Origin of the sequence: Sphingomonas sp. Leaf33 (assembly GCF_001421785.1) — a bacterium.
In the GTDB taxonomy this organism is placed as follows: Bacteria; Pseudomonadota; Alphaproteobacteria; order Sphingomonadales; family Sphingomonadaceae; genus Sphingomonas.
This window is the reverse complement of record NZ_LMLB01000010.1, coordinates 1-57671: the sequence shown is the minus strand read 5'-3', so window position 1 is coordinate 57671 and position 57671 is coordinate 1. Positions and strand designations below refer to the sequence as shown.

Annotated in this window: 46 protein-coding genes (1 of these 46 running past the window's edge); 23 read left to right on the top strand and 23 right to left on the bottom strand. The window is 69.1% G+C overall.

Annotation, left to right across the window (positions count from 1 at the left end):
• Together ASE86_RS12450 and ASE86_RS12445 are read left to right on the top strand one after the other, a co-directional pair.
• Positions 1-481 carry the 3' end of a phytanoyl-CoA dioxygenase family protein gene (locus tag ASE86_RS12450; RefSeq protein ID WP_082441901.1) on the top strand. 620 nt of this gene lie to the left of the window's left edge, so 481 of the gene's 1101 nt are visible here — the last part of the coding sequence; its start codon lies beyond the left edge, outside the window; it ends in the stop codon at positions 479-481.
• Between the two features lie 60 nt (positions 482-541).
• A complete protein-coding gene (locus ASE86_RS12445) occupies positions 542-2527 on the top strand; it encodes an HAD-IIIC family phosphatase (RefSeq protein WP_056427425.1) in 1986 nt (661 codons plus the stop codon).
• A 51-nt stretch (positions 2528-2578) separates the two neighbouring features.
• Here the strand turns inward: ASE86_RS12445 and ASE86_RS12440 are convergent, their stop codons facing one another.
• The 8 genes from ASE86_RS12440 to ASE86_RS12405 form a co-directional block, all read right to left on the bottom strand.
• A complete protein-coding gene (locus ASE86_RS12440) occupies positions 2579-3226 on the bottom strand; it encodes an ABC transporter ATP-binding protein (RefSeq protein WP_056427422.1) in 648 nt (215 codons plus the stop codon).
• Positions 3223-4002, bottom strand: a complete 780-nt coding sequence (locus tag ASE86_RS12435; protein ID WP_056427419.1) for an ABC transporter permease — start codon at positions 4000-4002, stop codon at positions 3223-3225. The genes ASE86_RS12440 and ASE86_RS12435 overlap by 4 nt, the downstream gene beginning before the upstream one ends.
• Before the next feature lie 4 nt (positions 4003-4006).
• Positions 4007-5071: a capsule biosynthesis protein gene (locus ASE86_RS12430; protein ID WP_235524098.1), complete on the bottom strand. Its 1065-nt coding sequence runs from the start codon at positions 5069-5071 to the stop codon at positions 4007-4009.
• A 239-nt stretch (positions 5072-5310) separates the two neighbouring features.
• On the bottom strand, positions 5311-6177 hold the full coding sequence (locus ASE86_RS12425; RefSeq protein ID WP_200911545.1) for a methyltransferase domain-containing protein: 867 nt from the start codon (positions 6175-6177) through the stop codon (positions 5311-5313).
• A gap of 63 nt (positions 6178-6240) precedes the next feature.
• A complete protein-coding gene (locus ASE86_RS16320; protein ID WP_200911544.1) occupies positions 6241-10155 on the bottom strand; it encodes a glycosyltransferase in 3915 nt (1304 codons plus the stop codon).
• A 155-nt stretch (positions 10156-10310) separates the two neighbouring features.
• Entirely contained in the window at positions 10311-11516 is a 1206-nt protein-coding gene (locus tag ASE86_RS12415; RefSeq protein ID WP_056427412.1) for a hypothetical protein, read from the bottom strand.
• The gene (locus ASE86_RS12410; RefSeq protein ID WP_056427409.1) at positions 11513-12442 is read right to left on the bottom strand and encodes an NAD-dependent epimerase/dehydratase family protein; all 930 of its coding nucleotides are present in this window, start codon (positions 12440-12442) and stop codon (positions 11513-11515) included. The genes ASE86_RS12415 and ASE86_RS12410 overlap by 4 nt, the downstream gene beginning before the upstream one ends.
• Positions 12443-12445: 3 nt before the next feature.
• A complete protein-coding gene (locus ASE86_RS12405; RefSeq protein WP_056427406.1) occupies positions 12446-15448 on the bottom strand; it encodes a rhamnan synthesis F family protein in 3003 nt (1000 codons plus the stop codon).
• Positions 15449-15593: 145 nt separating this feature from the next.
• Here ASE86_RS12405 and ASE86_RS12400 point away from each other — a divergent pair, with 145 nt between their 5' ends.
• From ASE86_RS12400 to ASE86_RS12390, 3 genes are all read left to right on the top strand, one after another.
• Complete coding sequence (locus tag ASE86_RS12400; RefSeq protein WP_235524097.1) at positions 15594-18659, top strand: glycosyltransferase family 4 protein; 3066 nt, start codon at positions 15594-15596, stop codon at positions 18657-18659.
• Positions 18656-19636 (top strand): hypothetical protein, encoded by a 981-nt coding sequence (locus tag ASE86_RS12395; protein ID WP_056427398.1) that lies wholly within the window; start codon positions 18656-18658, stop codon positions 19634-19636. The genes ASE86_RS12400 and ASE86_RS12395 overlap by 4 nt, the downstream gene beginning before the upstream one ends.
• Before the next feature lie 348 nt (positions 19637-19984).
• A complete protein-coding gene (locus ASE86_RS12390; protein ID WP_056427394.1) occupies positions 19985-26890 on the top strand; it encodes a M10 family metallopeptidase C-terminal domain-containing protein in 6906 nt (2301 codons plus the stop codon).
• A gap of 249 nt (positions 26891-27139) precedes the next feature.
• Here the strand turns inward: ASE86_RS12390 and ASE86_RS12385 are convergent, their stop codons facing one another.
• From ASE86_RS12385 to ASE86_RS16635, 3 genes are all read right to left on the bottom strand, one after another.
• Positions 27140-28864: an ABC transporter ATP-binding protein gene (locus ASE86_RS12385; RefSeq protein WP_056427391.1), complete on the bottom strand. Its 1725-nt coding sequence runs from the start codon at positions 28862-28864 to the stop codon at positions 27140-27142.
• A gap of 99 nt (positions 28865-28963) precedes the next feature.
• Entirely contained in the window at positions 28964-29353 is a 390-nt protein-coding gene (locus ASE86_RS16230) for a 2OG-Fe(II) oxygenase (RefSeq protein ID WP_162233337.1), read from the bottom strand.
• 329 nt (positions 29354-29682) lie between these two features.
• On the bottom strand, positions 29683-29817 hold the full coding sequence (locus ASE86_RS16635) for a hypothetical protein (RefSeq protein WP_268795324.1): 135 nt from the start codon (positions 29815-29817) through the stop codon (positions 29683-29685).
• A gap of 177 nt (positions 29818-29994) precedes the next feature.
• Between ASE86_RS16635 and ASE86_RS12375 the strand changes: the two genes are divergently transcribed.
• A complete protein-coding gene (locus ASE86_RS12375; protein WP_200911543.1) occupies positions 29995-30972 on the top strand; it encodes a phytanoyl-CoA dioxygenase family protein in 978 nt (325 codons plus the stop codon).
• Positions 30973-30976: 4 nt separating this feature from the next.
• On the opposite strand, the gene ASE86_RS12370 is transcribed toward ASE86_RS12375, so the two are convergent.
• Positions 30977-32026, bottom strand: a complete 1050-nt coding sequence (locus tag ASE86_RS12370) for a 50S ribosomal protein L11 methyltransferase (protein WP_056427384.1) — start codon at positions 32024-32026, stop codon at positions 30977-30979.
• A gap of 67 nt (positions 32027-32093) precedes the next feature.
• Between ASE86_RS12370 and ASE86_RS12365 the strand changes: the two genes are divergently transcribed.
• Both ASE86_RS12365 and ASE86_RS12360 read left to right on the top strand, forming a co-directional pair.
• A complete protein-coding gene (locus tag ASE86_RS12365; RefSeq protein ID WP_056427381.1) occupies positions 32094-32453 on the top strand; it encodes a hypothetical protein in 360 nt (119 codons plus the stop codon).
• Between the two features lie 73 nt (positions 32454-32526).
• A complete protein-coding gene (locus ASE86_RS12360; protein WP_056427378.1) occupies positions 32527-33369 on the top strand; it encodes a phytanoyl-CoA dioxygenase family protein in 843 nt (280 codons plus the stop codon).
• A 13-nt stretch (positions 33370-33382) separates the two neighbouring features.
• Here ASE86_RS12360 and ASE86_RS12355 read toward each other — a convergent pair whose 3' ends face one another.
• On the bottom strand, positions 33383-34573 hold the full coding sequence (locus ASE86_RS12355) for a hypothetical protein (RefSeq protein ID WP_056427375.1): 1191 nt from the start codon (positions 34571-34573) through the stop codon (positions 33383-33385).
• Positions 34574-34704: 131 nt separating this feature from the next.
• Between ASE86_RS12355 and ASE86_RS12350 the strand changes: the two genes are divergently transcribed.
• Complete coding sequence (locus ASE86_RS12350; protein WP_056427372.1) at positions 34705-35199, top strand: hypothetical protein; 495 nt, start codon at positions 34705-34707, stop codon at positions 35197-35199.
• On the top strand, positions 35196-35918 hold the full coding sequence (locus tag ASE86_RS12345) for a class I SAM-dependent methyltransferase (protein WP_056427369.1): 723 nt from the start codon (positions 35196-35198) through the stop codon (positions 35916-35918). Before ASE86_RS12350 ends, ASE86_RS12345 begins: the two co-directional genes overlap by 4 nt.
• On the opposite strand, the gene ASE86_RS16065 is transcribed toward ASE86_RS12345, so the two are convergent.
• On the bottom strand, positions 35882-36844 hold the full coding sequence (locus ASE86_RS16065) for a hypothetical protein (protein ID WP_235524096.1): 963 nt from the start codon (positions 36842-36844) through the stop codon (positions 35882-35884). The genes ASE86_RS12345 and ASE86_RS16065 overlap by 37 nt on opposite strands.
• A 168-nt stretch (positions 36845-37012) precedes the next feature.
• On the opposite strand from ASE86_RS16065, the gene ASE86_RS12335 reads away from it, so the two are divergent.
• A complete protein-coding gene (locus tag ASE86_RS12335) occupies positions 37013-38827 on the top strand; it encodes a hypothetical protein (RefSeq protein WP_056427363.1) in 1815 nt (604 codons plus the stop codon).
• Positions 38828-38840: 13 nt separating this feature from the next.
• Entirely contained in the window at positions 38841-39911 is a 1071-nt protein-coding gene (locus ASE86_RS12330) for a methyltransferase domain-containing protein (protein WP_056427360.1), read from the top strand.
• Positions 39912-39920: 9 nt separating this feature from the next.
• On the opposite strand, the gene ASE86_RS12325 is transcribed toward ASE86_RS12330, so the two are convergent.
• The 7 genes from ASE86_RS12325 to ASE86_RS12295 form a co-directional block, all read right to left on the bottom strand.
• Positions 39921-40838 carry a hypothetical protein gene (locus ASE86_RS12325; RefSeq protein ID WP_056427357.1) on the bottom strand — a complete coding sequence of 306 codons (918 nt, stop codon included), beginning with the start codon at positions 40836-40838 and terminating at the stop codon, positions 39921-39923.
• A 34-nt stretch (positions 40839-40872) separates the two neighbouring features.
• Complete coding sequence (locus ASE86_RS12320) at positions 40873-41142, bottom strand: PqqD family protein (protein ID WP_056427354.1); 270 nt, start codon at positions 41140-41142, stop codon at positions 40873-40875.
• Positions 41139-41978 carry a hypothetical protein gene (locus tag ASE86_RS12315; RefSeq protein WP_056427351.1) on the bottom strand — a complete coding sequence of 280 codons (840 nt, stop codon included), beginning with the start codon at positions 41976-41978 and terminating at the stop codon, positions 41139-41141. The genes ASE86_RS12320 and ASE86_RS12315 overlap by 4 nt, the downstream gene beginning before the upstream one ends.
• A gap of 9 nt (positions 41979-41987) precedes the next feature.
• A complete protein-coding gene (locus ASE86_RS12310; RefSeq protein WP_082441894.1) occupies positions 41988-43223 on the bottom strand; it encodes a 2OG-Fe(II) oxygenase family protein in 1236 nt (411 codons plus the stop codon).
• Complete coding sequence (locus ASE86_RS12305; RefSeq protein ID WP_056427346.1) at positions 43220-44053, bottom strand: hypothetical protein; 834 nt, start codon at positions 44051-44053, stop codon at positions 43220-43222. The genes ASE86_RS12310 and ASE86_RS12305 overlap by 4 nt, the downstream gene beginning before the upstream one ends.
• Positions 44041-44559: a hypothetical protein gene (locus tag ASE86_RS12300; protein ID WP_156347159.1), complete on the bottom strand. Its 519-nt coding sequence runs from the start codon at positions 44557-44559 to the stop codon at positions 44041-44043. Before ASE86_RS12300 ends, ASE86_RS12305 begins: the two co-directional genes overlap by 13 nt.
• Positions 44560-44704: 145 nt before the next feature.
• The gene (locus tag ASE86_RS12295; protein ID WP_056427340.1) at positions 44705-45088 is read right to left on the bottom strand and encodes a thiol-disulfide oxidoreductase DCC family protein; all 384 of its coding nucleotides are present in this window, start codon (positions 45086-45088) and stop codon (positions 44705-44707) included.
• A 173-nt stretch (positions 45089-45261) separates the two neighbouring features.
• Here ASE86_RS12295 and ASE86_RS12290 point away from each other — a divergent pair, with 173 nt between their 5' ends.
• On the top strand, positions 45262-47007 hold the full coding sequence (locus ASE86_RS12290) for an asparagine synthetase B family protein (protein WP_056427337.1): 1746 nt from the start codon (positions 45262-45264) through the stop codon (positions 47005-47007).
• A 50-nt stretch (positions 47008-47057) separates the two neighbouring features.
• Positions 47058-47375: a DUF6916 family protein gene (locus tag ASE86_RS12285; protein WP_056427334.1), complete on the top strand. Its 318-nt coding sequence runs from the start codon at positions 47058-47060 to the stop codon at positions 47373-47375.
• 71 nt (positions 47376-47446) lie between these two features.
• Here ASE86_RS12285 and ASE86_RS12280 read toward each other — a convergent pair whose 3' ends face one another.
• A complete protein-coding gene (locus tag ASE86_RS12280) occupies positions 47447-48028 on the bottom strand; it encodes a phage tail protein (protein ID WP_056427331.1) in 582 nt (193 codons plus the stop codon).
• Between the two features lie 126 nt (positions 48029-48154).
• The gene (locus ASE86_RS12275) at positions 48155-49384 is read right to left on the bottom strand and encodes a sulfotransferase family protein (protein WP_056427327.1); all 1230 of its coding nucleotides are present in this window, start codon (positions 49382-49384) and stop codon (positions 48155-48157) included.
• Between the two features lie 91 nt (positions 49385-49475).
• On the opposite strand from ASE86_RS12275, the gene ASE86_RS12270 reads away from it, so the two are divergent.
• From ASE86_RS12270 to ASE86_RS16505, 9 genes are all read left to right on the top strand, one after another.
• Positions 49476-50138 (top strand): aspartyl/asparaginyl beta-hydroxylase domain-containing protein, encoded by a 663-nt coding sequence (locus tag ASE86_RS12270; protein ID WP_200911542.1) that lies wholly within the window; start codon positions 49476-49478, stop codon positions 50136-50138.
• 69 nt (positions 50139-50207) lie between these two features.
• Entirely contained in the window at positions 50208-50672 is a 465-nt protein-coding gene (locus ASE86_RS12265; RefSeq protein ID WP_056427323.1) for a dienelactone hydrolase family protein, read from the top strand.
• Between the two features lie 65 nt (positions 50673-50737).
• Positions 50738-51049 (top strand): TrbC/VirB2 family protein, encoded by a 312-nt coding sequence (locus ASE86_RS12260; RefSeq protein ID WP_056427511.1) that lies wholly within the window; start codon positions 50738-50740, stop codon positions 51047-51049.
• Between the two features lie 6 nt (positions 51050-51055).
• A complete protein-coding gene (locus ASE86_RS12255) occupies positions 51056-51343 on the top strand; it encodes a type IV secretion system protein VirB3 (RefSeq protein ID WP_056427320.1) in 288 nt (95 codons plus the stop codon).
• Positions 51343-53709 carry a VirB4 family type IV secretion/conjugal transfer ATPase gene (locus ASE86_RS12250; protein WP_156347158.1) on the top strand — a complete coding sequence of 789 codons (2367 nt, stop codon included), beginning with the start codon at positions 51343-51345 and terminating at the stop codon, positions 53707-53709. The genes ASE86_RS12255 and ASE86_RS12250 overlap by 1 nt, the downstream gene beginning before the upstream one ends.
• On the top strand, positions 53706-54989 hold the full coding sequence (locus tag ASE86_RS12245; protein ID WP_056427315.1) for a type IV secretion system protein: 1284 nt from the start codon (positions 53706-53708) through the stop codon (positions 54987-54989). Before ASE86_RS12250 ends, ASE86_RS12245 begins: the two co-directional genes overlap by 4 nt.
• Positions 54986-55909: a virB8 family protein gene (locus ASE86_RS12240; protein WP_082441893.1), complete on the top strand. Its 924-nt coding sequence runs from the start codon at positions 54986-54988 to the stop codon at positions 55907-55909. The genes ASE86_RS12245 and ASE86_RS12240 overlap by 4 nt, the downstream gene beginning before the upstream one ends.
• A complete protein-coding gene (locus ASE86_RS12235; RefSeq protein WP_056427311.1) occupies positions 55906-56604 on the top strand; it encodes a TrbG/VirB9 family P-type conjugative transfer protein in 699 nt (232 codons plus the stop codon). The genes ASE86_RS12240 and ASE86_RS12235 overlap by 4 nt, the downstream gene beginning before the upstream one ends.
• The coding region (locus tag ASE86_RS16505) for a TrbI/VirB10 family protein (RefSeq protein WP_235524095.1) at positions 56601-57671 on the top strand (1071 nt) is incomplete at its 3' end. The genes ASE86_RS12235 and ASE86_RS16505, both read left to right, overlap by 4 nt.

Below are 57671 nucleotides of genomic sequence, written 5' to 3'. Positions count from 1 at the left end.
CGATGCCTCCGGGCTCCAGAGCGAGACGTTCATCGCGCGCAAGGGCCAGGCGCTGATCTGGGCGGCCAATCTGCTCCACGGCGGCAGCGTCCAGAACGACCCCACCCGCACCCGCTGGTCGCAGGTCACGCATTATTATTTCAAGGACTGCATCTACTACACGCCGGCGTTCTCGGACGAGCCGCTGGGCCGTCTCGACCTGCGATCGATCACCAACATCGCCACCGGCAGGACCGAGCCGAACACGCTGCTGGGCGAACCCGCGGTGCCGGTCGCATCGGGCAAGCCGAAGGCCGGGCCGCTGAATGGCCTCAAGCGGATGTTCCGGCAGGACGAGCGTCGGGCGCTGCCCCCGCTGCCCCAGGATTTCGACGCCGCCGAATATTACCGCCTCAACCCCGATGTCGCGGCAGCGGGTGCGGACGCGGCGGAGCATTACCGGAAGCACGGCGCGGCGGAGGGACGCCCCTACCGCGGCTAGCGCTTCCGTCTGTCGAATTGCACACATGCTTGGAAATTCCGCCGGGCGCGCAAGGACAATATGGCGCGCGCCCGGACACTGGGGGATGACGTGACGAGGGACGAAGTACTGGCCACCTGGCACGCCTTTCTGGGGCGCGTGCCCGATGAAGCGATGATCGCCGGGTGCGAGCCGATGACGCCGATCGAGCTCGCCGAGATGCTGAGCCGGTCCGACGAGTTCAGGGAGCGGATCTCGCTTGGCCATACCACCGCGGTTTCGGCGACGATGGAGTTCGCGCGGTTCGTCGGCGGCGCGATGCCCGCAGACGCGTTCATCTGCCCGACGGCGCTGTCGCGGACGGGCAACACGCTCGAACGGGTGCTGCTGATCGGCCAGTGCCTGCTGGCCGACTGGGCGGATGCCGTTCCCGAGACGGCCGTCGACTATGTCCTCTACAACCGCGGTGTCGATGTTCGCGGCGACATCCCCCGTCCGATCCACGAGTACAGCGTCGCGGTCTGCCAGGTTCCCTTGCGCGGCGTCGTGATCGAGGAGGACTATCTTCGCGCCGCGCCCGACGATCTTGCCGCCTTCCAGCGCATCTTCGAGGAATCCTGCGGCCGGATCACGATGTGGGCGACCGATCTTGCCGATACGGTGGCTGGAGTGCCGGCGTTCTTCCCCAACTTCGCGGTGCCGCAGAAGCCGATGCTCGGCGACCTGCTGCCCACCGACGATCTGCGCGACTTCACCTGGTTCGTGTCCCGCCTCAACGACCATCTGGCGCAGGTGGTTCGCGGCCTGCCCAATTGCCATGTGCTGGATCTCGACCGCCTGGCCGCGATCTACGGTCGCCGCTTCGTCCAGGACGATACGCTGTGGATCGCAGCGCACGGCGGCTTCCTGACCGATCATGACCATGCCCTCGATCAGGGCCGGCTCGAATACAGCCCGGCGGCCTCGACGCACTTCGGGCTGGAGGTATTGCCGTTCATCCGCGTGCTCTGGGCGCAGGTCCGCCTGATGCTGCGCGTCATCCGCGGGACCGATGCGGTGAAGATGGTGTGCGTCGACCTGGACGACACGATGTGGCGCGGCGTCCTCGCCGAACGGCAGGACTGGGACGACGACGTCACCGCGGGCTGGCCGCTGGGCCTGATGGAGGCGCTGGTCACGCTGCGTCGGCGCGGCATCATCCTGGCGATCGTGAGCAAGAACGATCCGGAGACGATCGCCAGGATCTGGCCCGAGGTTCTCGGCAACTGGATGCCGATGGACAGTTTCGCGATCCACAAGATTGGCTGGGGTCAGAAGGCGGAGAGCATCCGCCAGGCGATCGAGGAAGCGAACGTCCTGCCCGAATCCGTGGTCTTCATCGACGACAATCCCGTCGAGCGCGCCGCGGTCAGTGCCGCCTTGCCCGGCATCCGCGTGCTGGGCGGACCGCATCTCGACTGGCGGCGCATCCTGCTGTGGAGCGCGGAGACGCAGGTGCCGCGGATCACCGACGAGTCCGCCCGGCGCAACGCCATGATCCAGGCGCAGGTCAAGCGCGAGGCGGTGCGCACCACGCTGACGCGCGAGGACTTCCTGGCCGATCTCCAGGTGCGGGTTACCGTCCAGCAGACCGGCGCCGACGATCCGCGCTTCGGCCGGGCACTGGAGCTTCTCAACAAGACGAACCAGTTCAACACGACCGGCAGGCGCTGGACCGAGGAGGAGGCACGCGCCTACCTCGCCGGCGGCGGCACGTGGTGGACGTTCGAGGTGCAGGACCGCTTCACCCGCTACGGGCTGGTCGGACTGCTGGCCGAGCGCGACGGCGTGATCGAGCAGTTCGTCATGAGCTGCCGCGTCTTCGGCATGGATGTGGAGATCGCTGCGCTGCGCCATATCGCGGACGTGCGCGGCCAGGCGCTCTCGGGAATCATCGTCGAGACGGAACGCAACGGCCCGGGCCGGACAGTGTTCGAGCGCGCAGGCTGGACGTGGGACGGCACACGCTGGACGGCCACGGCTTCGGTCGGCCACCCGCCCCACATCGAGCTGGTCAGCGAAGGATAGTGTCGTTGGGCCCTGCGCCTGTGCGCGGGGCCTTTCGCGCGGGGCCGCGCGTCACAGGTCGTTGTACAGCGCCAGCCCCTCTTCGACGTCCTCGTAGATCTCGCCGACGCCGTTGCGCAGCAGGATCGTGCTGGTGCACACTTCGCTCAACAACTCGGTGCTGTGCGAGGCGAGGATCAGCGCGCGGTCGGCGCGCTTCTCGAACAGCTCGTAATGGCATTTGCGCTGGAAATTCTGGTCGCCGACCAGGATGACCTCGTCGATCAGATAGCAATCGAACTCGATCGCCAGCGACAGTGCGAAGGCAAGCCGCGCGCGCATACCCGACGAATAGGTCTTGATCGGCATCTTGAGCTGGCGGCCCAGCTCGGTGAATTCCTCGACGTAATCGCGGATCTCGTCATAGTCGCGGTCGTAGATGCGCGCAATGAAGCGCGCATTGTCATAGCCGGTCAGGCTGCCCTGGAAGCCGCCCGAGAAACCGAGCGGCCACGACACCTTCATCTCGCGCGTGATGCGCCCCGACGTCGGCAGCTCGACCCCGCCGATCAGCTTGATGAGCGTCGTCTTGCCGGCACCATTGCGGCCCAGCACGCCGATCCGCTCGCCCGGCTTCACGTCGAACGTCAGGTCGTTGAACACGGTCTTGCGCCCGTGGCCCATCGGATAGGACTTGCACAGGTTCTCGCAGCGGATCACTCGACCACCAGGGTCTTGCGGATCCGGCGGCACATCGCCAGGCCGATCGGCAGCAGGGCAAGCGATACGACGATCGGCACCATCGGATCGTAATAGGGCGTCACCTGGTCGCCGAAGATGCCGTAGCGCATCATCTCCATCGCATTGACCGGCGGCGACCAGTAGAGGATGTCGCGCAGCTGCGGCGACAGCCACGACATCATGTTGAACGTGCCCGAGAACGGAATCATGATGTAGGTCGTGACGGGAATGAATTTCTCCAACACTTCCGACACTTCGGACAGCGGCGCCAGGATCAGGCAGAGCGAGAAGGTGAACAGGCAGTAGAGCAGCCAGCCCAGGATCACGTACAGGATGTTCGCCGGGACCGGGAACAGGTCGAGCGCGATCAGCACGACGGCGATGAAGACATACGCCATCATGCCGCCGATCATCTCGATCAGGAAGCGGACGACGATGAAGTCGAGCATCTTGATCTGGCGGTGATACATCAGGCTGCCGTTGACCGAGAACGCCTTGACCGAGCGCCCGACGGCATGGCGGAACAGCGTCAGCGGCAGATAGCCGGTGATGACGAAGGCGATGACGTTCAGCCCGTGCTCGCTGTTGCCCAGGATCGTCCACATGATGCCGACCAGCAGTGCGAACAGCAGCGGTTCGACCATCATCCACAGGAAGCCGATGTTCTCGCGGCCGAAGCGGGTGATCAGCTCGCGCGTCATCAGCGCCCGGATCACCCGGGTCTGGATGCGCCAGCCTGCCTGGAGTGACGGCATGGCCCTAGCTGTCCGGCGAGTGTTCGATGATGCCGACCACCAGCATCCATCCGATGAAGTAGAGGCACAGCGCCGCCCCCGCGACCGTCAGGATCTGCCACAGCCGATCGGGATAGCGCGACATGTCGGGCACGTTGGGTTCGACCACGCGCTCCAGATAATATTGCTGGCGCTGCGCGTCGGCCCGCGCTTGTTCGAGCGCCGCACTCGCCGCGGTCAGCGTCTGCGTGGCGAATTCCTGTTCGACGACCAGATTGTCGTAGCCGCCCATCTTGGACGACAGGGCCCCGGTGCCGCCGACCGCGCGCCCGTTCTGCGCCGCGATCGCGCTGTCGGTCGCGGCGATACGGCCGCGCAGCGCAGGGATCGAGGGATTGCGCGGCGTGACGCGCGTCATCAGGTCGAGCTGCGCCTGAAGTGCGGCGCGCTCCGCGATCAGCCGGTCGGAAATGGCGAGCACGCCGGTCGCCTGCTTCAGCGGATCGACCAGCTGCTGGTCGTTGCGGTACGCGCTGAGCGCGATCCGTGCGGTGCGCACCCGGCTCTGCGCCTCGGCCACGCGCTTTTCGGCCTCGTCGATCGCCTTGGTCCGCGACTTGGAATTCAGCTGGTTGACCAGCGCTTCGCTGAGCGTCAGCAGCCGCGCGTTGATGTCGCGCGCATCGGTCGGGGAAAAGGCCTTGACCGTAAGGACCGCGAGCCCCGTCTCTGAATCGAGCTTGGTCGCGACCTTCTTCTCGTAATAGCGGTACAGGTTCTCGAACCGATCCTCGCGCCAGAAGGCGGGATAGCGCGACAGGAAGTCGATCGACGGCAGCGTGAACTTGCCGCGAATATTCTCGGTCCGCTGCAACGCCTGCAGGGCGTTACGCGACTTGATATAGTCGATGACCTCGTTGGTCTGTTCCTGTCCACCGGACAGGCCGGTCACCTGCATGATCCCGGCAAGACCCGACATCGGATTCGGACGATCCGAACGTCCTTTCACGACGAAGCGTGATTCCGATATGTATTGGTCCGAGGCGATGAAGCCGTAATAGATGATCGACAGCGCGATCGGGACCAACACTACAAGCGTAAACCAAGACCGCAGCCGCGGTACTTTCAGAGTTTTCATCGAAATGCCTGGCTGGGTCGTGATTTTATCATGACGCCACGCCCCGCGCGCGGCTGTGATAGTTGTGTTAACATATGCTGCGGACGGGCAGAATTGTCAATGAAACACCCGTCACGCCGCCCCGACCGCACCGCGTCCGACACCGGACGGATGATCCGGCCGGGCCGGTCGCACAGGACGGAAACCGGCGGTCAGACCCGCTCCAGCACGGCATAGAATTCGGCATCGTCGCGCCGCGTCGGATAGATTTCGGTCAGCCGCAGCCGCGACAGTCCGATGTCGTACAGCGCCGTCATCAGCCCGGCGAAACTGTGCGGCGTGAAATACCACGCATGGACGTCGAGATACCCGTCCGCGGTGTCGTGCATCTCGATCGCGAGCTTCACCCGATCGGCGAAGGCGGCACCGTGCCCGGTGTCATGCCGTCCCGCCCAGTGGGTCGCGGGATCGTTGTGCGTGTTCAGCGCGTGATGCTCGATCACGCTACGCAGGGTGTGGACGGTACGCCGTTCGCGGTGCGCCTGGATCACGTCCGCAATCGTCGATTCCGCCATGAAATGGTCGAAGCAGTAGCGCTTGTCGGGGACGTACAGGAAATAGCGCCCGCCCGGCGACAGCACGCGTGCGACGCCGTCCAGATGGTGGATCAGGTCGGGCTGATGTTCGATGCAGTGGCTGCTGACGACCGCGGCGAAGGCGTCGTCGATGTCATGAATGTCGCCCAGATAATCGATCTTCGCAGGACACGCGTCGGCATCGGCGCCCAGCGCGCTCGCCCGTTCCCTGAGCTCGGTTTCGTCGAGGACATCGAGGTAACGAACATTGGGACCGCGCGCCGTCGGTTTGCAGAACGGGCCGATCTCCAGCACCGAGGCGTAGGACGCCAGACGCTCGGTAAACGCCTGGCGCGATCCGAAGGGATGTCCCTGCCGCCCCTCGGCGATACCGAAGTTTGCGAAATGCTCTGCGGCCTCCTCGGGCGTGAACCCGGCCAGGTCGGTGTTGGTGCGCGTGTAGAACGCGGCGTCGAACGCAAACGGAGGGATGTCCTCGCTCACCGGATCGCTCGCAGGTCACGCCCGTGCGGACAGGGATAGTGCCGATCGGCCATCGTCTGTGTCCTAACCCGCCAGATACCACGCGTCGCGCGGCGGGGCGGGCGACGGGTCCATACGGTGGCGGGCGAAGTCGGGATGCGACGCCGGGTCGCGCTCCAGCCACTCGGCCCAGCGTGACAGGAACAGCGCGACTTCGGCGCCCGGCGGAATGGTGTCGCCGCGCGACGCCTTTTCGGCATGGGTGAACTGCGCGTCGGGATTGTACACGATGCGGTAGCCGAGGTTGCGGATGCGCAGGCACAGGTCGACGTCGTTGAACTCCAGGCTGAATCGCTCGTCGAAGCCCCCGACCTGGTCGAGGATCGAGCGCCGGGTGGAGAACACCGCCCCCGTGACGACCGACCATTCACGCTGCGCGACCGCCCAGTCCTGATAGGTCCTGGCATCCGCCGGCCAGTTGAGCCAGGCGTGGACGATCGTGCGCAGCGCCGGGAACATGCCGGCATGCTGGATCGACCCGTCCTCGTAATACAGCCGCGCGCCGACACCGCCGACGCTGCCGTCGATCGCGAAGCCGACGAGTGCGGCCAGCCAGCGCGGATCGCTGGGGACGGCGTCGTCGTTCATGAAGATGACCTGTTCGTCGGACGCGGCGCGCCACAGGCGGTTCATCTTGGCGGCATAGTTGAACGCCTCGCCCTCTGCCCGCTGGGTGTCGATCCGCACCAGATTGAACGGCCAGGGGCGCATCGCCCACAGCGGTTGTCCGGGCACGTCGTCGCCGACGATCACGGTCAGCCGGTCCATCGGCCATTCGGCCAGCGCGATGCTGGCCAGCAGCCGCTCGATATAGGTTTCGCTCGATCCCGGATGGCGGGTCTGGCGGGTCGGGATCGCGATCGTGACGCGGGGCTGGTCGCCCGCTGGGAAGCTCCAGCACTGGCCGAGCAGGCCCGATGCCGCGCCCTCGACCAAGTCGACGCCCGGCGGCACGACCCGCGCCAATGCGCGGCGACGATCGGCCTCGCGCGCCACGACGCGCGCGCCCGGGAAACCCAGCAGGACATGCGGGATGCGGCCGATCGTCCCGCCGGCCTGCGACACGCGCAGCACGACGTCGTAGAGCGCGGCCGTCCCCATCGACGCATCGAGCCCGCCGATATCGGTCAGCGTCTTGCGGCGGATGATGATCGGCGCGCCGACATAGTCCTGTGCGACCAGCAACGTCCGGTCGATGTCGGGCTTCAGCCGGATGCGGTCGAGCGGATCGCCCTCCCGCGCGACGTCGTCGGCGTAGAACAGCACGACGTCGGGGCGGTGGTTCGATGCGGTGACGGGGAAGTTCAGCACGCCGGTGCAGACGATGGCGTCGCGGGGCGCGATGAACAGCCAGTCGGCGGGGTCGCCGTCGGGGATCTCGATGCCGTCGCACGAGAAATCGGGCGCGACCGCGACCGGGACGATGCCCGGTACCGCGCCCAGCGTCCCGAACACCGGCGCATCGCCATAGTCGATCGGGAAGGCGATCGGGGCGGGGGGATCGACGATACGGCGCGTCGGCGCCGCCGCCGTCGCCTCGCGGCTTTCGGCGATCAGCGCGGCCAGGCTGGTGCGGATTTCGGCGGCTACCGCGTCATAGGACAGGCGCCGCGTGATGTTGGCGGTCGCGGCCTCGGCGATCCGGTGGTCGCCCTTCGCCACCGCGTCGGCCGCGCGGACCAGCTGGCGCGCCAGGTCGGCCTCGTCGATCTTCGCCCAGGAATGGCCGGTCAGGTAGTGACCATGGTCCTCCTCCAGCGTCCAGGGATGCGCGCGCACCGGATAGCCGCAGCTGGCATCCAGGAAGTCGCGCGTGCCCGAGAAGTCGGTCGCGACGACCGGCTTGCCGACCGCCATCGCCTCGGCGACCGTCAGGCCGAAGCCTTCCGAACAATGCGGCGAGGCATAGATGTCGGCCGCCGCGATCAGGCTGGTCACCTCGTCGGCGTGGAGCGACACCTCCAGGATGCGCGCGCCCGGCGTTTCCGCGACCAGCGCAGTCAGCGCCTTGCCGGCCTCCGGACGGTCGTAGAGGTGCTTGGTCTTCAGCACCAGTGTCCAGCCCTGCCGCGCGAGGCCCGATGCGGCAAAGGCGCGGATCAGCGCTTCGGGGTTCTTGCGGACGAGATAGCTGGCACCGTCGAAGATGTAGAGGATCACGCGCTCGGCCGGATCGATGCCGAAACGGCGCAGCACGGTGTCGCGGTCGGTCGTGATCCGTGCCGGCACGCGCACGGGATGCGCGACGACGTCGACGGGGACGTGTGCTTCCGCCTCGATCACTTCGGCGACATAGGCGCTCGGCGCCCAGATGCGATCGACCGAATGCAGGTCGTGCTGCCAGGCGGGCGGCAGGGTGTCGGTTTCCCACACCCAGTAGCCGATCCGGCGCTTGGCTGCGCGGATGATTGCGCGCTGTTCGTCGCTCAACAGATGCCAGGAATCGGGATTGAGGTGGACGATCGCGACATCGGCCTGGCCGGCGAAATCGAGCGTCGGCACCGCCGGGCAGATCAGCCGGTGGATATGGAACGACTTGACGATCGGATGGGCGTTCAGCTCGACGCCCGACTGGCGCAGCGCGCACAACAGCTCGCGACTGGCAGAGCCCAGGCCGTTGTCATAGTTCCACGGCCCGAAATAGGCGACGCGCAGGCGGTGGTCGTCGGTGACTAAATCCAGCGGCGTCGGATCGACGAGCAGCCCGTCGTCGGTGCCCATCGGTACGCTGTCCATCTCGCCGATGCGCGCCGACGCACGCAGCAGATTGAGATCGAACCCTGCACGGGCGAACTCGCCTTCGAATTCCGGCGTCCAGGCATCGACGCTCGGGAATTCCCGCTTCAGCATCAGCACCTTGACGAAGGGGAAACGCTGAGCGAGCAGGTCGCGCCAGCTGAAATAGGTCGGGTTGGCCGAGAACAGGCCGGTGTACAGCGCCGCGATCTTCAACCCGGCGCCGCGCATCCTTGCGGTGAACGGCACCTCGTAGGTGCGGATGACCTCGTCCTTGTCGTCGATCCGGCGGATGTCCCGGATGAAGTGCTGGAACCCCCACGAACTCAGCGCCCTGGGCTTCAGGCCCAGGAAATAGCTTTGCACGTGCCAGCCATATTCGTGGCTCGACGTCAGCCCGACGATGTCGGCGCTGTGGCCACGCAGGCGATCGATCATCGCGCGGTAGATGCCGGCATCGCCGACCGGAATGATGCTGTCGTTGGTGATGACCAGCAAGCTGGCGCCGTAGAGTGCGGGCACCAGGCGGAAGGCATGGGCCCAGGCGCCGAAGTCGTAGCCCGCGTTGTCGCGCACGATGATCCCGCTCGCCACGTCGCGTTCCGCATCCAGCAGTTCGAGCGGGCGGTCGACGACCGCGACCAGCAGCACGGCGATCCCGCAGTCGCGCAGCAATTGCATGTGCGGCAGGACGTGCGGCTTCAGGCGGCCCGAGGGCGCATGGGTGACGAAGACGCACGCCTCGTGCCCGGGCACGAACCCCATTTCCTTGACGATGACGTGGCGCAGGTCGGCATCCGACCGGCCGTGCCGCACGGGCGCGGTGGGCAGCTGGTGCGGGTTCGCGGCACGCCCTTCTGCCCGGCCGCTATCCAGATAGTGGATCAGCGGGTTGAGACCCGCGGCCACCACGTCGGGATAGGTGCGCAGATAAAAGTTCGTGTCGAAGTTCGGCCCCGGATCGCGGCTCTCGCGATGCCCGTGGGTGATATAGTGGTGATAGGGGTCGAACCCCTCGGCCAGGATGTCGGGATAGCGCGTGCCGTACCAATCGCCGTCGAATATCCCTTCGCGGCGGTTTTCTTCGGTGACGACGAAGGCGCGCATCGCGTCATAGGCGCGCTTGCGCTCGGCTCTCGCCCGGCGCTTCCTGGGGTTCAGCGGCCCGACAACACGTTTGATCGACCGTAGGATGTTGGCCATCTTGTCCTTCGTCTTCAACTTGGCTGGCAGGAGAGTGTCAGCGGCGAGGACCGCCGCCGCGCGCGGCCGTCGTCCGCGCATGGATCAGCGATGTGTTAGCGATGCCCGCCGCGCCAAGCCATAGCGGATTGGCGCCACGACCGTACGGGCAGAAATCAGCCGGTGCACTGGTAGGTGAACGACGGCATCGACGCGGCATGGATCGTCAGCGCGCTCATCGAATCCGCGACGATCGCGAGCGCGCCGGGCGTCGTCGTGCCGCGCGGCGTCAGCACGCAGTACGGGGTGTCCTGCCAGGCGCGGCCGAAGCGGATCGTGCACGCAGTCGTACCGCGCCCGAGCGTGACGGTGCCGGCATTGTCCGACCCGCGGATTGCCGCCCCGCTACCGCAGCCACCCAGCGTCGGCGCGACATAGCCGGGAACGCCTTTGCCCGACTGGGTCAGGTGCCCCGCACCATCGACGACCAGCCCGGGCACGCGGATCGCCGCGCCGGCGAAGCGGACGCCCGACCAGTCGATGCCGTAACCCGCCCGCGCCGCGCCGGCGCCCGATTGCCCGGCCTGCCCGCCGATCAGCGTGCCGTCCGGCGCGATCGGCCAATAGGCGCCCGAATTGCCGAACGCGATACCCTGGCGCCAGCCCACCGCACCGCGCGTGTTGATGATGTTGAGCGCGACGTCGTCCTGCGCGCCCGACACCGTGCTGTCGCCGGCCTGGATGATCGACAGCCCCAGCTTCTGCGCCATCGACGATCCAGCCTGCGCGGTCACGTCGATCTCCGCCCCGACGATGCCGTACAGGTTGGTCGCGCCGGGTGCGGCGAGGACGTTGGGATTGATGCCGAACAGCGACCCGCTCGATGCCGCATAGGTCGTGCCGCGCCCGCCCAGCGGATAGGCCGACCGGGTCGTGAAGAACCCGCTGACATAGGCAGGAAAGGACGTGCCCGGCGTAACGCCGGTCGGGGCCGCCTCGATCGCCATGTGGCCGTGCAGCGCGTTGCGGCTGCCGCTGGCGCCCTTCAGGACGGTCGACTGCACGTTCAGCGCATCGAGCATGGTGGAGGGGTGTGCGGTGCGCAGCGTGTCGCTGACCCCGATATGGTTGGCCCAGAGCGCCGTATCCGCCGGCGCGCTCGACGCGCCGTCCAGCGTTTCCTGCACCCACAGCCCGGCCATGCCGGCATCGCCCGCCGCGCGGCCCAACCAGGTGACTTGCGGCGTAGTGCGGACCGGTGCGGAGGCGGAGCCCGTCACTGCGGTCGGCGTGCGGCGCTCGACTGCGGTCTGCGCCGACACGATCGACGCCGCCGCGCACACGATGCACAGCGCCAGATAGATGTAATCCCGCCGGATCATGCCGCCGCGCCCCCTTCGACAAAGGCCGCGACCGTGCGCCGGATGCCCTCGTCGAACGGCGTGGCGGCGCTCCAGCCCAGCAGCCGCGCCGCCCTGGTGCAATCGAGCACGTTGCTGCGCGCATCGGTCGGGCGGCCGGGTTCGAAGACGATGTCGAAGCGGCGACCGACCGCCGCCTCGACCGCGCGCACCACCTCGATCGTCGTGCGGCCCTGTCCGGTGCCGATGTTGACCGTCTCGCGCATCGGCGGCGCATCCAGCGCCGCCGTCACCGCACCACACAGGTCGTCGATATAGAGATAGTCGCGTTCGGCCTGTCCGTCGCCGAAGAGGATGATCGGCAGGTCCATCGCCTGCCGCTCCAGGATCGAGGCGATCAGGCCCTGGCCCTTGCGCAATGTCTGTCCGGGGCCGAACGGGTTGGCCGCGCGCAGGATGACGTGGTCGGTCGCGGTGTCGCGCGTCAGCATCCGCAGATAGTGTTCGACCGTCAGCTTGGTCGCGCCATAGGATACCAGCGGATCGGTCGGATGATCCTCGGCGATCGGTACGCTGACCGGCGTGCCGTAGACGGTCCCGCCCGACGACAGGAACAGGATGCGCGCGACACCGCTCAGCACGCAGGACTGGGCAAAGCTGATGTGCGGCAGCACATTGGTCGCGACATCCTCGACCACGCGGGCGTTGCCGAGCGCCGGACTCGACGAATTGACCAGGTCGATCGCCTGCTCGATGCCCTGCAACGTCGCATGGACCGACAGCGCATCGCGGAAATCGACGATCCGCATCTCCACCGCACCACCGACGATCCGGTCGTAATCGGCCGGGAAGGCGCGACCGAGCGCGACGACGCGGCGCCCCTGCTCCAGCAGATGGCGGACGACCGCGCGGCCGATGAAACCGTTCGCCCCAAAGACGCCGATCACGCTCTAGCGGCCCAGATCGGGGATATAGCTGGTGGCATAACCATATCCCGCCTCCTCGCACACCACCGGCACTATCCGTTCGAAGGCGTGGAGGATCGTACCGTCGCCCGACAGCGGCTCGGGCGGCATCTCGGCTTCCTGAAAATCGGCGCGGACCAGCGCGTCGAGCGCGGCGGTGCGGGCCCAGAACATCGTGCCGGCGGGAAATTCGATGTGCCGGGGCACGGGGCGTCGCAGACCCATGCGTCGCGCGAGCACGGCGGCGCTCTCCACGTTCTTTTCCCAGCCCACCAGCCAAGCGTTCTCGGGGAACACCAGGCCGAGCCCGGGGTCGTCGCGCATCGCCTGCACGATGACATCGGCCGCGGCGTGGGTCGGGCCGAGCAGATGCTCCCACAGGAACCGCCGCCACCGCTCGCCGAAGCCGGGATCGGCCGCCTCGGCATGGACGGTGCGCTTGCCGTGCACGTGCCCGACGATGTCGTAGCGGCCGTGCAGATGCGTGGCGAGCACGCGGAGGAAGGCGTAGATGTCGCGCCCGACATTGGGACCGTTGTCGATGACGACATCGCCGTCCGCATAGCCGGCGGTCGCGTCGCGCAGCACGTCCGCTGCCGCCTCGCTGGTCGTCGTCAGGAACAGGTCCGCGCGCAACCGGTTCGCCGACAGCGCGGTCAGGAAATCGGCGATATTGTCGGGATAGTGGAAGTGGCCATGCACCGCGACCCGGTCCGCCGCAGCGTCGCCGTCCGGCGGATAGCGGTCGTCATCCTCTTCCGCCACGGCCAGATCGGGACGCAGCACGCGGTGGGCCCAGCGACCCACCGGAGCCTCGCGCTCGAGATAATGCGCCAGCGGGTCGCGGCTGCCGTCGCGCGGGAAATCGGGCGCTTCCATGCCGTAGATGAAGGGGTGAAAGCCCGCCATCGGCCGCCGCAGGATCGCACCGAACACCGGCGGCGAGGCGAAGTTCAGATGCTTCGTCGCAGCGATATAGGCCGCCGCCGACGTGTCCGCCGCTGCCGCATGGTCGGGACCGAAGTAGAGCGTCGGGTCGAACGCGTCCGTCGCGGCGATGATCTCGGCATCCCGCCGCGCGGCCTCGTGCCGGCGCGCCGCGCCGCGCCCGATCTCGTCGAGAGCGCCGGCATAGGCCTCCAGATTGAACGATCGCTGTGCAAGTTTCTGTATCGCGGCACCCGTGCGGTCGCGCATCGCCGCATCGCGGGCGAGCGCGGCGATGCGATCGGCCGCCGCGCCACTGTCGAGATGCGGTGCGACCAGCGCCGCGGTATCGGGGTCGCCCGCCAGCATCTCGGCAATGCCCGATGCCTGGTCGAAACAGACGACGGGAATGCCGCGCACCGCCGCGTCGATCGTGATGTTGGGCAGCGGGTCGAGCCGCGAGCTCAGAAGCAGCGCATCGGCGCGATCGTAGACGGGGGCAAGGTCGTCGACCGCGGGAAAGAACCGCAACCGGTCGCCGAGCCCCGACCGCCGGACCTGTTCGCCGACCAGCGCGGCATATTGGGTGCCGATCGCGTGTTCCCAGGTCCCGATCCAGACGAAGCGGAACGCGACGTCGGGATGCCGCGCGGCCAGCGCCGTGGCGGTCGCGACGAAGACGTCGATCCCCTTGCGCATCTCGACCGCACCTAGGCCGATGACGGTGAAGCGGGTGGTGTCGGCCAGCACGTCTGTCAGCGTGGGGCCTGCGTCGTCGTCGGGCACGAAGGGCGCACCGAAGGCGCGCGGCACCTGTCCGTCCGCGAACGGTGGGATGGTGCACGGCCCCTGCGGCAGGATGTAGCGGGTCTGCAGGCGCACTTCGCGAAAGGCGTCGAACGACGATTGCTCGACGATCCGCGCCGGGAAGACGAGCGCCGCGCAGGCCGCGTAGAAGTCGTTGCGCAGGGTCGGAACGGCACCGGGCCAGAATTCATGGACGAGCGCGACGACCGGCACGTCCTGGCGCCCCAGCGGGATCGCGACCGGCCAGGTCTCCACGCTGTTGGCGATCGCATAGGCCGGCGCATAGACCGCCTTCAGCCGCTCGGCGAACCGCGCCATTTCCGCTGTGTCCGCAACCATCGCCGGCGGCGGTGCGGCGACGACCGCGGCGGCGACATCGCGCAGTGCCGCCTCCAGCGCGCCGCCCCGGTGCAGCACCACGACGACATCGCAAGCGGAGGACAACGCGCGCACCAGGTTCCAGCCCAGGATCGGCGCGCCGGTATAGGTCGCCTCGTGCAGCAGCAGCAGGACGACCGGGCGCGTGCCGTCGGTGTCCAGCGGTGGCATTGGCTGGTCGATCAGCCAGTCGCGGTGCAACCGACCTTCGCGGCGGCCATGCGCCTCGTAATGCGCCAGGCGGTTGACCGGGGTGGACGCGACATCGGGGTTGCGCGCGGCATAGTCGGCAGCCGCGAACCCGGCCGAGGGGCTGAGCCCGGTACGCTCGCCCGTCACTACATAATGCAGTGCCGGTCGGGCGATTACGGCATCGGCGGACAGCTGTTCGCGATACCGGTCGGCATCGAACAGCGGGGACGCCTGCACGATGCCGGCAGCCTCGTCGGCGCGAACGATCGCGGCGCGCAACGCATCGATGTCGCGCGGATATTCGGCCCTGACCGCGTTCGACACGCGGTCGTCGTCCAGCAGGCCGCCGATCGCGCTCCAGCGGTCCTGCGGCACGCGGTCCTCGCCGGTACGGACGCGGGCGATCGTTCCCATCCAGGCCGCCAGATCGTCGTCGAGCGGGGCCAGCATCACGTCATCGACGACGACGGCCCCGCCATCGCCCAAGGCGATCAGCCGCGCGAATTCCTCCGACACCAACAGGGACGTGATGATCGACAGCAGGGGCAGGCCGGACTTCTCCGACACATCGGCCGGCGTGTTCGGCCCCCGCGCCAGGAACAGCCGGTAGCCGTTCTCGACATCGCCGTCGCTGGCCGGGCGGTCGGGGTCGATCAGATGCAGTGACTGTAGAATTTCCGACACCCGTTCCCGTCCGACCCGGCGGCGACCGTGCAATCTGCCCGCTGGCCTGTCAACGATGGCGGGATCGATGGCCTTGCCCGTTTGACATCGGCTTCGTCGCCATGTGACCAAGGCCGAAACGTCATAGTCCCGGGGTTCTTCGATCGTGCAGTCCACAGAGACGGAACAGGTGCCGTCCGCAGATTGGGCGGCGCTGTCGCCGCGCCGACAGGCCATCCTTGCACGGCTGATCGATGCAGCTTTCTATGCCGCGCAGGCCGGGCTCGACCCGACCGACAGCGCCGCGCTTGCCACGCATTACGTCGATACGGGCTGGCGGGACGGGCTCGATCCGTCGTCGACGTTCCAGGCCGCGCGCTATTCCCGGGCGACTCCCGGTATGCCGACCGACCGTAATCCGTTCGCCTATTATCTGTTCGACGTGGTCGGCGAGGATCTGGTGGCCGATGCGCTGGGCGACATATCGGTTGCCGACATCGCCCGGCTGCGCGCGCATTTCGATGCCGCCTGGTATCTGGAAACCTATCCCGACGTCGCCGCGTCGGGCAACGACCCGTTCGTCCATTACATGACGCTGGGCTGGCGCGAGCGGCGCGACCCGTCGGCGGCCTTTTCGACCGGTGCCTATAGCGACCTGCACGCCGATGTGCGGACGTCGGACACAAACCCCCTGCGCCACTGGGTGCTGCATGGCATCGCCGAGGGACGATCGGACGGCCGGGCGATGCGGTCGGCGCTGACCGGGTGGGACGATCTGGGCACGATGCAGCAGACCGTGCTGACGCGGATGGTCGCACTCGATTACTACCGTGTCCACATCGACGGCGCGGAGCCGGGCGACCCGCAGGCGCCGGCGCGGCAGGTCGCCGGCGGGCGGGCGCGGGGCGGCTATGTCACGCCGTCCTTCCACGCCGCCCGCTATGCCGCGACCCGCCCCGACCTGCGCGACACGGGCGAAGTCCCGTTCCTGCATTACCTGTTTCGCACGGTCGGCGAGGATATGCTGCGCGACCTGTTCGTCGGGCAATCGCCGGCCGTGCTGCACGCGCTGACCGACCATTTCGACACCGACTGGTACCTCTACAGCTATCCCGACATCGAAGCATCGGGCCAGGATGCCTTTATCCACTTCATGACCGTCGGATGGCGCGAGGGGCGCGATCCGTCGCAGGATTTCTCGACCAAGATCTACCTGCTGCGCTACGCCGATATCGCAGAGGCCGGGATCAACCCGTTCCTCCACTGGGTCGGGTTCGGCAAGGCGGAGGGGCGGTCGGGCATGTCCTCGGCCAACAATTTCCGCAGCCGGCCCTATGCCCCGGTCATCACCGCGCTGCTGGTCAACGATGCCGCCGACCCGCTGACGGCGGATGCGATCACCGCGGTGCTGGCGCAGAGCTATGCCAGGATGGCAGTCATGGTCGCAGGCGACCCGCTGGCCGACGACGCGCGTGCCGCGCTCGACGCCGGGCTCGGACGCCGCGGCGACATCGATCTGCTGACAGTGCCTGCCGACGAACCGAATGTCCTGGAGCGCGCTACGGCAGCAGCGACCGGCGAGTTGCTCTGGTACGTGCGCGGTCGTGCGGTCCACGACACCGCCTTCCTCGCCCGCCTGGCATCGAGCTTCGCCGACGGCAGCGTGCAACTCGGCTTCGGCCGATGCCTGACACCCGAGGACGCCGACTATGCCGTCTCGGCCGAGGAACTGGCGCGGCGGATGGAGGGGTGGTCGCGGCATCCGACCACGCCCGCCGCGCTGTGGTTCGCCGAGCAGTTGCGCGCAGAGACGCTGACCGCGGACCAGCCCGGCTTCCTGTGGCGCCGCCGGACGCTGCCGGCAGAGGCATGGCACGAGGCCGCGGCATCGCGGCACTTGGGACTGTGGCACCTGTTCCTGCACATGGCATCGGGCGGGCAGATCGCGACCGTCCGCGACGCCGTGCTGCGCCTGCCGCCGACTGCGACACCGCGCGCCGACATCGATGTCGCACAGGACATCGACCGACTGGCGGGCGCGGTGCGGCTGTTCTGGGGTACGCCCGATGCCGACGGTGTCGCGGGGGGGGCGGGGCGAACCAGGCGACACGTCCTGATCGTGACGCACGGCATCTTTGCCGGTGGGGCTGAAAATCTGCCGATCCAGCTGGCTAACGCGCTCGCCGCGCGCGGGCTCATCGTGTCGATGCTGATCTTCAAGACCGAGCTGAATCCGGAAATGCGCGCGACGCTCGATCCCGGTTGCTCGATCTACGAGGCCGACTGGGTCATGGAATATGGCGCCGACGCGTTCCTGCGCGATATCGGGTGCAGCCTGATCCATTCGCACGGCGTCATCGGCGAGATGTTCTTCTATCGCCTTTGCGAAGACCCGCTGCCCGCGCCCTATGTCGCGACGCTGCACGGGTCGTACGAAGCCGCATCGGACAAGGAACTGCCCGAGACATTCATCGCCAGGATCGTCCGCAACGTCGACCTGTTCGTCTATACCGCCGACAAGAACCTGGGGCCGCTGCTGCGCCACGACGTCGCGCCCGACCGGATCGTCAAAATGATCAACGCGATGCCGGTCGATCCCGCGCCGTTCCCGCGGACGCGCGCCGAAATGGGAATCGCCGAGGATGCGGTGGTCTTCACGCTCGTCGCGCGCGGCATCCGCGAGAAGGGCTGGGCGACCGCGGTGACGGCGTTCAAGGCGGTCCAGGCGCGCCATCCCGACCGCGCCATGCACCTGTGCCTGGTGGGCGAGGGCGACGAGCCCGACCGGCTGATGGTCCGCCACGGCGACGATCCGTCGATCAGCTTCCTCGGCTTCCAGCTGCGCATCCACGGCCTCTACCGGATGACCGACGTCGCGATCGTGCCGACGCGCTTTGCCGGCGAATCCTTTCCGCTGTGCATCATCCAGGCGCTGCAGGTATCGACCCCGGTCATCGCCACCGATGTCGGTGAGATCGCCTCGATGCTGGAGGTGGACGGCGTGTCCGGCGGCATCACTGTTCCCTACAGCCTGGACGACCGCCGGTTCGATGCCGGCTTTACGGAAGCGATGGACCGGCTGATCGACGACGGGGCGCGGCACGCGCTGGCGCAAGGGGCGACCGTCCTGGCGCGCACCTATGACATGGATGTCTTCACCGACCAGTATGTCCGCCTGTACGAGGACGTGATCCACCGTTTCGCCGACGATCGAAAGGACGCCGTGTCGTGACCCTCTATCTCGTCAGCTTTGCCGACCGCCTTGCACAACACGCCGACGCCACCCGCGCCGAGCTGGTGAAATGGGGCGCGATCCGCCTGTGGGGCGAGGTGTGGGTGGTCGACATGGACCCGACGCCCGAGGCGCGCCTGCCGGGCTTCCTCCAGACCGAGGCAGCGCTCGCCATCCCCTTGCAGGACAGCGGGATCGTCTTTGCGATCGGACGCGCGGCGGGCATCGACGTGCAGCTGGCGTATAGCGAGAAGATCGCGCCGTTCCTGTCCTCGACCCCGCCTGCTGCGAGCGATCTGGCCGAGGTGCGGTATCGCAATGGCGGGGAGGCGGTCTTCGCACCCGCGGTGGATCGCTACCTGACCGAACGCCAGACGATCGTGCGCGCGAACGACCTGTGCCGGATGATGGCGGGGCATGGCAGCGACAAGGGGATTGGCTGGCACACCTACACGCCGTTCTACGACGCGCTCTTCCATACACTGAAGAACAGCGCCACAGCGGTGTTCGAGATCGGCCTGGGCAGCAATGACGAGGACATCGCCTCGAACATGGGGACGCACGGGCGCCCCGGTGCATCGCTCAGGGGCTGGCGCGACTATTTCCCGCACGCGCAGATCTACGGTGCGGACGTCGACCGCAAGACGTTGTTCACCGATGCGCGCATCGCAACCTTCTTCGTCGATCAGTGCGACCCGGCAAGCTTCGACGCGCTGTGGGCCGACACCGGCGATGTCCGGTTCGACGTCTTCGTCGACGATGGGCTTCACACGCCCGAAGCGGCGCGGATCACCTGGGACAAGGCGGCGGAGCGCGTCGCCCCCGGCGGCTATTATGTTGTCGAGGACGTGCTGCGCGAAAACCTGGCCCCCTACCTCGACATGGTCTCGGCCACGGGCTGGGCGGCGATGTCGATCGACATCGCGCACGCCGCGAACATCTACGACAATTGTCTGGTCGTCGCCAAAGCGCCTTGAAGACACTTTCGACACGAACGGCAAACCGCCCGGCGACGACATATTTTTTCACGTACCATAGCCAGGTAAGCGTATTTCGAACCTGCCGGATGGGAGCGGTACCATCGTGCCGACCCTGTGGGTCACACCCATGGCTTGGCCCAACCCGCTGTAAATATACAACAATACGGCATCCTTCCGCTGCGATCGGAATTTTCGAGACATTGTCGGATTGGACGGGTTCGCCGCTTGACCGCAGCGGTTCCGCGATGAATACCTAGTACATCGGGGGCAATCCAAACGGATTCGACCCTCAAGATTTGCGCCGCGTAAAAGTGACGACGCGGCCAGGGGATACAGGGGATCATCATGGGCAACTCCAAAATCGCAGGCACGCAACCGTCGGACGACGTGGTCATCGGCATCCACGAGCCCGACACCTGGGTCCGCCCCGCGACGACCGATGATGCTCCCGCAGCCGCTCCCAGCGGGGTCGGCGGTGCCTTCTCCGGCACGCCGGGCGCCGTCATGGGTGTCGGCACGCTCGACAACCTGTCCGGCCTGGAACCGGCGCACACGACCATCGTCCAGGGCTGCAGCTGCGCGATCTGCCAGGGCCTGGCAGAGCAGGCCAACACCAGCGGCGTCAAGGACCTGAACCCGCTGGGCGCCAATCCCGATGGCACCTTCATCGGCACGCTGCTGCCGCTGGTCACCAATCCGGACGGCAGCCGCTCGATCACCGGCAACCGCAACGTCGATGCGACGCTGATCGGGTCGAAGTGGGGCACGCTCAACCTCACTTACAGCTTCCCGACCGCCGGCACGAACTACACCGGCAGCACCGCGCTGACCGCCGGCGTCGACAAGTATCACATCGACCTCGGGCCGCAGCAGCAGGCCGCCGCCCGCGCGGGTCTCGCCCAGATCGCCGCCGCGACCGGCCTGCGCTTCACCGAGATCACCGAAACCGACACGCTGCACGCCAACATCCGCATCTCGCAGACCGGCAGCAACGGCGTCGGCTCGGCCTATGGCGGCTTCCCGTCGGACAAGCTGAGCGCCGCCGGCGACATCTGGTTCGGCCGGTCGAACCAGCCCTATTACGACCTCGCATTCAAGGGCACGTGGGGCTATTCCACGATGCTGCACGAAATCGGCCACACGATGGGGCTGAAGCACGGGCACCAGGATTACACCAACAGCGACCTGTCGTTCTATTTCGGCGGCTTCCCGCGCTACGGCACGCAGGCGCTGACGCCGGACCGCGACGGCCAGGCCTGGTCGCTGATGACCTACACCCCGGCGCCGGGCACCACCGGCTTTGCAGGCGAAAAAATCAATCAGCCGCAGACCTACATGCAGTATGACCTGGCGGCGCTGCAGTACATGTACGGCGCGAACTATGCGACCAACGCGACCGACAGCGTCTACACCTTCAGCCAGACGACCGGCGAGATGTTCATCAACGGCGTCGGCCAGGGTACGCCCGCCGGCAACAAGATCTTCCTGACGATCTGGGACGGTGGCGGCAACGACACCATCGACCTCAGCAACTACACGACCGGCGTGACCGTCGACCTGCGTCCTGGCGAATTCTCGACCTTCGACGCCAATCAGCTGGCCAACAACACTGCGTACCAGAATTTCGAGACGCTGGCGCCCGGCAACATCGCGATGTCGCTGCTATACAACAACGACGTCCGCTCGCTGATCGAAAACGTCAAGGGTGGCGCTGGCAACGACGTCTTCGTCGGCAACATCGCGAACAACATCTTCGATGGCGGCGCCGGCAGCGACACGGTCATCTTCAACAGCCAGTTCGGCATCGTCGCCACGCTGAACGACACCGGCGCCGACGTCGTCGTCAACCACGGCACCGAAACCGACACGCTGCGCAACATCGAGAACATCCAGGGCTCGTCGAACGACGACATCCTGCGCGGTAACAGCCAGAACAACACGCTGAGCGGCGGCAGCGGCGGGCGCGACAACCTGGCCGGCGGAGGCGGCGACGATCGCCTGATCGGCGGCGGCTTCACCGTTTCGAACACCGCCACCATCGCGAAGGCCCAGTCGGAGTCGAACCTTTCGATCGCCACGGCGATCAACCCGCAGGCGCGCAACGCATATACCCTGCTCTCCGATGCCAACATCACCAACTCCACGACGACGCCGCACGCCACGATCAACGCGACGGCGACCGGTGACGGGCTGGAATATTATCGTGTCGATGCCACCGCCGGTGCGTCGGCGATCTTCGATATCGATTTCAGCAGCATCGACACCTGGATCGAGCTGGTCGACAGCAACGGCGTGCTTCTGGCCCAGAACGACGACAATGCCGCCGATCTTGGCAGCTCGACCGGCAACAGCTACCTTACCTACACGTTTGCGACCGCGGGAACCTATTATATCCGTGTCGGTCGCTGGACGGCGAACGACGGAACGAAGGCCGAGGCTCTGGTGGCGGGCACCACCTATACGCTGCATATGTCACTCAGCTCGGCAACGGTGAACACGTCGCCGCTGACGGCGACCAACACCAGCAGTCTGGTGGCCGATGGTGGTGACGGCAACGATTTCATCATGGGCACGCTCGGCAACGACGTGCTGATCGGCGCCGGTGGCAACGATACCGTGTCGTATGCGACCGCGTTCAGCAACAACGGCGTCGGTGTTACGGTCGACCTCAACCTGCAGGTCGGTCAGGTCCAGAACACCGGTGCCGCGGGCAACGACACGATCAACGGGTTCGAGAACCTGATCGGTTCGCAGTACAACGACACGCTGACCGGCGATGCCAACAACAATGTGATCGAAGGTGGCCTCGGCAACGACACCATGTTCGGTGGTTTCGGCAACGACACCGCATCCTATGCAGGGGCGACGTCGGGCGTGACCGTCAGCCTCGGCCTCCAGGGCAGCGCGCAGAACACGATCGCGGCCGGCATCGACACGCTGGCCGGGTTCGAGAACCTGCTGGGTTCGGCGTTCAATGACACGCTGACCGGCAGCGCCGGCGAGAACATCCTGACGGGTGGCGCGGGCGACGATACGCTCAACCCCGGCACCACGGTCGCGGGCACCGTCGATATCCTTGACGGCGGCACCGGTTCGGACACGGCGTCGTTCGCCGGGCTTACCGGCGGCGTCACCGCGACGCTGAACGGCTCGTCGGACGGTAACGCCAGCATCGCCGGTGCGGCGATCGCGATCCTGCGGGGCATCGAGAACCTGCGTGGCAGCGACAACAACGACGTCCTGACCGGCGATGCCAACGCCAACGTCATCGAAGGCGGTCTGGGCGACGATACGCTCAACGGTGGTGCAGGGGTCGATACGCTCGCCTTCACCGGTACCGGTGCGATCACCGTCAACCTGGCGACGACGACCGCGCAGAACACCGGCTACGGCAACGACACCATCTCAAACTTTGAGAACGTCCGCACCAACGCCGGCAACGACACCATCATCGGCAACGATAGCGACAACACCTTCTTCGATGGCGGCGGTAGCGACAGCTACAACGGTGCCGGCGGATCGGACACGGTCGATTATTCGAATTCGACCACGTCGGTCACCGTTAACCTGAACACCACGACCGCCCAGACGGTCGGCACGTTCGGCGGTTCCGACACCTTCGCCAACATCGAGAACATCACCGGTTCGGCGACCGCCACCAACACGCTGCGCGGCGGCGACACCACGGCGAACCGTCTGGTCGGCGGCGCGCTGGCCGACTTCATCATCGGCAATGGCCTCAGCGACACGCTGATCGGCGGCGCGGGCAACGACGTGATCTTCGGCGACTATGTCAACACGTTCAGCACCACCGACGGCATCGCCGACGGCAACGACACGCTGGAAGGCGGCGCCGGCAACGACACGCTGGTCGGCGGCATGGGCAACGACACGCTGCGCGGCGGCGACGGCGACGACGTCATGGTCGGCGGCATCGCCAACGGTTCGATTTCCGGCCTGACCGCGGTCTATACCAACGATGGCGGCAACGACACGTTCGACGGCGGTGACGGTACCGACCTTGCCTATGCCTACTACACCGACCGTGCCGGCGGAGTCAGCTTCGACCTCGGCAATCTGGCCGGCAACAGCGCGATCACGATCGATGGTGTCGCCAGCGGTTCGTTCATCAGCGTCGAGCGCGTTATCTTCCGCGGCGGCACCGGCGGTGACAACGTGCGCGGCGGCGGCACCCTCGATACGCTGATCGGCAATGCCGGCGACGACGTGCTCGATGGCTGGTACGGCAACGACACGCTGTCGGGCGGCCTCGGCAACGACCGGCTGATCGGCGGCGAAGGTCTCGACACCGTGACCTATGCCAATGCGACCGCGGGCGTGACCGTCGACCTGCGCCTCGAAGGCGTCGCGCAGGACACCGGCGGCGAAGGCATCGATACCCTGTCGGGCATCGAATATGTCACCGGCTCGGGTTACGGCGACACGCTGCGCGGCACCGATGACTTCAACCTCATCATCGACAATGCGGTTGCGGTGAACACCGCCGCGCTCGCCCAGACCGACGCGCTCTACGGCTATGGCGGCAACGACAGCATCTTCGTCACCCGCGCCAACCTGACGACCGCCGGCACGGCAACGGCGGCGACCAACATCCTGATGGATGGCGGCGACGGCGACGACTTCCTCGAACTGCGCGGCGGCACGTTCACCCTGGGTCTGGCGGCCAACAACGACGGCCTGATCGGGCAAACCTATCTGGCGCTCGGCGCGACCTCGAGCGATCGTAACCTCGACGTCGTCACGGTCGATGCCGGGGCCGGTAACGACCGTATCATCCTGACCGGTGTGGCTAGCGCCACGATCAACGCAGGCGCCGGCAACGACACACTCAGCATCAGCATGCGCGGGGCTGCGGGCGTCAACAACCACCTGATCACGCTGGGTTCGGGTTCGGACGTCATCCAGCTGGGCGTCGGCACCAATGCGGCGACCTCGACCGAAGTCGCGGCCACTGCACGCACCAACCGCGTGACCGACTTCACCGGCGGCACCACCGGCGACCGGTTCGAGATGACCAACTTCCTGAACTTCGGTCTGAGCGGCTACACTGCGAACAGCAACGCGTTCGCCAGCGGGCACCTACGCCTTGTTCAGTCGGGCACGGCGCTGCTGCTGCAGGTTGACCGTGACGGTGCCGGCATCCTCAACGACTTCGTGACCATCTTCACGATCGACAACGGCTATACCGGTGGCTTCACCGCCTTCAACTTCGATGGCTTCATCGGCAACCTGACCCTGACGGGTACGGCGGCTGACGAGACCATCACCGGCGCAACCGGCAACGACGTGCTGAGCGGCGGCGACGGCAACGACGTGCTGATCGGCCTGGGCGGCAACGACACGCTCGACGGCGGCAACGGCGACGATCTGCTGCGCGGCGGTAGCGAGGACGACATCCTGATCGGCGGCGCCGGCAACGACACGGCATCGTACACTGATGCGACCGGTGGCGTGACGGTTCGCCTGGGCTTCACCGGTGCCCAGACGACCGGCGGCTCGGGAATCGATACCCTCAGCGGGATCGAAAATCTGATCGGCTCGGCGTTCAACGACGTCCTGACCGGCGACGACAACGACAACGTCATCGAAGGTGGTGCCGGCAACGACACGCTGGTCGGCGGCCTCGGCAACGATACGCTCTCGTATCGCTCGGCTACGGCGGGCGTGACCGTGAACCTCGCGATCGTCGCCGCACAGTCGACCGGCGGTGCCGGCATCGACACCGTCAGCGGGTTCGAGAACATCATCGGTTCGGCGTTCAACGATGTCCTGACCGGTGACTCGAACGTCAACCGGATCGACGGCGGTGCCGGCAACGACACGATCGCCGGCGGTCTCGGCAACGACATCCTGATCGGTGGCGACGGCATCGACACGCTGTTCTACGGCAACCTGACCAACGGCGTGCAGATCGACCTGACCGCGGGCACGGCGATCGCCGGTGTCGAGGGTGGCCTCGACACGATCTCGGGCTTCGAGAACGCGATCCTGGGTTCGGGCGACGACCGCTTCATCGGCAATGCGCTCGACAACTTCGTCAACGGCGGTGCCGGTGCCGATTACATGAACGGCGGCCTCGGCAACGACACCTATGTCGTCGACAATGCCGGCGATGTGGTCGACGAAGCAGGCGGCGGCGGCAACGACACGGTGCAGTCGAGCATCAGCTACGTGCTCGGCGCCGGACTGGAAAACCTCGTGCTGACCGGCACGGCCGCGATCAACGCGACCGGCAACGACGCCAACAACTACATCCTGGGCAACGCCGGCCGTAACACCCTGTCGGGCGGTGCGGGCGATGACGTCATCGCGCTGCAGGCGGGTCCGACCGCGATCAAGCCCGACGCCGGCTTCGACCGTGTCGACGGCGGCACCGGCAACGACCTGCTGTCGCTGGGCGGTTTCCGCTCGGACTACAGCGTGCTCACCAGCGGTGGTCGGACCTACATGGTCACCGCACGTGGCGCGACCGAGGTCACGGGCGTCGAACAGGGCAGCTTCGCCACCACGGCCGCGCAGTCCTGGTCGAGCATCGTCTCGAGCACGACGGCGTTCAACGGGCTGAGCTACATCGCAGGCAACGCCGACCTGCGCGCCGCCTTCGGGACCAATGCCGCAGCCGGTGAGCAGCACTTCGCCCAGTTCGGCTTTGCCGAGGGTCGCGCGCTGTCGTTCAATGCGCTCGACTACATCGCCTCGTACAGCGATCTGCGGGCGGCCTTCTCGGCCAACGTCAATGCCGGTGCCCAGCACTTCATCCTGAACGGTGCCCGTGAAGGTCGTACGGTCACCTTCGACGGGTGGAGCTACCTGGCATCGCACGGCGACCTCATCCGGGCGTTCGGTGCGAACGAGACGGCGGCGGCGACGCACTACATCCAGAACGGTGCACGCGAAGGTCGCCTGACGACCTTCGACGCGACGGCCTATGCGGCCGCCAACGCCGACCTGGCGGCGGTGTTCGGCAACGACAAGGAAGCGCTGGCCCGTCACTACGTCCAGTTCGGTTTCGCTGAGGGTCGCTTCACCGGCACCACGACGACCACCGCCACGACCACGACGACCACCACGGCGGCGCCGGATGCACCGTCGAGCGACAGCCATGTGAGCCCGGATGCGTTCGCCGATACCACGCTGGATCACGATCCCAGCCTGCTGGCGGGCAAGAGCTGGTTCGGCGCGATGCCGGACCACTTCCTGGCCGGGCACGAACTGTCCATCATCGCCTGAGGCGATGGGCAAAGCCCTATCGATAGACTACGGGCCGGCGCTTTCCCAAGCGCCGGCCCTTTTCTTTTGTCTCTGCAAATGGCCGGTCCAGGCCTGGTCCGACGATGCGGGAAGCGAGCGGCACCGGGCACAGACCGTTGCTGACAGGTTGGGTTGGGTTGGCAATCGGCTATCGTGCCGCGCTGACGGTCACAGATCCGGTACGGCATCGCAGGTCATGGTGTCGCCGGCGCAAGCCCGACCGCCGCGTCAGACCTCGCGCTGGCCGTCCGACAGGCCGATCACGCGGTCGCAGGCGGCCAGCGTTTCGTCGCGGTGGGCGATGACCAGGATCGTCGCGCGCGGCAGGGCCTGGCGGATGCTGGCGATCACCGCCTGTTCGGTCGCGACATCGATCGCGTTGGTCGCCTCGTCCAGGATCAGCAGCGCGGGGTCGCGCAGGATCGCACGGGCCAACGCGATCCGCTGGCGCTCGCCCCCCGACAGGCGTGCGCCGCGTTCGTCGACCGGCGTATCCAGCCCGGCGGGCATCGCCGTGACCAGCGCGGCCGCACCGGCCCGCTCCAGCGCGCGCCACAGGTCGGCGTCGCCCCGCGTCTCGCTGCCCCAGGTCAGGTTGCGGCGGATGCTGTCGTTGATCAGGTAGGAATCCTGCGCGACATAGGCGAGGCGCCGGCGCCAGTGCGCCAGCGTCGCCGGCCCGAGCGGCACGCCGCCGATCGTGATCCGGCCCGCATCGGGTTCGAGCAGCCCGGTCAACAGGTCGACGAAGCTGGTCTTGCCCGTCCCCGACGGCCCGCTCAGCCCGACCATCTCGCCCGGCGCGATCGCCAGGTCGAGCGCGGTGAAGACAGGCTGCGGCGCGCCGGGATAGCGAAAGGCGACGCTCTCGAACCGGATCGCGCCTGCCGGCGCTTCCTGTGCGGCGGACCCGGTCAGCAGCGGCGCGGCGCCGCCCAGGTCGTCGTGCAGCGTGCGCAGCGCGGTAAAGGCCGGAAGCACCCCGAACAATTGCTGCACGTTCAGCTGCAGCATCCGCACCGGCCCGCTCATCCGCACCAGCACGACGAGCGCGGCGAGCAGGGTGACGGTCGAGACACCGAACCCCACCGCGGCAAAGATCACGCCCGCCCCCAGCAGCGAGGCGATGCTGGTCGAGGCGATCGCGACGTGCGACTGGAACCGCTGCTGCGCGTCCTGTTCGGCCCGCAAGGCGGCGCTTTCCGCCTCGATCTGGCGCACGAACGGGTCCGCCATGTCATGGGCGACCGCCAGCTTCAGCCCGCCCATGAACTGCGCGGCCTCGCCGACGATGCGAAAGGCGAAGCGCGCGGTCGACTTGCCGGTGATCGCCGCGCGCCGCGACAGCGGGATCAAGAGCAGGAGCCCCAGGAGCGCGAGCACGACCATCAGCCCCGTCACCAGCGGCGACAGCACGAGCAGCAGGATCGCCTGCGTCACCAGCATGATCGTCGCGGCCATCATGTGCATCAGGATCGAACACGCGATCGACAGGCGGCCGATCTCGCTCGACAGGATATGTGCGATCCGGGCGTGGCGCAGCCGGGCCAGCGCCGACCAGCGCGCGCGCGCCAGGTCGCGGACGACCATCAGCCGGCGATGATCGACGAAGCCGAGCGACAGGTCGGACATCATCCGGTCGCGCCGTGCGAGCACGACCGCACGCACCACGACGAGCAGGCAGAACGCCGCCAGCATCGCCGCCAGCTGCTCCATCCGCGTGTCGAGCCCGAGTGCCGCCAGCTGCTCGACGATCAACCGCTGCCATCGCCCGCCGCTGTCGGGGGCGAGCAGCGAGAAGACGGGTATGAGCAGCGCCAGGCCGACCCCTTCCAGGAACCCGCCGAGGATCATCAGCAGCACCGTCGCGCCGAGCCGGCGGCCGCCGAACCGCAGGAAGTCGGCGACCAGCGACCAGCCCTCGACCAGCAACGGGCGCATCGCGCGGATCATGCAGCGGGCGGGCGGGGGAGGCGGGAACGCGCGATCATCACGCAGACCATGAAAGCCGCGACGCGCGCGCGCAAGGCGGGAGCGGCGGTATCGTCCGGCTCAGGGCAGCGGCCGCATCGCGCCCAGGAACCAGCCCGTATAGACGCGACGCGGACCGCCGCGGGTCACCGGCTGCACGCGGTGTTCGATATCGTCGGCGACATCGAAGATCAGTGCGCTGCCCGGCCGGTCGTGGCGATGCGTCGTCAGCAGGCGCTGCGATGCGACCTCGCGCAGCTCGAACAGGCCGCCGTCATATCCGGTGTCGGACAGGTCGATGGTGATCGCCAGACGACGATCGACATTGCCGCGATCGTCATGCCAGTCGAGCGCGTCGATCCCGTTGGCTCGCGCCTGGATCACCCGCCCATCGACACGGGTCAGCGGTCCGCATCCGGTCACCGCCTCCAGCCAGCGCAGCATGGGCGGCCGCGCGAGCGCGATCGTCAAGATAGCCCCGACCCGGGACGGGGACTCGATCTCGCGCGAACCGAGCCGGTCGACATGATCGGGAACGAAACCGCCAACCCGGCAAAGACCGATCAGCCTGTCCAGAAAGTCCGGATCGATTAGGTCGGCGCACAACACTGCACGATGGCGCGCAAAGGTGGCTGCACAGGTTTCGGGCGGCGCGAACACATCGGTTCCGAGCGCACCGACCGAGACCGGTCGCACATCGGACGCGGACAAAAGGGCGTCCACGCTCATCGGCACGGACACCCTTTTGTCATCGCGACGAAACGACGCGGCACCTTATGCCAGCGTCGCAGCGACGGTCCTTACGACTTCGTACAATCGACGAAACGGCCGCCGTCGCCACCACGGTTCGGGAAACCGGCGGTTTCGTTAACGTCGAGCGTCCGGATTTCCGGCTCGATCCAGACTTCCTTCTGCGTGGTCATTGCTTCGGTCATGCTAAAAGGCCCCTGTTGCCCCATCGGATCATGTGGGCGAAACCTTAGTGTTTTTTTCATCATTGTACAGACGCGATAGTTCCCGCATCTGCACAACTCGGACCACATCGACCGCATCGCCCTTGCCCCGATGCCGCCGGGCGACGATCATCCACAGAAGCGGCAAGGAAAAAGGCCATGATGCCAGGGGATGTCCGCACCGTACGCGGGTTTAAGGATCTGTGGGCGAGCATGACCGGCGGGGCGCCGCCGGCGCGTGCCGTACCGCTGCGGCCCTTGCTCGATACCCTGGGACTCGGCCTCGAACAGGTGATGACGCAGCTGGCCGGCCGGCCGACGTTCGATGCCTTTGCCGACTGGGCGCAGGCGACCGCGAGCAACGGCGACGATGCGGCGATCGCGCGCTACACCGCCTGGTACGACGGCGCCGACCCGCCGCGTGCGGAACGCGCCCGCCAGGCCGCGGTGATGGCGCAGGATCCCGTCTTCTCCGCCGACGATCTCGCCGCCTGGGACCGCGACGGCGTCGTCGTCCTGCGCCAGGCGATCACCGCGGACGAGGCGGCGGCGATCGCCGATCACCTGTGGGCCGTGCAGGACGCCGTGCCCGACGATCCCGCGACCTGGTACCGGCGGCGCGAGAACGGCATCATGATCCAGCGCTTCCAGCATCCGGCGATGGACGTGCCGCGCCGGGCCCCCCGCATCCACCGCGCCTTTGCCGAGCTCTACGGCCATGCCGACCTGATCGCCTCGACCGACCGGATGAGCTTCAATCCGCCGGTCAGCGCGACCTATCACTTCCCCGGTCCGCACCCGCACTGGGATGCCAATCTGGCGCCGCCGATGGCGTTCGAGACGCAGGGCATCCTCTACCTGACCGATACCGCCGCCGACCAGGGCGCGCTGCGCGTCGTGCCGGGTTTCCACCACCGCCTGGCGGCAGGCTGGCTCGATACGCTGGAGGGCCGCGATCCGCGCGGAATCGACCTGTCGGACCAGGCCGTGCCGATCGCCGCCGGTGCGGGCGACCTGGTGATCTGGCGCCAGGAACTGCCGCACGGCGCCAGCCCGAACACCGCCGCCGTTCCCCGGCTCGCGCAATATCTCACCTTGTACCCGATGCGCTGGCCCGACGAGCGGCCCTGGCTATAGCGTATCAGGCGGCGCTGATGATCAGCGTGTCGCCCAGCACCCGGACATCGGCCAGCACCTCTTCCCCGGCCACCGTCTCGCGCGGCGCGGCGAGCGCGTGGACCGGGATCAGCCAGTGCGCGTCCGCGTGCGCGAAGGGCGGGCTTTCGTAGACGACGCCGTCCCCGAAATCGATCCGCAGCCAGTGCGCGATGCCATCGACACGCCCGCCGGTGGAGGTCAGCGCGATACGTTCGGCCGGCACATCCATCGCGCCTTCGAAATCGATCGCGAGCGCCGACACCGGGTCCGACCGCAGCGCGACATGCGGCTGCGCGCGGGGCGACAGGTGGCGGTCGGGCCGGGTGAGCACCGCAAAGGCCGACAGGTCGAAGCCGAGCACGTCGTCCAGGCCCGGACGATCGAGCCGGTCGAGCCGCTCGTGCATCACGAGCGCACAGCGCAGCCCCGCGCGCGGCGGCACGACCGGCGCACCGGGCACGAGCAGCCGCGCGCGCGCGTCGCGCAGCGAGGGCAGGACACCTTCCTCGACCAGGTCGTCACCGAAGATCTCGGACACCAGCAGATCGCAACGCGCGGGCAGGTCGACGCCGATCTGCAGCTCGGTCGATCGCTTGGCGACGACGGTGATGCGGTCGGCGAGGCCGTTGGCCGCGACGATCTCGCGCGCCGCCGCGGCGATGACCGGATTGGCCTCGCACGTCACCACTTCGGCACCTGCACGCGCGGCAAGCAGCGCCAGCAGCCCGGCGCCGGTGCCGATGTCGAGCACGCGCATCCCCGGCGTGACGAGACGTGCGATCGCGGCGGCGTAACAGGCGTTGCGCGCGCCGTCGCGCAGCATCCGCAGGTGAAACTGCGGCACATCCTTGGTCAGGCAGCCGCGCACCAGATCGCGCACCGCAGTGTCGGCGGGTGCGGCGGCCAGCGCGGCGCGGCCCAGCGCATAGGCGTCGGCGTGCTGTCCGCGCGCGACCAGCACCCGGCACAGCAGCGCCATCGCCTGCGGGCGCCCGGCGAGCCCGGGATAGCGCGTCAGGATATCGTCGCTCACCCGTACCTCCCCCAGCCAACCGGACGGGTCCTAGCGTGCGTGCGGACAGGGCGATAGGCTGTCGCGGATGATGCGACGACAGGCCCTGCTGACCGCGGCGATGATCGCGCTGCTGCCCGAAGCGCCGGCCGCTGCGACCGGACAGGATTCAGGCGACGTCGTCGTACGCGCGAGCCGGCTGCGCGACTGGCGTTCGGTGCTGGAGGTGGGGCAGGGGGACGTCGTCACCTGCCGGACACTCCGATCGACCGGCGACGCCGCGCTCGATGCGGACGCCTGCGCCGCCAGGACCCGCTGCTACGACGCCGCCCGCCCGCGCATCGTCGCGGCCCGCACCCGCCGCGCGCTGACCGCGGTCAACCGCGACATCGATCGCTGTTTCGCCGATCTGTCCACGCGCATCACCGGTGATCCACCGCGGAAGTGACGCGGCGAACGTCGTCGTACGGGACACAGGCGGCGTTTGCTATCGGGGGCGGATGTGCGATCCTGTCAGGCGCATGACCCAGAGCAACACCACCGCGATGCCGTCGATCGTCGATACGCCCGCCGACGCCCCTCCGGCATCCGAACCGCGCGTGTCGTTCGCCGACCCGGACGGCTTCGATGCCGCAGTCGCCGCAGCGGTGGCGGCGATCCGGCGCGACGGGATGGTGGTGCTCGACGACGTGGCCGATCCGGCCGTCGTCGCGCGCTGCCACGACCATATCCGCGCGACCTATCCCGAGCTGGCGACACCCGACCGCGAACGCAACTACGGCCCCTATGCCGGCCGCCACTGTATGCCGATGGTGCTCGACACCACGCTGGCCGATCGCGCGCTGATGCTGCCGCGCGCCTATCGCGCGATCGCCAGGGCCCTGCTGGGCGACGGCTATATGGTCGATTCGATCGGCCTGCTGGTCGCGGTGCCGGGCGCGCCCGACCAGATCGCCCATGCCGACGGCCATCTGTTTCCCGAGGCGAACCTGGAACCCCTGCTGCCGACCTTTGCGCTGGCCTGTTCGATGCCGCTGGTGCGGATGGACGGCGTCAGCGGGCGTACCGCCTTCTGGCGCGGCAGCCACCGGAAAGGGAAGGCACACGGCGCACACGATGTCGCGCCGGTCGTCGACCCCGGATCGGCGCTGATCTGGGATTTCCGCACCTATCACTGCGGTCTCGCCAACACCGGAACCGCGCCACGCCCGACGATCTTCACCGTCCTGTCGCGCGAATGGTGGGTCGAGATGCACCCGCCCGAGGCGACCCGTTATGAAAAGCTGCTGATGCAGCGCGACGTCCATGCCGCGCTGTCGAAGCGCGACCAGCACCGCTTCCACCGCGCGACTTTGGTCGACTAGCCCCTGCCGCGCGTCACCGTCCCGGTGCGGCGAAGGTGATCGCGAAGCTGGTGCCCGCCGGGACCGTGCCGCCCGGCGGCAGGCTGAGCGTGAAGCCGCCGGCGGTCGCGGTCAGATAGCCGCCGCGGACCAGGGTGACCGCCGCTGGGTTGGCCGCCGACACCACCGGATAGCTCGCGGTCGGATAGGGCTGCGGATAGGTCACGGTGAACAGCCCGCCGCTCGCCGTACCCGCACCGGTCGTCAGCGTGACGACGCCCGATGTCCCGACGCCGTCGATCTGCGCGGTCGCGCCCGTGCCCGCGGATTCCAGCGCCTGTACGGTCGGCGCGGTGGTGTCGGCCAACACGATGCGCCGGCGCACCCCGTCGCCGCTGGTGAAATAGGGGCGGGCGGCGGCATCGACCTCGAACGCGCCGGGTTCGGGCCTGGTGAGCAGGGCGGCCCCCGCACTCAGGAACTTGAGCGGGCCGAAGCCCGGTGACGCCGCGCCGGCACCGATCACCACCCATCCGCCGAAATTACCCCCGGCCTGCGGCGTCGCATCGACCACGCCGCCGGGAAACATCACCTGCTGGTAGCTGTTGGCGACGATCGCTTCCATCGAGCCCCAGCGATTGGGATATTGCGGGCCGGCCTGCGTATTGTGCACGCCCGTGCCGGTCGACAGCGACCAGCGTCCGGCGACTTCGCCGGCGGTGAACGCGGCATTGTCGACCGTCACCTGGATCGCACCGACGTGGCCGGACTGCGCGCCGGTGCCCGCCTGCCAGTAATCGGCGACGATGCGGTCGCCGAGCTGGACCGCGGCAAAGCCGTTGGGCGTCGGGCTGCGCGACTTGACCCAGTAATTGGTCACGCCCTTGCCATCGGCGCCGTATTTGAACGCGGTGTAGCCGGTGTTGCCGGGCTGGTTGCCGTTGACCTGGAACGGGGTGTTGCCGATCGTGCCCGACGTATCGACGATGAAGGGCGCGCCCAGCGGACCGCCGACGACGGTCACCTTCGCGATGGTCGGATCGGCGGCCAGCGTCAGCGCCTGTTGCGCCATCGCCCGGGCGACCGGATCGTCGGCGCCGGGTGCGGGCACGACCGGCCCGGGCACGACCGGCCCAGGCACACTCGGCGTGGAATTGGGTGCGGCGGTCTGGCCGTGCGCGGCGCCCGGCAGGCAGAACAGCAGCGTCCAGGCCATGGTCTTCATGATATCGTCCCCCTCGTCCCAGGCCGCTTGGACCGCGACACCTGCCCCGGACGCGATGTTTTCCCACTCCCCGGGGTTTGGCAAGGGGGCCCGGCTTGCCCGGCGCCATCCGGCGGCTAAGGTCAGGCGCGATGACCGCTGCTCCACACCCGCTCGGCGATGCGCCCGAACTGCCCGCCGTCCTCGATTTCCTGCGCGGCATCGGCCTGACCGTGGCGGCGCGGACGGTGCCGGCCGACACCATCCTGCCGGCGATGACGGTCGCGGACGGGGCATTGCTGTACGACCCTGTGCAACCCGGTTGGGTCGGCGACCTGCTGCACGAGGCGGGGCATCTCGCTGTCACCGACCCCGCGATCCGCGACACCTTGCCCGCGGTCGGTGACGATCCGGCCGAGGAGATGGCGTCGATCGCCTGGTCCTATGCCGCCGCGGTCGCGCTCGACCTGCCGCTGACCACGCTGTTCCACGCGGACTACAAGGGTGGGCCCGAGTATCTGGTCGAGGCGTTCGGGACCGGTGCCTATATCGGGCTGCCGATGCTGCAATATTGGGGCATGACCGCGCGCGCCGACCAGGACGGGCCGCAGTTCCCGGCGATGCGCAGCTGGCTGCGGCCGCGGTGATCCTTCGCGATCGGCTGAAGCGGGTGCACGCGCTGGCCGCGGCGGTGCGGTTCGTGCGCGCGCTGGCGACGCCGATCGGTCGCGGGCAGCTGCGCGCCGGGTCCGGGCTGCTCCAGCCCGCGATCCTGACCGGGATGGACCGCCACCCCCAGCTGTTCGCGCTGCTCCAGGCGCTGCTCGCGGGCCGCACGCACCCGCGACTGCTGTCGTTCGGCTGCTCGACCGGCGAGGAGGCGTTCACGCTCGCGCACTATTTTCCCCACGCGGCGATCGATGCGATCGATGCCAATCCGGCGTGCATCGCCGAGGCCCGGCGCGCCGCACGATCGCGCGAGCACCGCGAGGTGGCCGACCGCATCCGCTTCCTGTGCGCCACGTCGCCCGATGCCGGGACGGACAACTATGACGCGGTGCTGTGCCTGTCGGTGCTGCGCCACGGCGCGCTCGATGTCGAACGGCCCGAACGCTGCACCGCGCTGATGCCGTTCGCGCGCTTCGCCGAGACGGTCGCCGCGCTCGACCGCTGCCTGCGCCCCGGCGGCGTACTGCTGCTGTGGGGGTGCAATTTCCGGTTCTGCGACACGACCATTGCTGTCGGCTATCACGCGGTGCCGTCGCCGGCGAAGCGTCCGCAGACCGGCCCGTTCTACGGCGCCGACGACCGGCTGCTGCCGGTGGACAGCTACGCCGATTTCGTCTTCGTCAAATCCGCCAGATAGGGCGACAGCGAACGGTCCTGACCGTCGATGCGCCGCACTTCGGTCACCGGACCGGGCACCGCGATCCGGCCGAGCGGGCGATAGGCACGGTCGAGGAAGACCAGCGCACCACCGGCGGTATCGCGTACCGCCCGGTCGGCAAAGGCCGATCCCCCGACGACGATGCCGCCCGCATCGACCGACAGCCCGCGGGTCATCATGTCGCACACCGGCACCTTCAGCCCGTCGGTCGCGACCAGGTCGCCCGCAAACGATCCGCAGGTCAGCACCGCCCCGTTTTCGAGCAGGGCGAGGTTGTGGCAGCCGAGGCCATCGAGCGGGGTTCGATCGACCAGGCGCCAGTCGCGCGTCAGCCGGGCGATCTCGCTTGCCCGGCCGGTGCGATCGGCACCGTTGTGCAGCAACAGCAGGATCGCATCGTCGTATGCGATCAGCGAATTGACATGGACATAGCCGCCCGCCCAGTCGCCATCGCGCGCGGGCCCGATCGGACACAGCGTCTCGGGCACGCCGCCGTCCACCGCAAAGCGCAGGACGCGCTGGTGATAGGTGTCGAGGACGCACAACCGGTCGTCGATCAGGTCGATCTGGTGGCATCCGTTGTCGAGGCCGGTCGCGAGAACGTCCACTGCGGCGATGCGCTCGCCCACCCGCCGGAAGCGCACGATCCGCCCGCGCCGCGTCGGGCTGCGCGGCCAGTCGCCCGCCTCGAACACGTAGATCGCGTCGTCACGGACCGTGATGCCGTAGAAGAACCCGTGCGCGACGCGCCGCAGGTCGCAGCCGTCGGTCGCGAACAGGCCGTGGCGGGTCGCGACCAGATGGGTGCAGCCCGACAGGTCCGGATCGACCAGGCGCACGACGCCGGACCGGTACGCCTGCGTCGCCAGCGCGGCGCGGATCGTCGCTTCGCTCAAAAAGGTCATCCACGGCAGCGGCGTCGCGAACGAGACCGCGGGTTCAATATCTCTCGGCTCCATGATGATCGACAATCGCGACGATGGAAAGCCGTTGACCCGCGCGGCGTTTTTCCCGAGTCCCGCAGGGCACGGGGCCGGGGGCGACGCCCGGCACGGCACGGGTGGGGACTTGCGATGACGCATGAAGTCGGGCCGGAGGCGACCGTCGCGACGGCGATACGGACCGCGCGCGCGCTGGCCGACGCCTTCGACTTCGACGGCGCCATCGCGGTGCTGAACGCGGTGGAGGACGGGACGGTGGAGGACGGGGCCGCACTGCCGGTGGACGGCCTGATCCTGCTCGGCACCTGCCACATCAACCTGCGCGACCATGACGGCGCGGTCGCCGCGTTCACGCGCGCGATCGCGCAGGCCCCGCGCGACGCCCGCGGTTTCATCGGGCGTTCGGACGCCAGATTAAGCCTCGGGCATCTCGACAGGGCGATGGCCGACGCTGTCCGCGCCACCGTCGTACAGCCGGAACGATGGACCGGGTGGGTGGCACTTGGCCGGGTCTTCAGCCGGTGTGCGCTGCCCGAGATGGCCGCCAAGGCGTTCCGCACCGCGCAGCGACTGGCCCCCGATCGGCCGGTGCTGAAGGGGCTGGTGCTGCGCGAACAGCTGGCGGCGTGCGACTGGACCGGCCTCGACGCGCTGCTCGCCGCCATCGACGCCGACATCGCGGCCGGCCACGCGCCGGTCGATCCCTTCTACTGGCAGGTGGTTTCCACCTCGTCCGCCAGCCTGCTCGCGGTCGCCCGCCGGAAAAGTGCTGCCGCGCCGCTCGATCCGCTACCGGCGCGCGCCCGCAGCGCCGCGTCGGATACCCGCATCCGCATCGGCTATGTGTCGGGCGAACTCGCCCTCCAGGCGAACGGCCTGTGCATGGCCGGCGTGTTCGACGCCCACGACCGGCAGGCGTTCGAGGTGATCGCGTTCGACAACGGTCGCGACGACGGCACCGCGCTGCGCCGGCGGATCATGGCGTCCTTTGCCGAAGTCGTGCCGGTCGGCGACCTCGACGACCGGCGCCTGGCCGGGGCGATCGCCGATCGCGGGATCGACGTGCTGGTCAACCTCAACGGCTTCTTCGGCAACGAACGCAGCGCCGCCTTCCGCCATCGCGCAGCGCCGGTCCAGGTCAACTACCTGGGCTGCCCGGGAACGATGGGCGCGTCCTACATGGACTATATCGTCGCCGACCGGATCGTGATCCCGCCGGACGAGACGCGGTTCTATGACGAAGCGGTGGCCTGGCTGCCCGACACCTATTACCCGACCGATCGCGCGCGGCCGATCGGATCGGACACGGTCACCCGAGCCGACTGCGGCCTGCCCGAGACGGGGGTCGTCTTCTGCTGCTTCAACACCAGCCACAAGATCCTGCCGGACAGCTTTGCGGCTTGGATGCGGATCCTGTCGCGCACGCCCGGCAGCGTGCTGTGGCTGATCGCCGCCAACCCGGTAGCGACGCGCAACCTGCAGGCGGCGGCCGCCGCGCACGGCGTCGATCCGGCGCGGCTCGTCTTCGCTCCCCACCAGTCGCCCGAGCGGCATCTCGGCCGCCACGCCCTGGCCGACCTCGTGCTCGACACGCTGCCCTACAATGCACACACCACCGCCTGCGACGCGCTGTGGAGCGGGGTGCCGCTGCTGACGCGACCCGGCACGACATTCCCGAGCCGGGTCGCGGCCAGCCTGCTGACCGCGCTCGACCTGCCCGAGCTGATCGCGGCGACGCCCGAGGAATACGAATGCCGCGCGGTCGATCTGGCGCACGATCCAGCACGCCTGGCGCAGGTCCGCGCGCGGTTGCAGGCGCATCGCCTGACGACGCCGCTGTTCGACACCGCCCGCTACACGCGCCATCTGGAAACCGCCTATCGAACGATGGTCGAGCGGCACCGCGCCGGCCTGGCGCCGGTCGATTTCGCGGTCCCGGCACGCTAAAAACGAGGTTCTGATGCCCCACACCCCGATGCCTGCGATCGCGACCCGCTATCCGCACCTGGCAGGGTCGCCGCGCGCGATGGCGATGACGGCGGCGGCGCTGCACCTGAGCGGCCGGACCGAGGATGCGGTCGAGCTGGCGCTGGCCGCGGTCGCCGCCGCCCCGGCGGACATGATCGTCCACCAGACCGTCCGCCGCGCGCTCAACCGCGGCGTCGCGCGCTTCCATGACTCGATGATGCGCGACGAGGTCCGCAACCGCGCCTATGCCCGGGCGATCGAGGCGGCGGTCCGGCCGGGCATGACCGTGCTGGAGATCGGCGCGGGATCGGGGCTGCTGGCGATGATCGCGGCGCGCGCGGGCGCCCGGGTCGTGACCTGCGAAGCCGTGCCCGCGGTCGCCGCGACGGCACGCACGATCGTCGCGCGCAACGGCTATGCCGACCGCGTCCGGGTCGTGGCGAAACGCTCGACCGATCTGGAGATCGGCGTCGACCTGGACGAACCGGCCGACCTGCTGGTGCACGAGATCTTCGGCCACATGCTGGTCAACGAAGGTGTGACCGCGGCGGTCGCGGATGCGCGCGCACGGCTACTGAAGCCGGGTGCGCCGTCCGTCCCGCCGCGCGCCGAAATCCGCGTCGCGCTGGCCGCGTTCATCGGGCAGCGCTCGCCGCAGATCGGCGAGATCGAAGGCTTCGACCTTTCGCCGTTCGGCATCCTGCTCCCGCCCCGGGGGGCAAGCATCCTGGATGCCACCGGCAGGATCGCGCCACGCTCCGAACCGGCGTCCCTGCTGCGGATGGAGTACGACAGTCCGGCCCCGTTCGGTCCCGACCGCGAAACGGTGCGCCTGGTGTCGACGGGCGGCAGCGTCGATCTGGTCGCGCAGTGGATGCGGATCGATTTCGGCGGCGGCAACATGCTCGGGACCGATCCCTTCGCCGACGGCCAGGCGGTGTCCTGGGGCGCGCCGCTGTTCCTGTTGCCGATGCCCATCAAGACGACGGCGGGCGATGGAATCGACGTCACCGTTCGCCACGACGGCCATGCCCTGACCATCGACGCGGCCGCCGCCGGCTGACCGGCGACCTTATCCGCGCAGCCGGGCGATCACGGCCTGCGCCCGGGCGCGACGGCTGTCGGGGTCGGTCGCGGCCTGCGCGGGAAAGCCCATTACCGGCACGCGCATCGACAGCCGCAACAGGTCGCGCATCAGGTCGGCGCGCATCGGCAGCGCATCCAGCCACGTCGGGCGAAACAGGTGCGGGAACAGCCGCAACATCGCGCCCTGTGCCGGGGCGGGGCCGTCGCCGTGCCCGTCGCCCAGGATCAGGATCGCCGCCGGCGCGACCGCATCCGCCGTGCTGCGCGCCCGCGGCCGCGCCAGCCATTTGCCCCGCGGATCCTCCGGCACCGGCCACGCGTCGATCGTGTCGAGCACGGCGGCGGTAGCGGGGTGGAGGCGAATCGTCGGGCGCCCGCGCAGCACCCGGTCACGGGCACCGACTCGCGCGGGATCGACGCGCACGACGACCAGGTCGTCGGCGATCAACGGCGCCCCTGCCGCGAGCAGGTCGGCGGCCAGCGTCGATTTGCCAGCACCGCCGGCGCCCGCGATCAGCACCGCGCGCCCGTCGAGCTCGACCGCGCAGGCGTGCAGCGGCAACAGCCCGCGCCACGCCGCGGTCAGCGCGGCGACCGTGCTGTAGAAGGTCGCCGGGATCGCGCCGGTCCAGTCGGGTCCGGGCCGATAGTCGATCCGGTCGCCGCCGGTCATGACGAAATCGACTTCGCCGCCCCACCCGATCGCGATTCCCGTGTCGAACACGGTGCCGCGATTGACCGCGCGCGCGCCGGGGCGTGCGGATGGCGGCGGGTCGAAATCGGCAACGCGACGCACGACGACGGGCCTGTCCGACGCCACGTCGGTCGCGTCATCGAACCCGGGCAGGGGAATGTCCGACCGCCAGTCGATGCCAAAGGCGCGCGCGCGATACGGCAGGTCCATCAAGGACGCCGGCGACGACAGGATCAGGGCCGCGTCACTGCGCGGTCGCGAGCTTCAGGTCCTGCATCTGCCGCAGCAGCGCGGACACCGCCGCGTGACACGCCTCGGCCGACACGTCGAACCGCTCGCGCAGCCGCTGCTCGACCGCGTCTTGCGTCTGCGGCGTCTCCAGCGCGTCCCACACCACGCTCGCGGTGCGGTTGAGCGTCAGATAGGTGCCGGTGTCCATGTTGATCATGACGAAGCTGTCCTCGACCTCGGTCCCGACCCATTCCTCGGTCCGCTGCCACATGGTCTCGCTCATCGTGCCCCCTCATCCGACATCAACTGTGCCAGGATCGCGTCGTCGCGCAACGCATCCGCCTCGTCCGCAGACCATCTATAGACCCGTACCGCGCTTGCAAGCCGCGCCATGTCGGCAAGGACGCGCGGCTCGATCCCGCACAGCCGCGGCACGCTGGCGCGGTGGCGGTTCGCGAGCAGCGCCGCGACCGCGGCGACTCCGGTAAGGCGCGCGTATCCCGCCACGTCGTCGAGGATCACCAACGTGCCGAGCGCCGCGGCGCGACGGGTGCGGTCCACGCCGATCGGGTGGAACGGGCGGGCGTCCGCATCCGCTGCGCCCAGGTGATAGCCGCCCGCCAGTCCCGCGCAGACCGCCGCGTCCCCCCGCAGCCGCACCGCGATGCTGTCGTCGGCGACGAACGCGCCCCCGCGTGCGACCAGCGCCGCGGCGAGGTGCGACTTGCCCCGCCCGGACGGCCCCGCGATCGCCAGTGCCCGCGCCGCGCCCGACGGCACGACCGCCGCGGCATGCAGCACGACCGCGCCGTCCAGCCACAGTACCGCCGGCAGCGCGGTCGCGACCAGCAGCGCATCGACCATGTCGGATGCACCGCCGGCGACCGGCGTCACGTCGATCGTGTCGGCGGTGCAGCGATAGCGCGCGACACCCGGTGGATCGAACCACAGCGCATCCGCCGCACGGGTCCAGACCGGGCGTTCGACCGGCGGCGCGGCGACCGGCGCATGCCAGCGAATACGGATCGCGGCGGCATCGGCTGTCTCGCATGGCACGGCCCCGATAACCGGGCGATCGGCATCGATGATCCGGTCATAGGCGACGCCGCGGGACCGCATGGCGGCGTGTCAGCCCGGCCAGATATCGAACGCCACGCAGATCCGTCGCTGGTCGGCCCCGTGGGGAAAGGTGCGATGATAGGTGTGCGACGGGAACAGCATCAGCATGCCTTCCTCGGGCCGGACGACGGTGACTCCATACGCACTCGCCGCGGCATCACCGACCACATCCTCGGGCAGCCCGAACGCGATGCAGCCCGCGGCGTCGTCGCCGTGGGTGACCGCATCGGGGATCTGGACGTAATAGACGCCGCTCAGCCACCCGAACTGGTGGACGTGCCACGTCTCGTAGCCCGTGCCGTCGGTCATCACGCACCAGCAGTGCAGCATGCCGATGTCGGGCCGTTGCCGCGCCCAGGGGTGGTCGCTGTCCGCGATCCTGTCGGCGTGGTGTTCGACCGCGCGGGCGATTTCGGCGAGCAGCAGCCGCACCATCGGCGCATCGCCCAGCGCCGGCGTGTCGATCCGCCACGTCTGTTCGGATGCGCTGCCATAGCGTTCGTAGCGCAGGTTGGGATGCTGCAGCAGCTCGGCGGCGAGGCGTGCGTTGAACGCCGCCAGGCTGGGCATCCCCGGCGGCGTCGCGAGCTGCCCGGCGAAATGCAGCCCGTCGAACGCGACCATATCGCGGGCGGCATCGATCCGCCCGGCGCGCGCCTCGGCCAGCGCACGCGCGGCATATAAGCGGGCATGGTTTGCGCCGCCGGTGGCAAGCCGGTCGAGCGTCGCGATGCCGTCGTCGAGGGCGCCTTCCTGCAGGTCGAGCGTGGCGATCCGCTTGCACGCATCCTTGTTCGCCGGATCGAGCGTCAGCGCGCGCTGCCACACGGCGCGCGCGCGCTCCGGGTGCCCCAGGCGGCGCAGGGCCTTGCCCTGGTCGGCCAGGAACTGCGCGCGCATGGCGTCGTCATCGACCAGCGGCAGCATCTGGTCGACCAGGTCGACAACGCGCAGGTTGTCCGCCTCGCTCTCGCGCGCCAGATGCGCCTGGACCAGCATCGCCGCATCGCGCGCGTCGAGGCCATCGGCATCCGACAGCACGGCGATCACGTCGTCGAACGCGTCCTGGACCAGCAGCGCGGTGGCGAGCCGTCCGCGCAGCAGCCGCGAGTCTGGCTGGCGCTTGTACGCCGCACGCAGCACGGCCAGCTCCTGCCCGGTGCTGATCAGCGTGCCGGGTTCGATGACGATGCGCATCGTGCGCGCCGCCGGACTGATCGCCGTGCCTTCCATGTCCCCCGTCATCCCAGCCCAAGCCCCGCGCCGCGGAGGAGGGCGTTCGCTGCCATAACGCAAGGATAGGTCGCGATGAAGGCCCAGGGATAGGTATTGAGACCCATCACCAGCGCGGTCGCGACGTGGAACGCGGCGAGCGTTCCCAGGATCGCGATACCGACCACCGGCGGCGCGACGAGCGCGACAGGGAACAGCGTCTCGACCAGCATCACGCCCCACGCCAGCACCAGCGCCGTCGCGCGGTTCCGGACGACGGCTGCGGCCAGGGCATGGCCCGATCGATAGCTGGTCATCGCCGCGGCCAGCGCGCGGCCGTCGCGCCAGAACGGGCGCGCCAGCTTGGCGGCGCCCGAGGTGACGTAGGCTGTCGTTGCCTGCCCCGCGCCCCAGGCGACACCGGCCAGGCACAGGTGCGCATCGCCGCTGACGAGGCCGATCGCGATCAGCAGCGCGGCGACCGCGGCGACCAGCGCGATCTTGTCGGCGCCGTCGCTGCCCCCCGTCAGCAGCACCACCAGCGCGGTCGCGACCAGCAACACCGCCAGCGCGACCGCCGCCGGCCCCGCCGCGAGGAACGGCAGCATCAGCCCCGCGATCAGCCGCACCAGCAACAGGCCGAGCAGCCCGCCCGGGGCGGCGAGCGGCGAGGCGAGCAGGCGCGGGTTTATCCGCCCGCGGACCAGCGCCGTCAGATCGGGACCGAGCGGCGCACCGGGGTAAAAGCCACGCCGCACCGCGATCAGCTGCAATGCCGCGATCGTCGACCAGATCGCCAGCGGCACGCTGATCCACCACAAGACCGCAGCATAGTCGGGGACGCGGGCGATCACCGGTGCCACGCCGACACGAACTCGACCGACCAGCGTCGCTCACCGCGACCGATCGCGTGCGCGACGGCGAACTGGCGAGCGACGTCGGGCCCGGGTGTCGCCTCGGCCATCACGCGGCGCAGCACGACCAGATAGGGGATCGATTGCTGCACGTCCGCGCCCGGCGCGCCGCGATGCTGCTGCGCCATGTCTTCGGCCAGCGACAGGATCATCGCGTCGATACGCCCCCGCGCGTTCCAGACGGCGTCGGTCAAACGGCGCTCGGGCGGCCACAGCACCGGCGTCCAGCCACCGACGCGGTCCCCGGCATCGCGCGTCCGCATCAGGACATGGACATCGCGCGCGAAATCCTCCGCCGTGCCAAGCGACGCCTGCGCGTAGAAGCGCCATTCGGGCAGGATCGCGAGCGTATCGAGCAGCATACGGTGGCGGCGCAGCGGCCGCACCTGCACCCAGGCGGTCATCGCCAGCCCCAGCGCGACGATGACGAGCGCGACACTGCCGACCACGCTCACGCTTTCGCCAGACGCGCCCGGCGGTACCGCAGCAGGTCCGCGAGGCTGGGCACGGCTTCGACGCCGGGCAGGGCGGGGGGTGGCGCCGGGCCGGTCGGACACGCGGTCGCGGCATCAAGGCGCGCACACTCCTCGGGCGTCGGCTTCATGCGTCGGGGCGCGTCGCGCCGTCGCAGACCGCACAGGCCTGCGCCCGGCCGAACCAGCGATAGCGGCGCCTGGCAAAGCCGGTGTAGAGCCGATCGCGAACCGCGCGCGGCAGCAGCCGGCCGATCCGCACCGCGCGCCAGACGCCGCCGAGCGAGGCGACCGCGGCGATCACCGCATCGGACCGCAGGTGACGGGTGTCGCCATCGACCACGATCATCGTCGCCGGATCGTCGACCGATTGCCCGCACGCCGTCAGCCAGTCGCGGCCCGCCGCCGACATCGCCGGCACGAAGGCGATGCGGTGGCGCGGGTCACGCGCGGCCAGGAAGCGAACGAAGCCGTTGCAGACGTTGCAGTGGCCATCGAACACGACGATCATCCGTCCATTCCTGCATCCATCGTGGCGGCGCGCTCGCGAACCCGCCGGGCCGGGGCATCCGACGACCCCCGCCGACCGGGAAACTGCCGTCGAGCGCTGGACTTGCGGTCTCGCATGCGGCAGCCGAACGGTCAATTATTCGCTGGGGCGGCGGGTACGGGGGAGGGGGTGCCATGACGACGGATTTCGACGGCATCCACGCACTGGCGTCGCTGGACGGCGCGCCGCTGCGCGCGTCCGACCTGGCGGTGCTGGGCCTCGTGACCCGCGACACACCGCCGGGGGATTTCACCGCGATGCTGCGCGATGCGGGACACGCGTCGCCGGTCACGGGCTGCCAGGCCCTGCTCGGCCATATCGACGAACCGGCCGCGCTGGCCGCGACGCTGGGACTGGCGCCGACGACGCCCCCGGCGGACCTGATCCTGGCGGCGCTGGCGCGCTACGGCGACGACACGCCCATGCGGGTCGGCGGCGAATGGTCGTTCCTGCACTGGGATGCGCCCGCGCGCGCGATGACGCTGATGGTCGCCGATACCGCGCGCGACGCGTTGTGCTTCACCGCCGACACCCGCCGGGTCGCGGTCGCACCGCATGTCCGCACGCTGCGCGCGATCGATGGCGTAGACGCGATGCCCGACCCGGCGCGGCTGCTGCTGCATCTCGGCCGCGGACCGGCGCGCGCGATCATCGGCGACCGCACGATCCTGCGCGACGTCCAGCGTGTCGCGGCCGGCACGCGCGTGCGGATCACCCGCGACGGCGTCCGGGTGGGGAAGCGCGCCGAGTTGCCCGAGCCGACGCCGTGGCGCGGCAGCTTCGCCGAGGCGATCGAGGCGATCGAAGCGGTGCTGCACACGATCCTGCGCCAGCAGATGGCGCGCCACCCGGCGGCGGCGACGATGCTGAGCGGCGGGCTCGATTCCTCGCTGGTCGCCGCCTTCGCCGCGGCGACGCGCGGGGAGGGCGGATCGCTCGTCGCGCTTACCTCGGCCGCGCCGGCGGGCAGCGGCCTGCGCGACGAAACGGCACAGGCGCGTGCCGTCGCCGCGCAGCTCGGGATCCCCGCGGTCGCGGTCGTCCCCGAACCGGACGCCGACGCCTATCGGCTCTCGCGCGCGATGCTCGACAGCGTCGACCACCCGCTCGCGTCGCAGCGGCACTATGTCTACGACGCGCTGTACCGGGCCGCGGCGGATCGCGGAGCCAGCGCGATCCTGGACGGCAGCGACGGCGAACTGACCGTCACCGGTTACCGCGACATCGACGGATGGCGGGGTTGGGCGCGGTGGCTGCGTGACCGGGCACGCCATGCACGGACGCCGGACGGCGACCTGCTGCGCGATGCCTTTCATGTGCGGCTGAGCGTCCCTGCGCTGGCGATCGCCGATACGGCGCTGGCCGACGAGCTGGCCGCGGCGCACCACGCGGCGCAGTGGCGGCGGGGCCGGGTGCTGGGCTATCCCATGAGCGTCATCGCCAAGAACCGGTCGGTGACGACTGCGACGCCGCTGCCGGGCCTGCGCCACCTGGCCCCGTTCCGCGACCGCCGGCTGCTGACGCTGTGCGCGGGGCTGCCGGTACGGTTCCTGACGCATGGCGGACTGACCCGTGCGCCGGGCCGGGCGCTGCTGGCCGGCAAGGTGCCCGAGAGCATCCGCCTGCGACGCGACCTGCTGCCATTCTCGCCGGACTATCCCGATCGCCTGGTGCGCGACGCGCCGCGGGCCCGCGCGCGCATCGCCGGCTATGCCGCAGCGGGGGTCGGCGACTGGATCGACCTGGCCTGGCTCGACACCGCGCTGGCGGCGGTCGCGCGAGGGGACGATCGCACGTTCGATCCGACGCAGGTCCAGGCAACCGCGATGGCGGCGGCGTTCCTGGCCGACTGGATGGCGGGGCCGTCGCCGCGGGAGTAACCCTGCCGATGCTTGGATCGGGGCCACAGCGCTGCTAGCCTGCCGCCATCATGACCGCTGACACACCCGCACCCCGCCCGATCTTCCTCGAGGAACTGACCCCGCTGGTCGGCAAGACGCTGACCGCCGACTGCGACCCCCGCACGGTGCCGCTGGAACTGGTCGAGGCATCGCCCCTGCGCAACCATGCGAAGCTCGACCGGGAGCCGTTCATCCTGATCTTCCGCTCCGCCCCCGATGCGCTGCTGATGTCGGGCAGCTATGTGATCCGCGGCGAGGGGTTCGGCCCCGACGTGATCGACATCGCGCAGATCGCGACGCCCAACACCGGCACCCCGGGCCATTATTACCAGGCCGTGTTCAACTGATGTGAAAAGGGCCACCCCGGCCTGCGCCGGGATGGCCCTGTGTCATGATTATCCGTCCGCGGACGGAGGCATCAGTTGCGCGAGGGGAAGATACCCTGAAGCGCGATGCAGAAGTTGAGCACCAGATAGGGCTGCATGTTCGGGTGAGGCTGGCTGCCACCGGCGACACCGATGGTCCCCGCGACATTCAGCCCGCCGAGCGCGACGGCATCACCGACGGTGCCCGCCGGCACATAGATCTGCGGGATCGCGTTGGCGGGATTGTTGATCGGCCGCGCGAGCAGAGATCCGGTCGCCGGGATCTGATCGGTCCCCTTCGCCTGGGTCGCGTTCAGCGTCGACGTGTTGGTGAACGTGTGGTTGTGCGCCGGCATCTGGGTCGACAGCAGCGTCACCGACTCCGTCCCGCCGACCTCACCGATCTGACGCGGCGAAAGCCCGGGTCCCTGACCGAAATGCATCGGCACGCGCGAGCGCAGGTCGGGCAGCGCAAAAGTCGTCGTGCCGTTACCGCCATATTGCGTTCCCAGCAGCGAGAACAGTGCGGTATTCTGCGCGATCGACAGCAACTGGCCATTGCAGTAGGCATAGTTGCGCGGTGCGAAGTTGAACCCAAAAATCTGGATCGAGCCGATAAACGGTTGCGTGCCCATGCGGAAATCCCCCCTTAGTTAATGCATTCGCCGCGAGTATGACAGAAACATAGCCCGTTGGAAATCGGGCACGCCAAATGTTGTCGGCAGATGATCGCGCGCCGATTTCCGCGTGTTCTTGGCGATTTAGGCGGGTCCGTGCCGGTCGCCGAGCCGCAGGCTTTCGAGCCGGGCATGGACCGGATCGACGAGGTCTCGGGCGGCATCGATAATGTCGCGCGTCGCCGCCCGATGCTTTGCCGCCGAGTCGGGCACGAAAGGCTGGTCGGGCGACTTGGCGCTGCGCCCGGCGACCGCCGCCATGGCGGCACGCCCGGCGGCATCGGGCACGAAGCCGAAATGCGGCGCGATGCGGTCGGCGATCGCACCCGGCAATTCGCTGTAATCGACCAGCAGGCCACCGCCGCGCGGCCAGTGGTCGAGCACCGCCTCGCTCGCCCGCGCCAGCACCATCGCGGCATAGCGATCCCCCTGCATCCCTTCGGCATCCGGGATGTCGAAGATCGTGGTCGGCAACAGCCCGGCGACGGTGTGGATGCCGCGCTGTCGCTGCTGCGAGACCAGCACTTCGACCGGGTTGCGATAGAGGAACACCCACGGCGTCCGGGGAAAGGCCGCCGCGAACAGCGGCAGCGCCATCGTGTGCCAGCTGTCCAGCTTGAAGAACACGCGCTGCGTCTCGCCCGACCGGTCGCGCCCCAGCGCCGCGACGATGGCGCGCAGTGCCGCGACCTGCACCTCCAACGGCGCGCCGGACTCCATCGCCCAGCGCACGACCGCATCCAGCGGTTCGGGTTCCGACAGCACGACGTGGCGCGGGTCGGCGGCCAGCATCTGCGCGACCAGTGTCGAACCGCAGCGCGACATATGGTGGATGAACCCGGCGGGCTCGGGCGCATCGGGATCGGTGCCTGCGATCAGCGCGTCGAGCGTAATGCGCGTGCGCAGCATCCGGCTGAGCGGGCGCGTGGCGTAGCGCGAAATCGATTCATCGAAGAACGGCGTGCGCAGCGGCTCGGGCCCGAACCAGGCCCAGTCGAACGCCGGCGCGCCGCCGGTCGGGACCGACCGCGCCGGCAACCACCCGCGCGCCGGCCATGTATCGAGCGTGACGGGCGCGGGCCCGAACCGACCCAGTCCCAGCGGATCGGGCCTGAGCGTCGCGTGGATCGCCTCCGGATCGATGGCGATGCCGTGTTCGCCCGCGATGCGCACCGCTTGCGTGACGAAATCGTCCGGAATCTCGATGTCGCCCAGGCGCGCCTGCACCGCGTCGTCGCCCAGCACCAGCGCCGCGAACGCCGCCAGCGGATTGCCTGCGGTCGGGTCGATACGATCGGGCGGGGTATCGGTCACGGTGTGTCCTTTGTCGGATCGTATCGACAACGGGCGACTTGGCATCCCGGCCGACGCGACCTAGAATCGCGAAAGAGGTGGCAGGACTATCGTGACGACGGGGTGCGAACAACCGTGGGCCGACACCGATCGCGCCGCCTGGCCGGATCGGTTGTGCCTGCCGATGGCGTTCGATGCCGGCCGACTTGCCGCCGACGTCGCGGGGCTGGCCGATGCCGGTACGCCGGCTGCGTGGATCCCGCATTTCGTGCCGCAGCACTACGACGGCGACTGGAGCGTGCTGCCGCTGCGCGCACCGCCCGGTGACCTGCACCCGATATTGCAGATCGCCCCCAATCCGGCGTGTCGCGACTGGGTCGATACGCCGCTGCTCGCGCGCTGTCCCTACATCGCGCAGGTGCTGGCGAGCTTCGCCTGTCCGCTGGAGGCGGTGCGCCTGATGCGGCTCGCGCCCGGGTCGGTCATCAAGGAACATCGCGACGACGATCTGGCGGCGGAGGACGGCATGGCGCGGCTGCACATCCCGGTCGTCACCAATCCGCATGTCGATTTCCGCCTGAACGGCACGCGCGTGGTGATGGATGCGGGATCGGTCTGGTACCTGCGGCTCGCCGACCGGCACAGCGTGACCAATGCGGGCGACACCGCGCGCATCCACCTGGTCGTCGATGCGATCGTCGATCCCTGGCTGCGCGACCGACTGGACGCCGCCGTCACCCTGTCGAACCGGGACGACCGGGCGGTCATGGTGTAAAACGCGTTATTGTGTTCGCGCCGTTATCGCCGTACCTTTCGCCGCAATCAATCAGGACAGGGGCGCGGCATGTCGGGCGGACAGGATATCTCGATTTCGGACACGCTGCGGGGGGCGACGGCGCTTAACCGCCGGCAGATGATCGGCTGCACCGCGGCGGTCGCCGCCAGCGGCGTCGCGATGCCCGCCTGGGCGACCAGCGCGACCGACGCGCGCCTGCGCATCTATGAGGGCAAGTACGCGATCGACGGCCACAAGATCGTCGACGGCTATTTCGCTGCACCGCGCAACCGCGCAACCGCGCTGGACGTGCTGGTCGTGATCCCCGGCGCGAACGGCATCGACGATGCGGTGCGCGATACGGTCCGCCGCCATGCGCTGGCCGGCAAGATCGTCATCGCGCCCGACCTCGCCAAGACGTCGGGCAAGGCGCTGCTGGGCCGCGATGCGATGATCGCCGACATCGTCGCCCACGCGCCCCGGCTGAAGCGCCACACGCGCGGCAACGGCACCGTCACGCTCGTCGCGGCCTGATCCTCCCGAGCCTGTTCGGTCAAGAAATGTGGTGTGAGTAGATGCGTATGCGCGGCAGGTTCGACATGACACGCACGGCCGCGCGCGCCGCCGCTGCCTGGACGCTGCTGGCGGCGACCGCCGCGCAGGCGCAGGACACGCTGGGCGATCCCGAGGGCTCTGGCGTCATCGTCGCTGCCGTCCGCTGGTTGCAGGGCACGTTGCTCGGCACCGTCGCGACCGTCGTCGCGGTGATCGCGGTGGCGACGGTCGGCCTGCTGATGCTGACCGGCCGCATCAACTGGCGCTACGGCGCGACCGTGATCCTGGGCTGCTTCATCCTGTTCGGCGCCGCCAGCATCGTCGCCGGGATCCAGTCCGCCGCCGGCGCGGGCTGACCGGACATGGCCGATGGGCTGGAACGCGACACGGTCTTCGTCGCCCTGACCCGCCCGCAGATGTTCGCCGGCGTCACCTACAGCTTCTTCGTCGTCAACGCGATGATCGCGACCGAGCTGTTCCTGATCTTCCGTTCGGCCTGGGTGTTCCTGGCGGCGATCGTCATCCACCTGGCGGGCGTGCTGATGTGCCTGCGCGAACCGCGCTTCGTCGACCTGTGGATCACGCGCGTCAGCCGCTGCCCCCGCGTGCGCAATCACAAGATCTGGCGATGCAATTCCTATCGGCCGTGATGCCGCCCGCTCTCACGCGTGACCGACGGACGATCGACAGGGAAAAGCCGGTGGGCGACCATTTGCCCTATGCTGCCCATGTCGACGACCACACGATCGCGACGCGCGACGGCCTGCTGATGCAGGTCGTCCAGCTGCGCGGCCTGTTGTTCGAGACCGCCGACACCGAAGAGCTGAACTACCGCAAGCGGCTGCGCGACGCGACGCTGCAGGCGATCGGCAGCGCGCGCTTCGCGGTCTATCACCACATCGTCCGCCGCCGCGTCGATCCGGCACTCGCGATGGACCAGCCCGACGCCTTTTCGCAGCGGCTCGACACCGCCTGGACCGACCGGCTCGGCGGCAAGCGGCTGTACGTCAACGAACTGTTCCTGACGCTGGTCCGCCGCCCGCTGCCCGGGCGTCTGGGCGTGCTCGACCGGTTGCGCGACCTGTTCGGGAAGGGCGGGAGCGGTGACACGCCCGGCACGACGTACGAAGCACGCCAGCTGTCCGCCGCCCGCGACACGCTGATGGCCGCGCTCGGCAGCTACGGGCCCCGCCTGCTGGGTGTGTACGACAGCCCTCAGGGGCCGTGTTCTGAACCCCTCGAATTCCTGTCCACCCTGCTCAACGGCGAGCGGCGCCCGGTACTGCTGCCGCACGAGGATCTGGGGCACTACCTCCCCTATCGCCGGATCAGCTTCGGGCAGGACGCGGTCGAGCTGGGCGCGACCGGCACCGCACCGCGCAGCTTCGCGGCCATGGTGTCGATCAAGGATTATGCCGGGCAGACCGCGCCCGGCATGTTCGACGACGTGCTGCGCCTGCCCTTCGAGCTGGCGGTGTCGCAATCCTTCGCCTTCGTCGAGCGGCAGCAGGCAGTGTCGCGGATGAACCTGGCGATGCGGCGGATGCGATCGGCGGAGGACGAGGCGGTCAGCTTGCGCGCCGAACTCGGCACCGCGAAGGACGAGGTGTCGGCGGGCCGCGCGGGCTTTGGCGAACATCACATGACGATCGCGATCCGCGCCGACACGCTGGCGGAAGTTGACGAAGGCGTGGCGGAAGTGCAGGCAGCACTCGCCGATCTCGGCATCGTCGCGGTGCGCGAGGAGATCGCGCTGGAACCCGCCTTCTGGGCGCAGTTTCCGGCGAACTTCAAATATATCGGCCGCCGCGGGCTCGTCTCGACCGCCAATTTCGCGGGCCTTGCCAGCATCCACAACTTCCCCGTCGGGCGCGCCGCGGGCAATCCGTGGGGCGAAGCCGTCTCGCTGCTCGAGACGACGGCGGCGGGGCCCTATTATTTCAATTTCCACCACGGCGACTTGGGCAATTTCACCGTCATCGGCCCGTCGGGATCGGGCAAGACGGTGGTGCTCAACTTCCTGCTGGCGCAGGCGCGGAAATTCCGCCCGCGCACCATCTTCTTCGACAAGGATCGCGGCGCCGAGCTGTTCATCCGCGCGATCGGCGGGCGCTACGACCTGCTGCGCCCAGGCGTGCCCTCAGGGCTCAATCCGCTCCAGATCGACGACACGCCGGTCAACCGCCAGTTCCTGATCGACTGGCTGGCGACGCTCGCCGGCGGCGCGGATATCGAGGAAACGGCGGCGATCCGCGATGCGGTCGATGCCAATTTCGAGCAACCGCGCGAGGACCGCCGGCTCGGGCATCTGGCCGAGCTGTTCCGCGGCGGGCATCGGCCGCACGGCACCGACCTGTGGGCGCGGCTGCGCAGCTGGTGGGGGACCGGCGAGCGCGCCTGGCTGTTCGACAACCCTGACGACCTGACCGACCTGACCGCGGAATCGGTCGGTTTCGACATGACCCAGATCCTCGACGATCCGGCGCTACGCACACCCGCGATGATGTACCTGTTCCACCGCGTCGAGGAGCGGCTCGACGGGACGCCCGCGATCATCGTGGTCGACGAAGGGTGGAAGGCGCTGGACGACGACGTGTTCGTCGGGCGGATCAAGGACTGGGAAAAGACGATCCGCAAACGCAACGGCATCGTCGGCTTCGCGACGCAGAGCGCGCAGGATGCGCTCGAAAGCCGGATCGCGAGCGCGATCATCGAACAGGCCGCGACGCAGATCTTCATGGCGAACCCGAAGGCGCGCAGCAGCGATTACATCGACGGCTTCGGCCTGTCGGCGCACGAGTTCGACCTGGTGCGCACGCTTCCCGACGATGCCCACTGCTTCCTGATCAAGCACGGCACCGAAAGCGTCGTCGCGCGGCTCGACCTGACCGGCGAGCGCGACCTGCTGACGATCCTGTCGGGGCGCGAGCGCACCGTGCGGCTGCTCGACACGATCCGCGCCGAACACGGCGATGCGCCCGAGGCGTGGCTGCCGCGCCTGCTGGACGTCGCATGAGCGTCTGCGCGCCCCTGACCCTGGACGGCGCCTTCGTGAGCGCGACGCTGGGCTTCATCGACTGCCAGGCGCGCACGCTGGGCGCGGGCGGGTTCGCCGCGCTGGCCGCGCCGGGATCGATCGTGTCGCTGGCGCTGACCGGCCTGCTGACATTGTTCGTCGCAGGGTTCGGGTTCCGGATGCTGTTGGGCGAGACGCCGGCCTTGCGCGACGGTGTCGGCGCGGTCGCGCGGATCGCGTTCGTCCTTGCGCTCGCCACCGCCTGGGCGCCGTATCGCACATTGGTCTACGACGTCGCGATCGCGGGACCGGGCGAGCTGGCCGCATCGATCGGCGGCGCGGCGGGGCTGCCCGGCACCGGCGGTGACCTCGCCGAGCGGCTCGACCTGGTCGACCAGGCGCTGGTCCAGCTGAACGACCTGGGCGTCGGGCGTCCGCGCGGCGCCCAGCAGCAGATGCAGAACCGCCAGGTCGTCGGCAGCAACCAGATCGTGGTCGAACCCGCGCAAGGCACCGCCAACCCGCTCGAACCCTTCGCCTTTGGCCTGGCGCGTATCCTGTTCCTGGTCGGTGCGGTCGGCGCGTTCGGTGCGGTGCGGCTGATCGCCGGCCTGCTGCTGGCGCTGGGGCCGCTGTTCGTCGTCTTTGCCCTGTTCGATACCACGCGTGGGCTGTTCGAGGGGTGGGTCCGCGGCCTGGTCGGCACCTTCGTCGGCGGGATCGCGGTCGCGATCCTGCTGGCGAGCGAACTCGCGCTGATCGAGGGCTGGGTCGCCGACATCCTGACGCAGCGCCTGGCCGAGACGCCGGTGCCCGGCGCGGCGATCGCGCTGCTGACGGTCACGATCGTGTTCGGCGTGATCCTGATCGCGGGACTTGCCGCCGCGACCCGTGTCGCGACCGCCTTCCGCCTGCCGGCGTGGTCGGGCACGGGCACGCGGACCGCAGAGCCGCGCGCGCCGCAGCGCTTGCCCGTTCCGCCACGCGCATCGGGCACGTCCGACGCACCCGCCGATCCCCGCTCGCGCGCATGGGCGGTCGCCGACAGCGTGGCCGCGACGCAGCGACGCGAGGCGACAGCGACCGCACCCGACCGTACCGCCTCGGGCGGGGTGAGCCGCGCCGCGATCGTCACTGCCGCAGCCGGCGGCAACGGCGGCCGCGGGGCGGGCGGGGGGGCTCCCGCCACGGCCACGGTCGTCCCGCTCGGCCGCAGCTTCCAACGTCGTTCGCGCGCGCGGACATCGACCAGCGCCGGACGGCGGGACACCAGATCATGACATCCATTCCCCCCGAAACCGGCCCCGAAGAACGCGAGGCCTATTACCGCGCGGCGGCAAGCTGGAGCCACGACCGCGAGGATGCGCTGCGAAAATCGCGCCGTGTCGCCTGGATCTTCGCGGGCGTCGCCGCGGGCGTCGCGCTGGCCGAGGCATTCGCGCTGGTCGCGCTGACCCCGCTGAAGACGGTCCAGCCCTATACATTACTGGTCGATCGACAAACCGGATTTGTCCAGGCGCTCGATCCGCTGCAGCCCTCGCGGGTCAGTGCCGACACCGCGCTGACCCAGTCGTTCGTCGTCCAGTATGTCATCGCGCGCGAAAGCTTCGACATCGCCGCGGCGCAAGCGAACTACAAGAAGGTCGCGGCCTGGTCGGACGGGCGGGTGCGGTCGAACTACATCGCCGCGGTGCAGAGTTCGAACCCGCAGAGCCCGATCGCGACGCTGCCGCGCACGACGATCATCGAGACGCGGGTGAAGAGCATCTCGACCACGGCGCGCAACACATTGCTCGTCCGCTTCGACACGCAGCGTCGCGACGACGGCGGGCGCGTCTATCCCGCGCAACCCTGGGTCGCGGTGGTCCGCTATCGCTATACCGGCGAACCGATGGCGCTGGAGGATCGGTTGTTCGATCCGCTCGGGTTCCGCGTGACGCATTACCAGCGCAGTGCCGAGGCGCTGGTGCCCGCCGCCGCGCCCGTCGCCGCGGTCGCGGTACCGGCAACCGTCGTGCCCGCCACCGGCGTGGTGCCGGTCGTCCCCGTCGTTCCGGTGACGAGCGTGCCCGGCGCGACCGTGCGGACGCCGTCGCCGCTGCGACAGGTGCGGCAACCGACCTATGCGGTCCCTGCGCGCCTACCGGCGCCGCCGGTCTATACGGGCCCCCCGCGCGAGCCGGTGGGCGGACAGCCATGATCCGCCGGGCCCTCACGCTCGCCGCGCTGCTTCTGGCGCTACCCGCGACCGCGCAGACCGAACCGCTGCCCCCGCCGCCGGGCAGCGTGCGCGTGCAGACGATCGACTATGTCGAGGATCGCGTGATCTATGTGCAGGGCACCCCTGGCTACCAGACGACGATCGAATTCGGCGGCGACGAACGCATCGAGACCGTCTCGGTCGGCGACAGTACCGCGTGGCAGGTCACCGCCAACAAACGCGGCGATCACCTGTTCGTAAAGGCGCTGTCGAGCGGCGTTGCGAGCAACATGGTCGTCGTCACCGACCGCCGGCTCTACACCTTCGACCTGACGCCGCTGTCCGGCCCGGTCAGCGAAATGGCCTATGCCATCCGCTTCCGCTACGCGCCCGCGGCCGAAAGTGCGACAGAGGCGGGCGCGGCCCAGGCCACCGTCGGGCGCTACCGCGTCCACGGCGACCGCGCGCTGCGCCCCGACGCCATCTCCGACGACGGCACCCACACCTATATCGAATGGCCCGCGAGCGCGACGCTGCCGGCGATCTACGCGATCGACGGCGACGGCAAGGAAATCGTCGCGACCGGCGCGATGCGCGACGGCGTCTATGTCGTCGACAGCGTCGCCTCGCGGCTGATCTTCCGGCGCGATCGGAACACCGCCTATGCCGACCGGCTGCGGCCGAAGGATCGATGATGGCACGCGCGTCGCAGCCCGCCGGCGACCCGCGCCAGGCCGTTCCCGTCGCCGATCCGCGCGATGTCCGCCCGCTGGTTGCGGGACGCCCGCGCGGCGGATCGACGCTGCTGATCGCCGGCGGCATGGGCATAGCGGGCGTCGCGCTGTTCCTGCTGCTCGATAGCAACCGCCGCGCGACCGAAGTCCCCGCGGTCCGCGCGACCGCCGCCGATCGCGCCGCGGCGCGTAGCGAACCGCCGCCGCTCTACCTGCCGCCCGCGCCCGCCGCCGCCCCGGTGGTGCTGGCACCGGTGGCCGCAGAGCCCGTACAGACGGTCCCGGCACCCGCCGGGCCGCCGCGCATCGTCTATGTCCCGCAGCCGCAGCCCCTGCCGCAGATGATGCCCGCACCGGTCCAGCAGAGCTACACGCCGCCCGCTCCGGCACGCGGCAACAGTGATGCCGCGCTCGTGATCGACACCACCGTCGCCGACGGATCGGGCGACGCGACCGGCACCGCGACAGGGCCCGGCGCCGCCCCCGGTACCAACGGCAACGGCCCGGCCAATGCCTTTGCCACGCTGAATTCGGCGACCACCGCCGCACCCGGCGCCCGCGCGCGCGCGGCGATGCTGGGCGGTCGCGCGACGAGCGTGCTGCAAGGCACGCTGCTGCCCGCCGTGCTGGAGACCGCGCTCGATTCCAACCGTCCGGGCCTCGCGCGTGCGCTCATTTCGCGCGACGTTCGCAGCTTCGACGGGTCGCGCGTGCTGATCCCGCGCGGCAGCCGGCTGACCGGCGAGTATCGCAGCGACGTCGCCCAGGGGCAGAACCGCGCGCTGATCGTCTGGACCCGGCTCGTCCGCCCCGACGGTGCCGCCATCGCGCTCGGCTCGCCGGTCGCCGACACGCTGGGGCGCACGGGGGTCCGGGCGCGGGTCGACAGCCATTTCTTCACGCGGTTCGCCGGCGCGATCCTGCAAAGCGTGCTCGCGGTCGGCGTCAATCTTGCGTCGCGACCGAACAACGACACCCTGGTCGTCGGTCTGCCGGGCGCGACCCTGGGCGGGATCGGCGGCGGCGGG

What these genes read in the sequence shown, in the direction of transcription:
- ASE86_RS12445 (WP_056427425.1), top strand. Translation starts at nt 542, where the DNA reads ATGGCGCGCGCCCGGACACTGGGGGATGACGTGACGAGGGACGAAGTA.
- ASE86_RS12435 (WP_056427419.1), bottom strand. Translation starts at nt 4,002, where the DNA reads ATGCCGTCACTCCAGGCAGGCTGGCGCATCCAGACCCGGGTGATCCGG.
- ASE86_RS16320 (WP_200911544.1), bottom strand. Translation starts at nt 10,155, where the DNA reads ATGGCCAACATCCTACGGTCGATCAAACGTGTTGTCGGGCCGCTGAAC.
- ASE86_RS12415 (WP_056427412.1), bottom strand. Translation starts at nt 11,516, where the DNA reads ATGATCCGGCGGGATTACATCTATCTGGCGCTGTGCATCGTGTGCGCG.
- ASE86_RS12390 (WP_056427394.1), top strand. Translation starts at nt 19,985, where the DNA reads ATGGGCAACTCCAAAATCGCAGGCACGCAACCGTCGGACGACGTGGTC.
- ASE86_RS12385 (WP_056427391.1), bottom strand. Translation starts at nt 28,864, where the DNA reads ATGATCCGCGCGATGCGCCCGTTGCTGGTCGAGGGCTGGTCGCTGGTC.
- ASE86_RS16635 (WP_268795324.1), bottom strand. Translation starts at nt 29,817, where the DNA reads ATGACCGAAGCAATGACCACGCAGAAGGAAGTCTGGATCGAGCCGGAA.
- ASE86_RS12375 (WP_200911543.1), top strand. Translation starts at nt 29,995, where the DNA reads ATGATGCCAGGGGATGTCCGCACCGTACGCGGGTTTAAGGATCTGTGG.
- ASE86_RS12365 (WP_056427381.1), top strand. Translation starts at nt 32,094, where the DNA reads ATGATGCGACGACAGGCCCTGCTGACCGCGGCGATGATCGCGCTGCTG.
- ASE86_RS12360 (WP_056427378.1), top strand. Translation starts at nt 32,527, where the DNA reads ATGACCCAGAGCAACACCACCGCGATGCCGTCGATCGTCGATACGCCC.
- ASE86_RS12355 (WP_056427375.1), bottom strand. Translation starts at nt 34,573, where the DNA reads ATGAAGACCATGGCCTGGACGCTGCTGTTCTGCCTGCCGGGCGCCGCG.
- ASE86_RS12350 (WP_056427372.1), top strand. Translation starts at nt 34,705, where the DNA reads ATGACCGCTGCTCCACACCCGCTCGGCGATGCGCCCGAACTGCCCGCC.
- ASE86_RS16065 (WP_235524096.1), bottom strand. Translation starts at nt 36,844, where the DNA reads ATGACCTTTTTGAGCGAAGCGACGATCCGCGCCGCGCTGGCGACGCAG.
- ASE86_RS12335 (WP_056427363.1), top strand. Translation starts at nt 37,013, where the DNA reads ATGACGCATGAAGTCGGGCCGGAGGCGACCGTCGCGACGGCGATACGG.
- ASE86_RS12330 (WP_056427360.1), top strand. Translation starts at nt 38,841, where the DNA reads ATGCCCCACACCCCGATGCCTGCGATCGCGACCCGCTATCCGCACCTG.
- ASE86_RS12325 (WP_056427357.1), bottom strand. Translation starts at nt 40,838, where the DNA reads ATGGACCTGCCGTATCGCGCGCGCGCCTTTGGCATCGACTGGCGGTCG.
- ASE86_RS12320 (WP_056427354.1), bottom strand. Translation starts at nt 41,142, where the DNA reads ATGAGCGAGACCATGTGGCAGCGGACCGAGGAATGGGTCGGGACCGAG.
- ASE86_RS12315 (WP_056427351.1), bottom strand. Translation starts at nt 41,978, where the DNA reads ATGCGGTCCCGCGGCGTCGCCTATGACCGGATCATCGATGCCGATCGC.
- ASE86_RS12310 (WP_082441894.1), bottom strand. Translation starts at nt 43,223, where the DNA reads ATGACGGGGGACATGGAAGGCACGGCGATCAGTCCGGCGGCGCGCACG.
- ASE86_RS12295 (WP_056427340.1), bottom strand. Translation starts at nt 45,088, where the DNA reads ATGATCGTCGTGTTCGATGGCCACTGCAACGTCTGCAACGGCTTCGTT.
- ASE86_RS12290 (WP_056427337.1), top strand. Translation starts at nt 45,262, where the DNA reads ATGACGACGGATTTCGACGGCATCCACGCACTGGCGTCGCTGGACGGC.
- ASE86_RS12285 (WP_056427334.1), top strand. Translation starts at nt 47,058, where the DNA reads ATGACCGCTGACACACCCGCACCCCGCCCGATCTTCCTCGAGGAACTG.
- ASE86_RS12280 (WP_056427331.1), bottom strand. Translation starts at nt 48,028, where the DNA reads ATGGGCACGCAACCGTTTATCGGCTCGATCCAGATTTTTGGGTTCAAC.
- ASE86_RS12265 (WP_056427323.1), top strand. Translation starts at nt 50,208, where the DNA reads ATGTCGGGCGGACAGGATATCTCGATTTCGGACACGCTGCGGGGGGCG.
- ASE86_RS12260 (WP_056427511.1), top strand. Translation starts at nt 50,738, where the DNA reads ATGACACGCACGGCCGCGCGCGCCGCCGCTGCCTGGACGCTGCTGGCG.
- ASE86_RS12255 (WP_056427320.1), top strand. Translation starts at nt 51,056, where the DNA reads ATGGCCGATGGGCTGGAACGCGACACGGTCTTCGTCGCCCTGACCCGC.
- ASE86_RS12250 (WP_156347158.1), top strand. Translation starts at nt 51,343, where the DNA reads ATGCCGCCCGCTCTCACGCGTGACCGACGGACGATCGACAGGGAAAAG.
- ASE86_RS12245 (WP_056427315.1), top strand. Translation starts at nt 53,706, where the DNA reads ATGAGCGTCTGCGCGCCCCTGACCCTGGACGGCGCCTTCGTGAGCGCG.
- ASE86_RS12240 (WP_082441893.1), top strand. Translation starts at nt 54,986, where the DNA reads ATGACATCCATTCCCCCCGAAACCGGCCCCGAAGAACGCGAGGCCTAT.
- ASE86_RS12235 (WP_056427311.1), top strand. Translation starts at nt 55,906, where the DNA reads ATGATCCGCCGGGCCCTCACGCTCGCCGCGCTGCTTCTGGCGCTACCC.